The organism is Curvibacter soli (assembly GCF_029211125.1).
Lineage (GTDB): Bacteria > Pseudomonadota > Gammaproteobacteria > Burkholderiales > Burkholderiaceae_C > Curvibacter_A > Curvibacter_A soli.
In genome coordinates, this window is sequence record NZ_JARGEN010000051.1 from 1 (window position 1) to 56,332 (window position 56,332).

At 66.1% G+C, this 56,332-nt stretch carries 55 protein-coding genes and 1 pseudogene (1 of these 56 cut by a window edge); 29 read left to right on the forward strand and 27 right to left on the reverse strand.

The annotated features are described in order from the left end of the window. Positions 1 to 72: 72 nt before the first annotated feature. The gene (locus PY257_RS11180) at positions 73 to 1,965 is read left to right on the forward strand and encodes an ATP-binding cassette domain-containing protein (protein WP_275741771.1); all 1,893 of its coding nucleotides are present in this window, start codon (positions 73 to 75) and stop codon (positions 1,963 to 1,965) included. 67 nt (positions 1,966 to 2,032) lie between these two features. Then, on the forward strand, positions 2,033 to 3,682 hold the full coding sequence (locus PY257_RS11185) for a phospholipase D family protein (RefSeq protein ID WP_275741773.1): 1,650 nt from the start codon (positions 2,033 to 2,035) through the stop codon (positions 3,680 to 3,682). A 139-nt stretch (positions 3,683 to 3,821) separates the two neighbouring features. On the opposite strand, the gene PY257_RS11190 is transcribed toward PY257_RS11185, so the two are convergent. The 7 genes from PY257_RS11190 to PY257_RS11220 form a co-directional block, all read right to left on the reverse strand. Continuing rightward, positions 3,822 to 4,937, reverse strand: coding sequence for a protein-glutamate methylesterase/protein-glutamine glutaminase (locus tag PY257_RS11190; RefSeq protein ID WP_275741775.1), 1,116 nt, complete (start codon positions 4,935 to 4,937; stop codon positions 3,822 to 3,824). 20 nt (positions 4,938 to 4,957) lie between these two features. After that, positions 4,958 to 5,692 carry a chemoreceptor glutamine deamidase CheD gene (gene cheD, locus PY257_RS11195; protein WP_419095697.1) on the reverse strand — a complete coding sequence of 245 codons (735 nt, stop codon included), beginning with the start codon at positions 5,690 to 5,692 and terminating at the stop codon, positions 4,958 to 4,960. A gap of 72 nt (positions 5,693 to 5,764) precedes the next feature. Beyond that, positions 5,765 to 6,652, reverse strand: a complete 888-nt coding sequence (locus PY257_RS11200) for a CheR family methyltransferase (protein WP_275741777.1) — start codon at positions 6,650 to 6,652, stop codon at positions 5,765 to 5,767. 49 nt (positions 6,653 to 6,701) lie between these two features. Further along, positions 6,702 to 7,193: a chemotaxis protein CheW gene (locus PY257_RS11205; protein ID WP_275741779.1), complete on the reverse strand. Its 492-nt coding sequence runs from the start codon at positions 7,191 to 7,193 to the stop codon at positions 6,702 to 6,704. Positions 7,194 to 7,217: 24 nt separating this feature from the next. Then, on the reverse strand, positions 7,218 to 9,374 hold the full coding sequence (locus PY257_RS11210) for a chemotaxis protein CheA (protein ID WP_275741781.1): 2,157 nt from the start codon (positions 9,372 to 9,374) through the stop codon (positions 7,218 to 7,220). Between the two features lie 39 nt (positions 9,375 to 9,413). Next, complete coding sequence (locus PY257_RS11215; protein WP_275741783.1) at positions 9,414 to 9,776, reverse strand: response regulator; 363 nt, start codon at positions 9,774 to 9,776, stop codon at positions 9,414 to 9,416. Positions 9,777 to 9,828: 52 nt separating this feature from the next. Further along, on the reverse strand, positions 9,829 to 10,227 hold the full coding sequence (locus tag PY257_RS11220) for a hypothetical protein (protein ID WP_419095698.1): 399 nt from the start codon (positions 10,225 to 10,227) through the stop codon (positions 9,829 to 9,831). A gap of 260 nt (positions 10,228 to 10,487) precedes the next feature. On the opposite strand from PY257_RS11220, the gene PY257_RS11225 reads away from it, so the two are divergent. Together PY257_RS11225 and PY257_RS11230 are read left to right on the forward strand one after the other, a co-directional pair. Continuing rightward, positions 10,488 to 11,606 (forward strand): ATP-binding response regulator, encoded by a 1,119-nt coding sequence (locus PY257_RS11225; RefSeq protein WP_275741785.1) that lies wholly within the window; start codon positions 10,488 to 10,490, stop codon positions 11,604 to 11,606. Further along, the gene (locus PY257_RS11230) at positions 11,603 to 12,232 is read left to right on the forward strand and encodes a response regulator (RefSeq protein WP_275741787.1); all 630 of its coding nucleotides are present in this window, start codon (positions 11,603 to 11,605) and stop codon (positions 12,230 to 12,232) included. The genes PY257_RS11225 and PY257_RS11230 overlap by 4 nt, the downstream gene beginning before the upstream one ends. A gap of 12 nt (positions 12,233 to 12,244) precedes the next feature. Here the strand turns inward: PY257_RS11230 and fliR are convergent, their stop codons facing one another. The 13 genes from fliR to fliF form a co-directional block, all read right to left on the reverse strand. After that, positions 12,245 to 13,012, reverse strand: a complete 768-nt coding sequence (fliR, locus tag PY257_RS11235; protein WP_275741789.1) for a flagellar biosynthetic protein FliR — start codon at positions 13,010 to 13,012, stop codon at positions 12,245 to 12,247. Positions 13,013 to 13,051: 39 nt separating this feature from the next. Then, positions 13,052 to 13,321, reverse strand: coding sequence for a flagellar biosynthesis protein FliQ (gene fliQ / locus PY257_RS11240; RefSeq protein WP_275741791.1), 270 nt, complete (start codon positions 13,319 to 13,321; stop codon positions 13,052 to 13,054). A gap of 15 nt (positions 13,322 to 13,336) precedes the next feature. Further along, positions 13,337 to 14,113 carry a flagellar type III secretion system pore protein FliP gene (gene fliP / locus PY257_RS11245; RefSeq protein ID WP_275741793.1) on the reverse strand — a complete coding sequence of 259 codons (777 nt, stop codon included), beginning with the start codon at positions 14,111 to 14,113 and terminating at the stop codon, positions 13,337 to 13,339. Next, positions 14,106 to 14,450, reverse strand: a complete 345-nt coding sequence (locus PY257_RS11250; RefSeq protein ID WP_275741795.1) for a FliO/MopB family protein — start codon at positions 14,448 to 14,450, stop codon at positions 14,106 to 14,108. Before PY257_RS11250 ends, fliP begins: the two co-directional genes overlap by 8 nt. Positions 14,451 to 14,463: 13 nt before the next feature. After that, positions 14,464 to 14,904 (reverse strand): flagellar motor switch protein FliN, encoded by a 441-nt coding sequence (fliN, locus tag PY257_RS11255; protein WP_275741798.1) that lies wholly within the window; start codon positions 14,902 to 14,904, stop codon positions 14,464 to 14,466. Beyond that, complete coding sequence (gene fliM, locus PY257_RS11260) at positions 14,894 to 15,898, reverse strand: flagellar motor switch protein FliM (RefSeq protein WP_275741800.1); 1,005 nt, start codon at positions 15,896 to 15,898, stop codon at positions 14,894 to 14,896. Before fliM ends, fliN begins: the two co-directional genes overlap by 11 nt. A 21-nt stretch (positions 15,899 to 15,919) precedes the next feature. Then, positions 15,920 to 16,501 (reverse strand): flagellar basal body-associated FliL family protein, encoded by a 582-nt coding sequence (locus PY257_RS11265; protein ID WP_275741802.1) that lies wholly within the window; start codon positions 16,499 to 16,501, stop codon positions 15,920 to 15,922. Positions 16,502 to 16,664: 163 nt separating this feature from the next. Continuing rightward, positions 16,665 to 17,999 (reverse strand): flagellar hook-length control protein FliK, encoded by a 1,335-nt coding sequence (locus PY257_RS11270; RefSeq protein ID WP_275741804.1) that lies wholly within the window; start codon positions 17,997 to 17,999, stop codon positions 16,665 to 16,667. 5 nt (positions 18,000 to 18,004) lie between these two features. After that, positions 18,005 to 18,472, reverse strand: coding sequence for a flagellar export protein FliJ (gene fliJ / locus PY257_RS11275; protein WP_275741806.1), 468 nt, complete (start codon positions 18,470 to 18,472; stop codon positions 18,005 to 18,007). 11 nt (positions 18,473 to 18,483) lie between these two features. Further along, a complete protein-coding gene (gene fliI, locus PY257_RS11280; protein WP_275741808.1) occupies positions 18,484 to 19,878 on the reverse strand; it encodes a flagellar protein export ATPase FliI in 1,395 nt (464 codons plus the stop codon). Then, on the reverse strand, positions 19,868 to 20,614 hold the full coding sequence (locus PY257_RS11285; protein ID WP_275741810.1) for a FliH/SctL family protein: 747 nt from the start codon (positions 20,612 to 20,614) through the stop codon (positions 19,868 to 19,870). Before PY257_RS11285 ends, fliI begins: the two co-directional genes overlap by 11 nt. Further along, entirely contained in the window at positions 20,595 to 21,590 is a 996-nt protein-coding gene (gene fliG / locus PY257_RS11290) for a flagellar motor switch protein FliG (protein ID WP_275741811.1), read from the reverse strand. The genes PY257_RS11285 and fliG overlap by 20 nt, the downstream gene beginning before the upstream one ends. Before the next feature lie 101 nt (positions 21,591 to 21,691). Further along, a complete protein-coding gene (gene fliF / locus PY257_RS11295; protein ID WP_275741813.1) occupies positions 21,692 to 23,398 on the reverse strand; it encodes a flagellar basal-body MS-ring/collar protein FliF in 1,707 nt (568 codons plus the stop codon). Between the two features lie 177 nt (positions 23,399 to 23,575). Between fliF and fliE the strand changes: the two genes are divergently transcribed. Beyond that, positions 23,576 to 23,908 carry a flagellar hook-basal body complex protein FliE gene (fliE, locus tag PY257_RS11300; RefSeq protein ID WP_275741815.1) on the forward strand — a complete coding sequence of 111 codons (333 nt, stop codon included), beginning with the start codon at positions 23,576 to 23,578 and terminating at the stop codon, positions 23,906 to 23,908. A gap of 122 nt (positions 23,909 to 24,030) precedes the next feature. Here the strand turns inward: fliE and PY257_RS11305 are convergent, their stop codons facing one another. From PY257_RS11305 to PY257_RS11320, 4 genes are all read right to left on the reverse strand, one after another. Then, complete coding sequence (locus PY257_RS11305) at positions 24,031 to 24,330, reverse strand: flagellar protein FliT (protein ID WP_275741817.1); 300 nt, start codon at positions 24,328 to 24,330, stop codon at positions 24,031 to 24,033. A 2-nt stretch (positions 24,331 to 24,332) separates the two neighbouring features. Further along, a complete protein-coding gene (gene fliS, locus PY257_RS11310; RefSeq protein ID WP_275741819.1) occupies positions 24,333 to 24,755 on the reverse strand; it encodes a flagellar export chaperone FliS in 423 nt (140 codons plus the stop codon). A 112-nt stretch (positions 24,756 to 24,867) separates the two neighbouring features. Then, the gene (gene fliD, locus PY257_RS11315) at positions 24,868 to 26,301 is read right to left on the reverse strand and encodes a flagellar filament capping protein FliD (RefSeq protein ID WP_275741821.1); all 1,434 of its coding nucleotides are present in this window, start codon (positions 26,299 to 26,301) and stop codon (positions 24,868 to 24,870) included. A gap of 153 nt (positions 26,302 to 26,454) precedes the next feature. Continuing rightward, positions 26,455 to 27,666, reverse strand: a complete 1,212-nt coding sequence (locus PY257_RS11320; RefSeq protein WP_275741823.1) for a flagellin N-terminal helical domain-containing protein — start codon at positions 27,664 to 27,666, stop codon at positions 26,455 to 26,457. A 397-nt stretch (positions 27,667 to 28,063) separates the two neighbouring features. On the opposite strand from PY257_RS11320, the gene PY257_RS11325 reads away from it, so the two are divergent. The 19 genes and pseudogenes from PY257_RS11325 to PY257_RS11415 all read left to right on the forward strand — a co-directional run bounded on the left by PY257_RS11325 (position 28,064) and on the right by PY257_RS11415 (position 50,849). Beyond that, positions 28,064 to 29,266, forward strand: coding sequence for a flagellin N-terminal helical domain-containing protein (locus PY257_RS11325; RefSeq protein ID WP_275741825.1), 1,203 nt, complete (start codon positions 28,064 to 28,066; stop codon positions 29,264 to 29,266). 407 nt (positions 29,267 to 29,673) lie between these two features. Then, on the forward strand, positions 29,674 to 30,366 hold the full coding sequence (locus PY257_RS11330; protein WP_275741828.1) for an LbetaH domain-containing protein: 693 nt from the start codon (positions 29,674 to 29,676) through the stop codon (positions 30,364 to 30,366). Further along, positions 30,363 to 31,949, forward strand: coding sequence for a class I adenylate-forming enzyme family protein (locus PY257_RS11335; protein WP_275741830.1), 1,587 nt, complete (start codon positions 30,363 to 30,365; stop codon positions 31,947 to 31,949). Before PY257_RS11330 ends, PY257_RS11335 begins: the two co-directional genes overlap by 4 nt. Then, positions 31,946 to 33,121 (forward strand): Gfo/Idh/MocA family protein, encoded by a 1,176-nt coding sequence (locus tag PY257_RS11340; RefSeq protein WP_275741832.1) that lies wholly within the window; start codon positions 31,946 to 31,948, stop codon positions 33,119 to 33,121. Before PY257_RS11335 ends, PY257_RS11340 begins: the two co-directional genes overlap by 4 nt. A 5-nt stretch (positions 33,122 to 33,126) precedes the next feature. After that, a complete protein-coding gene (locus PY257_RS11345) occupies positions 33,127 to 33,411 on the forward strand; it encodes an acyl carrier protein (protein ID WP_275741834.1) in 285 nt (94 codons plus the stop codon). After that, positions 33,408 to 34,553: an FkbM family methyltransferase gene (locus PY257_RS11350; protein WP_275741836.1), complete on the forward strand. Its 1,146-nt coding sequence runs from the start codon at positions 33,408 to 33,410 to the stop codon at positions 34,551 to 34,553. Before PY257_RS11345 ends, PY257_RS11350 begins: the two co-directional genes overlap by 4 nt. Beyond that, positions 34,550 to 35,419 (forward strand): FkbM family methyltransferase, encoded by an 870-nt coding sequence (locus PY257_RS11355; protein ID WP_275741838.1) that lies wholly within the window; start codon positions 34,550 to 34,552, stop codon positions 35,417 to 35,419. Before PY257_RS11350 ends, PY257_RS11355 begins: the two co-directional genes overlap by 4 nt. After that, complete coding sequence (locus PY257_RS11360; protein ID WP_275741840.1) at positions 35,412 to 36,542, forward strand: class I SAM-dependent methyltransferase; 1,131 nt, start codon at positions 35,412 to 35,414, stop codon at positions 36,540 to 36,542. The genes PY257_RS11355 and PY257_RS11360 overlap by 8 nt, the downstream gene beginning before the upstream one ends. A 39-nt stretch (positions 36,543 to 36,581) precedes the next feature. Next, positions 36,582 to 37,679: pseudogene (locus PY257_RS11365) on the forward strand (DegT/DnrJ/EryC1/StrS family aminotransferase); the annotation flags it as partial. Between the two features lie 111 nt (positions 37,680 to 37,790). Continuing rightward, positions 37,791 to 41,309, forward strand: coding sequence for a glycosyltransferase (locus tag PY257_RS11370; RefSeq protein WP_275741913.1), 3,519 nt, complete (start codon positions 37,791 to 37,793; stop codon positions 41,307 to 41,309). A 111-nt stretch (positions 41,310 to 41,420) separates the two neighbouring features. Then, positions 41,421 to 42,281: a flagellar motor stator protein MotA gene (gene motA / locus PY257_RS11375; RefSeq protein ID WP_275741842.1), complete on the forward strand. Its 861-nt coding sequence runs from the start codon at positions 41,421 to 41,423 to the stop codon at positions 42,279 to 42,281. Between the two features lie 27 nt (positions 42,282 to 42,308). Next, positions 42,309 to 43,247, forward strand: a complete 939-nt coding sequence (motB, locus tag PY257_RS11380) for a flagellar motor protein MotB (protein ID WP_275741844.1) — start codon at positions 42,309 to 42,311, stop codon at positions 43,245 to 43,247. 69 nt (positions 43,248 to 43,316) lie between these two features. After that, on the forward strand, positions 43,317 to 43,703 hold the full coding sequence (cheY, locus tag PY257_RS11385) for a chemotaxis response regulator CheY (RefSeq protein WP_275741846.1): 387 nt from the start codon (positions 43,317 to 43,319) through the stop codon (positions 43,701 to 43,703). 3 nt (positions 43,704 to 43,706) lie between these two features. Then, positions 43,707 to 44,351, forward strand: a complete 645-nt coding sequence (locus PY257_RS11390) for a protein phosphatase CheZ (protein ID WP_275741848.1) — start codon at positions 43,707 to 43,709, stop codon at positions 44,349 to 44,351. 239 nt (positions 44,352 to 44,590) lie between these two features. Beyond that, a complete protein-coding gene (locus PY257_RS11395) occupies positions 44,591 to 45,745 on the forward strand; it encodes an EscU/YscU/HrcU family type III secretion system export apparatus switch protein (protein ID WP_275741850.1) in 1,155 nt (384 codons plus the stop codon). Then, positions 45,742 to 47,829 (forward strand): flagellar biosynthesis protein FlhA, encoded by a 2,088-nt coding sequence (gene flhA / locus PY257_RS11400; protein WP_275741852.1) that lies wholly within the window; start codon positions 45,742 to 45,744, stop codon positions 47,827 to 47,829. The genes PY257_RS11395 and flhA overlap by 4 nt, the downstream gene beginning before the upstream one ends. Then, positions 47,826 to 49,352: a flagellar biosynthesis GTPase FlhF gene (gene flhF / locus PY257_RS11405; protein WP_275741854.1), complete on the forward strand. Its 1,527-nt coding sequence runs from the start codon at positions 47,826 to 47,828 to the stop codon at positions 49,350 to 49,352. Before flhA ends, flhF begins: the two co-directional genes overlap by 4 nt. Continuing rightward, positions 49,345 to 50,133 (forward strand): hypothetical protein, encoded by a 789-nt coding sequence (locus tag PY257_RS11410; protein ID WP_275741856.1) that lies wholly within the window; start codon positions 49,345 to 49,347, stop codon positions 50,131 to 50,133. The genes flhF and PY257_RS11410 overlap by 8 nt, the downstream gene beginning before the upstream one ends. Continuing rightward, entirely contained in the window at positions 50,133 to 50,849 is a 717-nt protein-coding gene (locus PY257_RS11415; RefSeq protein ID WP_275741858.1) for an RNA polymerase sigma factor FliA, read from the forward strand. The genes PY257_RS11410 and PY257_RS11415 overlap by 1 nt, the downstream gene beginning before the upstream one ends. 157 nt (positions 50,850 to 51,006) lie before the next feature. Here the strand turns inward: PY257_RS11415 and PY257_RS11420 are convergent, their stop codons facing one another. From PY257_RS11420 to flgA, 3 genes are all read right to left on the reverse strand, one after another. After that, entirely contained in the window at positions 51,007 to 51,357 is a 351-nt protein-coding gene (locus PY257_RS11420; protein ID WP_275741860.1) for a hypothetical protein, read from the reverse strand. A 78-nt stretch (positions 51,358 to 51,435) separates the two neighbouring features. Then, positions 51,436 to 51,759 (reverse strand): flagellar biosynthesis anti-sigma factor FlgM, encoded by a 324-nt coding sequence (gene flgM, locus PY257_RS11425; protein WP_275741862.1) that lies wholly within the window; start codon positions 51,757 to 51,759, stop codon positions 51,436 to 51,438. 99 nt (positions 51,760 to 51,858) lie between these two features. Beyond that, positions 51,859 to 52,596, reverse strand: coding sequence for a flagellar basal body P-ring formation chaperone FlgA (gene flgA, locus PY257_RS11430; protein ID WP_419095699.1), 738 nt, complete (start codon positions 52,594 to 52,596; stop codon positions 51,859 to 51,861). Positions 52,597 to 52,816: 220 nt separating this feature from the next. Here flgA and flgB point away from each other — a divergent pair, with 220 nt between their 5' ends. The 5 genes in view from flgB to PY257_RS11455 are tightly spaced (at most 40 nt apart) and all read left to right on the forward strand, a layout consistent with a single transcriptional unit that may run on beyond the window. Continuing rightward, positions 52,817 to 53,224 carry a flagellar basal body rod protein FlgB gene (gene flgB, locus PY257_RS11435; protein WP_275741864.1) on the forward strand — a complete coding sequence of 136 codons (408 nt, stop codon included), beginning with the start codon at positions 52,817 to 52,819 and terminating at the stop codon, positions 53,222 to 53,224. A gap of 27 nt (positions 53,225 to 53,251) precedes the next feature. Beyond that, complete coding sequence (gene flgC, locus PY257_RS11440) at positions 53,252 to 53,659, forward strand: flagellar basal body rod protein FlgC (RefSeq protein WP_275741866.1); 408 nt, start codon at positions 53,252 to 53,254, stop codon at positions 53,657 to 53,659. Positions 53,660 to 53,685: 26 nt separating this feature from the next. After that, complete coding sequence (locus PY257_RS11445) at positions 53,686 to 54,354, forward strand: flagellar hook assembly protein FlgD (protein WP_275741869.1); 669 nt, start codon at positions 53,686 to 53,688, stop codon at positions 54,352 to 54,354. Positions 54,355 to 54,394: 40 nt separating this feature from the next. After that, complete coding sequence (flgE, locus tag PY257_RS11450) at positions 54,395 to 55,621, forward strand: flagellar hook protein FlgE (protein ID WP_275741871.1); 1,227 nt, start codon at positions 54,395 to 54,397, stop codon at positions 55,619 to 55,621. A gap of 22 nt (positions 55,622 to 55,643) precedes the next feature. Continuing rightward, positions 55,644 to 56,332, forward strand: the 5' portion of a protein-coding gene (locus PY257_RS11455) for a flagellar basal body rod protein FlgF (protein WP_275741873.1). It continues 52 nt past the right edge of the window; only the first 689 of its 741 coding nucleotides appear in the window; the start codon lies at positions 55,644 to 55,646; the stop codon falls past the right edge of the window.

A 56,332-nucleotide genomic window follows, 5' to 3' on the forward strand; every position in this document is an offset into this window, starting at 1 on the left:
GTCCGCTGCCGCCCTGGCTTCCGCCAGAGCCGCGCGCATTGACGGGGTAACTGCCGGATTTAGGTTCATCGCATGGCTCTTCTGACTCTTCTGAACGCGCAACTGGCCTTTGGTCATGTCGCGCTCCTCGACCATGCCGATTTCGCACTGGAGCCGCGCGAACGCATCGGTATCGTCGGCCGCAACGGGACGGGCAAATCCTCCCTGCTCAAGATACTGGCGGGCCAAGAGCGCCCCGACGATGGAGCTCTCCAGCTTCAACAAGGACTGCGCATCGCTTATGTCGCGCAGGAACCCGTGCTTGAGGAAAATGACAACGTTTTCGAGGCCATCGGCGCGGGGTTGCATGAAGTGCGTGCGCTCAGGGAGCGTTTTTCATCTGCGGCGCACGCCCATGAGCTGGACAATCTGCAATCCCGGATCGAAGCCCAGGACGGCTGGAACTGGGAGCAGCGCGTCGACGAGACCGTTGCCCGGCTCGGGCTGGATCCACATGCCAAGGTGAACGCGCTCTCTGGCGGCAAGCGCAAGCTGGTCGCCCTGGCGCAAGCACTGGTCACAAAGCCAGACGTGCTGCTGCTAGACGAGCCGACCAACCACCTGGATATCAGCGCGATAGAAAAGCTCGAAGAACTGCTCATCGGCTTCCATGGCAGCGTAGTGACGATCAGCCACGACCGCACCTTCCTGGACCGCGTGGTGACACGCATCGTCGAACTCGACCGGGGCAAGCTGCGCTCTTTTCCCGGCAATTTCCAGAGCTATGTGCAGCAAAAGGAGGCGCAACTGGCGCACGAAGCAACGCTGGCCGGCAAGGAAGACCGCCTGCTGTCCCAGGAGGAAGCCTGGATCCGCAAGGGCGTGGAAGCCCGGCGCACACGCAGCCAAAGCCGCATCACGCGGCTGGAGCGGCTGCGCGCGAACCGCACCGCGCGGCGCGAGGTCATGGGCAGCGTCAAGCTATCGCTGTCAGCCGGCGCGCCCTCGGGCAAGATCGTTGCCGACCTTGATGCCGCATCGCTGTCGTTCGGCGACAAGATCGTCATTCGCGACTTCACGTCCACCATCCTGCGCGGCGACAAGGTCGGCATCGTCGGCCCGAACGGTGCGGGCAAGACGACACTCATCAAACTGATCCTGGGCGGCCTGGAGCCCCAGAGCGGTCAGGTGCGGCGGGGGTCCAACCTGCAGGTGGCCTATTTCGACCAATTCCGCCAGGAGCTTGATCTCGATGCCACGCTGGAAGACTTCATCAGCCCTGGCAGCGAATGGGTAGAGATCGGCAGCGAGCGCAAGCACGTCAAGAGCTACCTGGGCGACTTCCTTTTCTCCCCGGCACGCGCAGCAGCACCGGTGCGGTCGCTTTCGGGCGGGGAGCGAAGCCGCCTGCTGCTGGCGCGGCTGTTCGCGCGCCCGGCCAACGTGCTGGTGCTCGACGAGCCCACGAATGACCTGGACATCGAAACGCTGGATCTGCTCGAAGATATGCTGCAGCAGTACACCGGCACCGTGTTCCTGGTCAGCCACGACCGGGCCTTCGTCGACAACGTGGCCACCAGCATGATCGCCTCCGAAGGCGATGGGCAGTGGAAGGAGTACGAAGGCGGCATCCAGGACTGGCTGCTGCAATCGAGCCGTTCCGTCAAGCCGGCCGCGGCCATGCCCGCCGCCGCGCTTGCGCCGCAGCGCGGCCCCGCTCCCGTCCCGCAAGCGGCCCCGGGCATCGAGGCCGATGCCAAAAGCCTGCGCCGCAAGCTGTCGTACAAGGAGCAGCGCGAACTGGAAAGCCTGCCCGCGCGCATCCAGCAGCTCGAAACCGAGCAGCAGACGCTGCAACGCGAGCTGGCCGATGGCGGCCTGTATGCACGCGACCTGGCGCGGGCCGTCGGCCTGCAGCAGCGCCTGGACGCGGTGGAAGAAGAGCTGGGCCAGGCGATCGAGCGCTGGGTCGAACTGTCGCCCTGAGCCGATTGCGGGACTGCGCAGCGTCTTACACGCGCGCCGGCACTGCGGGCCTAGATTCGGCATCTCCATGGGTGCAACCCTCTCCTTTCCGCACCGCCGCATCTGCATCGTCGCATGGGGCCTTGCCGTTCTTGCCTGCCTGGCGGCGGGCTGCGCCAGCCTGCCGGACAACGTGGGGCGCACGCCCTCGTATGCGCCCGCGCCCGCCGCCACGGCGGACACCCGCCTGGGCCGGCTCGCCCAGGCGCTGCGGCCTGCACAGCAAGCCGGCTTTTCGGGTTTCCATGCGCTCGACGACTCCGAAAGCGCGTACGGCACCCGCCTCGCACTGATCGAAGCCACCCACGCCACGCTGGACCTGCAGTACTACAGCATCCATTACGACGGCTCCACCCGGGCGCTGCTACAGGCCATCCGCCGCGCCGGGCTGCGCGGCGTGCGCGTGCGCATCCTGCTCGACGACTTCAACGCCTCGGGCGCCAATGCCCGGGTGCTGCTGCTCAACCAGGTGCCCAACGTCGAAGTGCGCATGTTCAACCCACTGCCCGGGCCGCGGCGCACGCAGTTCGGCAGGGTGTTGAATGCGCTGTTCGATTTCCAGCATGCGCAGCAGCGCATGCACAACAAGGTACTGGTGGCCGACAACGCCTTCGCCATCACGGGCGGCCGCAACCTGGGCGACGCCTACTTCGGCCAGGGCCAGCGCAGCAATTTCCTGGACCTGGACCTGCTGACCATGGGGCCCGTCATCGATGACATTTCCCACAGCTTCGACGCGTACTGGAACCATGCACTGGCATACCCCGTGGAAACGCTGCTCACCCCCGGCGAGATGCGGCAGCTCCGCGCCGAGGCACAAAGGCCGGAGGAAGCAGTGCGCACGGCGCCGCAGCAGCCCGGCGCGGCGGACGATGCTGGCCCGGGGGTGCCCGCTGCCGCGCAAGCCCCGGTGGAGGCGCGCGTGGTGCCCGACTCGCAAAGCGCTGCCGACCAGTTGCTGGCCGGGCAGTTGCCGTTCGTGTGGGCGCCCGCCCTGCTGCTGGCCGACAAGCCCGGCAAGATCGCGCCGGAAGACCCCGAGGCGGAGGAAGACACCATGGTCGACGGCCTGCAGCGGCTGATGCAGCAAGCCCGCCATGAGGTGCTGATCGTCTCGGCCTACTTCGTGCCCGGCGACGACATGATGGAGATGTTCGCCCGCTTGGCGCAGCGCGGCGTGCGCGTGCGCGTGCTGACCAACTCGCTCGCCTCCAACGATGCACCGCTGGCGCACGTGGGCTACGCGCGCTACCGCCAGCGCCTGCTGGCGCTGGGCGTGGAGCTTTACGAACTGCGCTCCGAAGGCAACACGCACAGGCGGCTGCTCGGTTCGTCGCCCGCCTCGCACGCCAGCCTGCATACCAAACTGGTGGTGATCGATGGCAGGCTGCTGGTCGTGGGCTCGATGAACCTGGACCTGCGCTCGAAACTCCAGAACACCGAAGTGGCGCTCGTGGTGCGCAGCACGGCGCTGGCGGGCGCCGTGACCCGCGACATCGCCGCGGCGCTGGACGCCGAAAGCTTCCGGCTCGAACTGGTCGATGAGCACATCCGCTGGACCGTGCCGGCCCGCGGCACGCAGCCGGCACAGCAGTGGGATTCCGAGCCCGACGCGGGCCTGGGGCTGCGCCTTCTGCTGCTGCTCGCCGCACCGTTCGCACCCGACGAGATGCTTTGAGGCCACGCGCATGCCGCTACATTTTTGCTAGCTGCCACCGCAATATCCATAAGGACTTCAGATATAAAACATTCTGAAATCCTTGTAGATATTGCGGTAGCAGCTACTTTTTATGTAGCATTCCGGTGCAGGCACCAGGTCAGATGCGGTGGTGCAGCCGATCTGTCGTACCACGCAGTCTGGCGATCAGCGCGGGGGCGATCTGCGTCAAGGGCAAAACCTCGTCGGCGGCGCCATGGGCGATCGCCTCGCGCGGCATGCCGAACACGATGCAACTGGCCTCGTCCTGCACGAAGTTGTAGCTGCCGCTGTCGCGCATCTCGCGCATGGCCTTCGCGCCGTCGTTGCCCATGCCGGTCAGCATCACGCCGTAGGCATTGCGCCCCACGATCTCCGCCGCGGACCTGAACAGCACCTCCACCGAAGGCTTGTGGCGGTTGACGGGTTCGCCGTCCTCCACCACGGCCACATAGTTGGCGCCGCTGCGGTTCACGCGCAAGTGCATGCCGCCCGGGGCGATGTAGGCGTGGCCGGGCAGGATGCGCTCGCCGTTGGCCGCCTCCTTCACCGTGATCTGGCACAGGCTGTTCAGGCGCGCGGCGAAGCTGGTGGTGAAGCCCGGCGGCATGTGCTGCGTGATCACGATGGCCGGCGAGTCGGCGGGCATCTGCACCAGGATTTCCTTGATGGCCTCGGTGCCGCCCGTGGAGGCGCCGATGAAGATCAGCTTCTCGGTGGAGAGGCGGCCCAGCAGCGATGCCGGCGCCCGAGGCGCGGCGGGCGTGCCATGCGGCGCTGCACCGCCCTCGCCCGCCGGCGCATGGGCGGACGTACCGAAGTGCGCCCTTCGCACGTGGGCCACGGCGGCCACGCGGATCTTCTCGACGATCTCGTGCGCCAACTCGTTCAGGCCGTTGGCCAGCCCCACGCGCGGCTTGGCCACGAAATCGACTGCGCCCAGCTCCAGCGCCTTGAGCGTGACTTCCGCGCCCTTTTCGGTCAGCGTGGACACCATCACCACGGGCATGGGGCGCAGGCGCATCAGCCGGCCCAGGAAGTCGATGCCGTCCATGCGCGGCATTTCGACGTCGAGCGTGATCACGTCGGGACTGCGCTCGCGGATCATCTCGCGCGCGATGAGCGGGTCGTTGGCCGTGCCGATGCATTCCATGTCCCGCTGCCGATTGATGATCTCCGACAACAGGCTGCGCACCAGCGCCGAGTCGTCGACCACGATCACGCGTATTTTTTTCATGGCGTCTCCCACTGCCGGATTCAGAACAGATCGACCGAGCCACCCGCGGTCTTCTGGGCCACCGCCACGACATTGCCCTTGACCTCCTGCGCCACCAGCGTCTCGGGATGGGCATGCGCCAGACGCTTGACCATCGCCTTGCCGGTGACGGGGAAGAAGCACACCTTGCGCGGATAGATGTCCAGCACATCCTCTGACACCACGGGAATGCGCTCGGTGTGCAGGTAGTCGATCACGAACTTGGTGTTGCGCTCGCCGACGTTCATGGTCGTGAAGTTGTGCATCACCTGCGCGCCGCCGAATATCTTGGCCTGCATGCTCTCGCGGCGCGCGCCCAGCTTGAGCATTTCGTTGATGAGCAGCTCCATCGCATAGGAGCCGTAGCGCCCCGAAATATCGGCCGAATCGCCATCGGGCAGCATGAAGTGGTTCATGCCGCCCGTGCGCATGCGGCTGTCCCACAGGCAGGCGGCAATGCACGAGCCCAGCACCGTCATGATGACCAGGTTCTCGTTGGCGACGTAGTACTCGCCGGGCAGTATCTTGACGGCGTTGTACTGGAAGTGATGGTCGAAATAGAAGAACGCCGCCTCGCCGGGCTTGCGCGCGCGGGTCTTCAGCTCTTCCAGCGACGACTGCGGCGCCGGCCCGCCGGCAACCGGCAGCAGCGCCGCGTTGAGCGGCGCCATGCGCGGGATGCGGCGCCGGTCCATGGCCCCGCCGGCAGGCAAGGAAGGCGAAGGAATTTCACTCATGGCCCAGACCGCTCCATAAACAGCCGTTGGAAAGCGAAAAGCCCTTGCTTCTCCCGGAACGCAGGTATGGATTCATATGCGCTCGTAGACGGTTTTGCCGCGCAGCGCGAACAGATCGCGCGACTCGCTGAAGTTTTCAGCATGCCCCACGAACAGCAGCCCCTTGGGCTTGAGCACGCGGTGGATGCGCTCCAGCACCTGCCGCTGCGTGGCGGCATCGAAATAGATCATGACGTTGCGGCAGAACACCGCATCGAATGGCTCGCGGAACGGCCAGTCGTTGCGGATCAGGTTCACGCTGATGAAGTCGATGACCCGCCGCAATTCCGGCTTGGCGCGCACCATGCCTTCGTTGGTGCCCTTGCCGCGCAGGAAGAAGCGATGCAGCCGCGCCGCATCCAGGCCCTTGAGCGCATCGGCGCGGTAGACGCCCGTGGCAGCGGAAGCCAGCACCTTGGAGTCGATGTCGCTGGCAACCAGCTTGAAGTTGGCCGAGGCGCCCAGCACCTCGAACGCCGTCATGGCGATGGAGTACGGCTCCTCCCCCGTGGAGGCCGCGTTGCACCACACGCGCCAGGACGACGCCGCAGGCCGCAACCGCAGGTATTCGGCCAGTATCTCGAAGTGGTGCGGCTCGCGGAAGAACGCGGTGAGGTTGGTGGTGAGCGCGTTGACGAACTCCTGCCATTCGGGGCCGTCGTCGGACTGCAGCCAGTCCAGGTATTCGCGAAAGCTCGCATAGCCCGTCTCGCGCAGCCGGCGCGACAGCCGGCTGTACACCATCGCGTGCTTGCCTTCGTGCAGATGGATGCCGGCGCGCTGGTAGATCAGGGACTGGACCTTGGCGAAATCGTCGCTGGTCCAGACGAACTCGCGTCCCTGCTCCAGGGGCCCGGAAGTCGGCGCGATGCCGCTCTCCGCGCGGCGGGGCAATGTGCTGGCGGATGGTCTGGCAGACATCAACGGCTTACCCCCATCATTTCCCAAGAGACGAAGGCAACCTGCGCGCTCAAGCTTCCGCGGGAACCAGCCCCATGTCGACGCTCGACATGAGCTTTTCGATGTCCAGCAGGATCAGCATGCGCTCGCCCACCGAGCCCAGGCCGAGGATGCAGCCGTTGTCGATCACGCTTTCGATGTCGGGCGCGGCCTTGATGTTGTCGGGCGTCAACTCCATCACGTCGCTCACCGAATCGACCACGATGCCCACCACGCGGTTGCGCAGGTTCAGGATGATCACGACCGTGAAGTTGTTGTATTCGGCATTGGCGCAGTTGAACTTCAGCCGCATGTCCACGATCGGCACGATGGTGCCGCGCAGGTTCACCACGCCCTTGATGAATTCCGGCGCATTGGCAATGCGCGTCGGTGGCTCGTAGCCCCGGATTTCCTGGACTTTGAGGATGTCGATGCCGTATTCCTCCTGGTCCAGGCGGAAGGTCAAGTACTCGCGCGCCCCGGAGGACGCCGCTTCGCCGGTCTTTCCCATGATCATGCTCATGTCAAGCTCCTTTCATTGTGAATGTCAGTGGCGTGCACGCCGCACCAGCCCTGCGGTATCGAGAATCAACGCCACCTTGCCGTCGCCCAGGATGGTGGCGCCGGAGATGTTCGGGATCTTCCGGTAGTTGCTCTCCAGGTTCTTCACCACGACCTGGTGCTGCCCCAGCAGTTCGTCCACCAGCAGCGCCACGCGGCTGCCGTCGGCTTCGACGACCACCATGATGTTGCTGGACTTCTCGAAGTCGAAGCGCGGTACCTGGAACACCTTCTCCAGCGCGATCACCGGCATGTATTCCTCGCGCACCTTGACGAGTTGCGAGCCCTGCGCCACGGTGCTGACCGACGACTGGTTGACCTGGAAGGACTCGACCACCGACGACAGCGGCAGGATGTAGACCTCGTCGCCCACGCCCACCGACATGCCGTCCATGATGGCCAGCGTGAGCGGCAGCCGCACCGACACACGCATGCCGTAGCCCTCGGCGGAGTCGATCTCCACCGTACCGTTCAGGGATGCGATGTTGCGCTTGACCACGTCCATGCCCACGCCACGGCCCGACACGTCGGTCACCTCTTCGGCCGTGGAGAACCCCGGCGCGAAGATGAGCTGCCAGACGTCGGCATCGCTCATCTGGTCCGAAACCTCCAGGCCGCGCTCGCGCGCCTTGGCCATGATCTTGGTGCGCGAGAGGCCACGCCCGTCGTCGCGCACCTCGATCACGATGGAGCCGCCCTGGTGCGAGGCAGATAGCGTGATGGTGCCGTGCTCGGACTTGCCCTTGGCCAGCCGGTCCGCGGGCAGCTCGATGCCGTGGTCGCAGCTGTTGCGCACCAAGTGGGTCAGCGGGTCGGTGATTTTCTCGACCAGGCCCTTGTCCAGCTCGGTGGCCTCGCCGTGCGTCACCAGATCAACCTTCTTGCCCAGCTTGTTGGCCAGGTCGCGCAGCATGCGTGGAAAGCGGCTGAACACGATGGACATCGGAATCATGCGGATCGACATGACCGATTCCTGCAAGTCGCGCGTATTGCGGTCCAGGTCCGCCAGGCCCGCCAGAAGCTGCTGGTACACCGCGCCATCGAGGCCGCGGCTGTTCTGCGCCAGCATGGCCTGCGTGATGACCAGCTCGCCCACCAGGTTGATGAGCTGGTCGACCTTGCTGACCGCGACGCGGATGGTGGCGGTCTCCATCTGCGCCTGATTGGCAACCTTGGGCTCGGCAGCCTTGCCGGTGGCGGCGCTGGCCCCCGCCTTGGCGGCGACGGCGTCTCCGGCAGGCTTTGCATCGGCCGCCATGCCTGTCGGCGCACCGGGCGCGCCGGCAAAGAAACCGAAGCCGGCATTCCCCATGACTCCGTCCACCGCGGCGGCGACCGCGGGCCGCTCCGCGGCAGCGGTGGCGGTGGCGGCCTGGTCGACGATCCGGACCTGCTCCTTGGCCACATGGAACGCGAAGAGATCCAGCAGATCGGCGTCCGACGAATTCGTCTGCACCGCGAACACGCGCATGCCCGCATCGCCGCCCGGCACGGCAGTGATGGTGCCCAGGCCTGGAATGTCGCGGAACAGCTCCGTCAAAGCATCTGCCTGCTCGGGGTGGGACAGAGGCCCGATGCGGATCTCCAGCCTGCGCGCGCCTGCCGCATCGCCGCCCGCTGCCACCGAAGCCGCGGCGGGCGGCGCAGGGACGGCCACCGGCGCCACAACCGGGGACGCCGCCACGGGCGCAGGGGCAGGCGCAGGGGCAGCGGCATCGGGCACGACACCCGCCGCCAGTTCGCTGATGCGCCGCACGAGATCGGTGGTCGACACTGCCTCGCCTTCGCCGCCCGCCTGGTGGCGCGCGAGCAGGCTGCGCGATGCGTCGGCGGATTCCAGCAGCACATCCACCATGGGCGGAATGGCCTGCAACTCGTGGCGCCGCAGGCGGTCGAGCAGCGACTCCATGTGGTGGGTCAGTTCAGCCACGTCGGAGAAGCCGAAAGTGGCGGCCCCGCCCTTGATCGAATGGGCGCAGCGAAAGATGCCATTCAACTCTTCGTCGTCGGCCGTGCCAAGGTCCAAGTCCAGGAGCATCTGCTCCATATGGTCGAGGTTCTCGCCCGCCTCTTCGAAGAAGATTTGGTAGAACTGGCTGAGGTCGAAATCTGCGCCTGCACCCTCTTGCTGCGTTTCACCCATGACGGGCTCCTTTGCTTTCCATGGAACAGGGAGTTTCGACTAACGTATGACTTTCTGTATGACTTCGATCAAGCGATTGGGATCGAACGGCTTGACGAGCCAGCCCGTCGCGCCGGCGGAGCGGCCCGCCTGCTTCATCTGGTCGCTGGATTCGGTGGTGAGGATCAGGATCGGGATGGTCTTGAACTTCGGGTTCTCGCGCAGGCGCCGAGTCAGCCCGATGCCGTCGAGCCGCGGCATGTTCTGGTCGGCCAGCACGAGGTCGATTGCGTGGTTCTGCGCCTTCTCGTAGGCGTCTTCGCCATCCACCGCCTCGACAACGTTGTACCCGGCGCCAGTGAGCGTGAAGGAAACCATTTTGCGCATCGACGGGGAATCATCAACGGCGAGGATCGACTGCATGTAAAGCTCCAGTTTTCTGAAATGTATCGATGGTCGGGGAAAGGAGACGCGCTCAGAAGAGATCCACGGAGCCTGCGTCCATTTCGCTTTGGGTGACGGGGTTGGGGCGGTCCGGCTCCATTTCGGCGAAGGGCGCGGGCTCTTCGTCCTCTTCGTGGCCCATGGTTTCCGCGGCGATCCGGAAAGCACACCCTTGCAGCACCTTGGTGGTGTGCCAGATCAGCTGCGAAGCCATGTCATGAAATTGCAGCTCGGTCACGGCGGCGCGCAAGGCCTGCCGCGCCTCGGACAGTTGAGCGGAATCGGCCATGGCAGCCGTTGCGCAGAGCAGGGTGTTGGCAACCCCGAAGCGCTCCAGCAGATTGTCCGTCGCATGGCTGAGCAAGCCCTCGAGCCGCTGCAGGTCGTGCATGGCCGTCAGCAGCGAATCCTGCAATTCCGCAGCGACCATGACCGGCAGCCTCACCCCTGGCTCTGAAGACGCTGAGGTTGCTTCCATTTTTTCTCCATCGCCCATAAGCATTCCTGACAACCATCGCCAGCGACGCGGAACGCGTGACGTGGATGCTGTACTAGCAACATCCGGACCCACCGGCGAAGGCTTGCTGCGCCGCCCGGGCCCATTTCAACCCGCCTGAATCCTTGCAATGATCGGGAAACATCCTTGCCTATCCCTATCTCCCGCCATCTGTAACCTATGATAGCGCTCATATGCTCCCTCCAGCGTATGACGGGCCCAGGCCCATTCGCATTCTTCATCTGGAAGACTCGCCGGCAGACCACCAGTTGGCGCTCGCCGCACTGCGCAAGACGGCCATGCCGTGCGACATGCGCCGCGTAGATTCCCTGGGCGAGTTCGCCCGCGAAATCGCCGAACGCGAGTTCGATGTCATCCTCGCCGACTACCGCCTGCCGGGGTTCACGGCACTGGACGCCTGGCGCCTGCTCTCGGCGCATCCATCACACCCGCCGTTCATCCTCGTCTCCGGCGCGATCGGCGAAACTGCGGCCGTCGACGCCCTGCACCACGGTATCAGCGATTATTTGCTGAAGGAAGACATGCACCGCCTGGGCCGCGTGGTGGCGCGCGCGCTGGAGGTGCACGAAGCCCGCGTGGCACGCGAACGCGCTGCCGCCGCCCTGACGGCCTCGCGCCAGCAGCTCGCGGAGCTGACCGAACACCTGCAGACCTCCATAGAGCAGGAACGCGCGGCCATCGCGCGCGAGATCCACGACGACATCGGCGGCTCGCTGGCCGCCGTGCAGTTCGACCTCGCATGGATCGTCCGCCATGCGGGCGACACCGAGCAACGCCGGCACGCACAGGCCGCGCAGGACATGCTGCAGCATGCCCTGGGGGCCAGCCAGCGCATCATGATGAACCTGCGTCCGCCCGTGCTGGATCAGGGGCTGGTGGCGGCCATTCAGTGGCTGGCGCGCAACTTCGAGCAGCGCACCGCGATCGCGGTGGATTTCCATGCCACGGCGGAACACATCCCCGCGTCCCAGCCAGTGCAGCTCGTCGCCTACCGCACGGCGCAGGAGGCACTGACCAATGTGTCCAAGTACGCGCAATGCAGCCGCGTGCGCATCGACCTGTCGGGCAGCGAGAACGTCCTGACGCTCGAAGTGTCCGACAACGGGCAAGGCCTGGCCATGGGATCGCTGGACAAGCCCCGCGCCTTCGGGCTCAAGGGCCTGCGCGAACGCGCCCGCACGGTGGACGGCTGGCTCGACGTGGGCAGCCAGGCCGGGCGCGGCACCTCGGTCACGCTGTCCGTACCGCTGTCCGCTGACGCCGCGCCCTCCGGCGAAGAGGACGCGCCATGATCCGCGTCATCCTCTGCGACGACCATGCGGTGCTGCGCCGCGGCATCCGCGACACCCTGTGCGAATGCACGGACATCGAGGTCACCGGCGAAGCCGGCAGCTATGCCGAGCTGCGTGACCTGCTGCGCACCGCCGCCTGCGACGTGTTGCTGCTGGACCTCAGCATGCCCGGACGCGGCGGGCTGGAGGTCTTGGCGAGCCTGCGGGAAACCGGCTCGCCCATCAAGGTGCTGGTCGTATCGATGTATCCCGAGGATCAATACGCCCTGCGCAGCCTGCGGGCCGGCGCCCAGGGCTATGCCAACAAGGCGGGTGCACCGGAAGACCTGATCACTGCGGTGCGTACCGTCATGCAGGGGCGCAAGTACCTCACGCCCGAGGTCGCGCAAATGCTGGCGGAAAGCGTGGCCCAGCCCACACCGGCCGTGCCGCATGAAACGCTGTCGGAGCGCGAGATGCAGACGCTGGTGAAGATCGCCTCGGGCAAGCGGCTTTCGGAAATCGCCGAAGAGTTGATGTTGAGCCCCAAGACCGTCAGCGTCTACCGTGCGCGGGTGCTCGAAAAGCTCCAGTTGGCCAATAACGCCGAACTTACGGTCTACGCGATCCGCAACGCGCTGGTGTAGCGCTACCGTCCATCACCGGGCCGAGAAGATGTCGATCATCTGCTGCAGCAGCGTGAGCATGGGTTGCTCCAGCATGGGCAGCGTCGCGGCAATGCCCACCAGCCCCATGGTCAACGTCACGGGGAAGCCCACCGCGTAGATGTTCATCTGCGGCGCCACGCGCGAGACCACCCCCAGCGTCAAGTTGACGAACAGCAGCAGCGCGATCATGGGCAGGGCGATCCAGAGCGCGCTTGAGAACAGCGCCGTGCCAAACTCGTGCAAACCCAGCCCCTGCAGCGATGCCACGACATTGCCGTTGACCGGAAAGCGCTCGAAGCTCGCCACCACCGCCATGAGCACCACCAAGTGCCCGTTGACCACGACGAAGAGCAGGGTACCGATGTTGCCGAAGAAGCGCGACACTGCGCTGACCTGCGAATTACTCGCCGGGTCGAAGAAGGCGGCAAAGTTCAGGCCCATCTGCAGCCCGATCACTTCCCCCGCCAGCTCCACCGCAGCGAATACCAGACGCACGGCGAACCCGATGGACATGCCCACGCCCAGTTGCTGGGCGACGGCGCCCAGCGCCTCGCGTCCGTTGACGTCAATGATCGGCTGACTCTCCAGCATAGGCTGTGCGCACAGCGCGATGAGAAACGCCAAGCCTACGCGAGCCTGCACCGGAATCACGCGCATCGAGAACACCGGCGCCACGCTGAAAAGCGCCAGCACGCGCAGGAATGGCCACAGGATGGGGGAAATCCAGGCCATCAACTGCGCTTCGGAGAACGTGATCATCCAGCCCGCCTCGTTCTTTCCACCCGGTGGGCCGGCACGCTACAGGGCCAGCGCGGGAATCGACTCGATGGTGCGGCGGATGTAGTCCACCAGCGTACCCAGCATCCAAGGCCCGGCGATGGCAAACACCACGACCGCGGCAACCAGCTTGGGCACGAAGGAAAGCGTCGCCTCATGGATCTGGGTGACAGCCTGGAAGATGCTCACAACCAGCCCCACGGCCAGCACCACCAGCAACACCGGGGCCGACACCATCAGCAGCAGCGTGAGCGCTTCGCGGCCCGTGGTCAGCACCATTTGCGCATTCATGAATCGTTCTCCATCTTACGTGGCGAAACTGGCCGCCAGCGAACCGATCAGCAGGTTCCAGCCATCGGCCAGCACGAACAGCATGAGCTTGAACGGCAGCGCCACCAGCACGGGCGAAAGCATCATCATGCCCAGCGACATCAGCACGCTGGAAACGACGATATCGATGACCAAGAAGGGAATGAAGATCATGAAGCCGATCTGGAAGGCCGATTTCAGCTCGCTGGTCACGAATGCCGGCACCAGTACCCGCAGCGGCGCAGTCTGGGCCGTCACCTCCGGCGCCAGCTTGGCCAGCCGGGCGAACAGCGCGAAGTCGGACTGCCGGGTCTGCTTGAGCATGAATTCGCGCATGGGCACCTCGGCCCGCGAGGCCGCCTGCTCGAACGTCAGTGCGTTGGTCGAATACGGCTGGTAGGCATCCTGGTACACGCGATCCAGCGTGGGGCCCATGACGAACAGCGTGAGGAACAGCGACAGGCCGACGACGATCTGGTTGGGCGGCGCCGCCTGCGTGCCCAGGGCCTGGCGCAGCAGCGAAAGCACGATGACGATGCGCGTGAAGCTGGTCATCATCAGCAGCACCGCCGGCAGGAACGAAAGCGCCGTGAAGAACAGCAGCGTCTGGATCGGCACCGAATAGCTCGTGCCGCTGCTGCCCGAGCCGATCAGCAGCGGCAACTGCCCCGTGGCCTGCTGCTGGGCGTGGGCGGCGCCCGTTGCGAACAGCGCGAAACCCGCTGCGGCCAGGACCCACGCCGCACACGCCGATACCCGCCCGCTCCTAGGCATGCGGAACCCGCTCGACAGCCGGCGCCGTGGCGGACGCAGCCTGCAACTGCGCACCGAAGCCTCCCGACACCCCGCCGCCATGCAGCGGCACGGTGTGCAGGCACTGGATGCTCTGCGCCGTTACGCCCAGCACCAGCCAGTACCGCGCCTGCTCTGGCCCCACCTCGACCGTGACGACGCGCTGGTGCGGCCCCACGGCGACCGCCGAGATGACGCGCGAGGCGGAGCCCGCCGGCGCAATGCCCTGTCCCTGCCGGCGCTGCAGCCAGCGCAGCGCCATCGGCAGCATGGCGATGACCACGACGAAAAGGACGACGGTCAGCAGCGTCTGGGCCATGGAAGACGAACTGTTATCCACGACTCACCCGGCGCAGCCGCTCGGAAGGCGTAACCACGTCGGTCAACCGGATGCCGAATTTATCGTTGACCACCACCACTTCCCCCTGCGCGATCAGGTATCCGTTGACGAGCACGTCCATCGGCTCGCCGGCCAGGGCGTCGAGTTCCACCACCGAGCCCTGGGCCAGTTGCAGGATGTACTTGATCGGCACCTTGGTGCGCCCCAGTTCCACCGACAGTTGAACCGGAATGTCCAGCACCATGCTGATGTCCTGGGAATGCCCGCTGCTGTCGGTCGCGGCCAGCGGAGGCACTGCATCGCCCGCCAGCGGGCCACCCTGCTCCACGGCCGGCCCGTCGTCTGCGCGCTTCTGTTCTTCGAGCGCCTCGGCCCAGCCCGCGAGCGGGTCTTCCGCTGCAGCGTCCTTGCTGTTGTCTTCTTCAGTTGACATCTCTCTCTCCAAGCCAGTTGAGGTCGTTGCCCCGCAGGCACTCTTCGATGCGAATGGCGTACTTCGCGTTGTGGGTGCCGTACTGGCATTCGAAAACCGGAACACCGCCGACCGATGCGCGAATGCGTGGCTGGCGGTCCAGTTCGATGAAATCGCCGGGCTTCATGGCCAGCAGTTGCTCCACCGTCGCGTCGGCGCGCGCCAGTTCGGCCACCAGCGTCACCTCGGCGGCCTGGATCTCGCGCGTCAGCACGCGCACCCAGCGGCGGTCCACCTCGATCGAGTCGCCCTGGGTGGACGAATACAGCACGTCGCGGATCGGCTCCAGCGTGGCATACGGCATGCACATGTGGATGGAGCCCGCCAGGTCGCCGATCTCCAGATGGAACGCTGTGGACACCACGATTTCGCTGGGCGTGGCGATGTTGGCGAACTGCGGCTGCATCTCGGAGCGCTGGTACTCCAGCTCCAGCGGGTAGATGCCCTGCCACGCCTTCTTGTACTCGGTGCAGATGACTTCCACCAGGCGGTTGATCACGCGCTGCTCGGTGGCCGAAAAATCGCGGCCTTCGATGCGGGTCTGGAACTTGCCCACGCCGCCGAACAGCGTGTCGATGATGCCGAAGACCAGGGTTGGCTCGCACACGATCAGACCGCTGCCGCGCAGGGGTCGGATGGCGACGATGTTGAAATTGGTGGGCACCACCAGTTCGCGCAGGAAGGCGCTGTAGCGCTGCACCGCCACCGTGCCAACGGAAATCTCTGGGCTGCGGCGGATGAAATTGAAAAGGCCGATGCGAAAGTTGCGCGCGAAGCGTTCGTTGACGATTTCCATCGTCGGCATGCGCCCGCGGACGATGCGCTCCTGGCTGGAGATGTCGTAGTCGCGGATGGCGCCTGGCTCCGGCGCATCTTCGTCGATCTTCTGGCTTTCGCCGGTGACCCCTTCGAGAAGGGCATCGACTTCTTCCTGCGAGAGAAACGATTCACTCATGGTGGAGCCTTTGCCTGCCGCCTACTGGACGATGAAGCTCGAAAACAGCACGCGCTGCACCGGATTGCGCGATGCGGCACGGCGTGGCGACGGGTCTTCGCTGTCGGCCCCATCCTCGGTGCGTGGAGGAGCCTCCTTGCGGCTCGCAACGCTGTAGCCCAGCGGGCGCGACACTTCGCGCAGCACGTCATCGGCCAGTTTCTCCTTGCCCTCGCGGCTCAGCAGCTCCTGCGACGTGCGCTGCGAAATGAGCATGAGGATCCCGCTGCGGATCGTCGGCAGGTATGCCTTGACCTGCTCTGCCGTCTTGCCGTCGGCCAGTTCCAGGGTAATGCCTACCTGGGCGAACCGGTCACCGCCAGGATCGGCCAGGTTCACCACCATATTCTCGAGCGGCAGGAAAGTGGGTGCGACTTTCGGCTGGGACTCCACCGGTGCCGCATCGCCCTCGTCAGCCGCGGCGCGGCGGCTCTGCAGCACCATGAACGCACCGGCCACCACCACTACCAGCAGCAAAACGACCACCACGCCTATGATGATCAGCTTCTTGCCCGTAGCCTTGGGCTTGTCGGTCGCCGAAGCGGCAGCAGGATTGGCAGGCACGTTGGATTCCTTTGCGACTGGGGCCCGGTGCCGCGACATGCCGGCCAGCCGTACCCGATTTGGTGTTCATTATTGAACCGCCTGCAAGGAATAATAGCCAGAATAAAGATGCAAAACTGCGGCAATCGCGCGGCTTGCGCTGGGTGGGCCACCCCAGCGTGGCTCAGGCAAAGACATCCAGCGTACGCGCTGTGCTGCCGTCCATGCCGCCGCGCGCGGCGGCAGTCCCGGCAGGCACCACTGCGGCCACCTGGGTCTGCCGCGCGCCGGAGCGCCCGGCTTCGCGCTCCCCGGACGCACCCGGATTCCCGGCATGCGCACCGGAAGCCCCCACGCTGACACCTGAAAGCACCAAGCCCTCGCTTCGCAGCATGTCTCGCAAGTGCGACGCGCTGGAGTCGAGCAGATCGCGGGTCTGGGCCTGGTCGCTGCGAAATGTCACATGGGCCTCATTGCCTTGCAGCGCGATGTGTACGTCGATGCGCTGCCCGCCCGGGTCCAGCGTCAGCTCGGCATTCTGCGTGTTGTGGCGCACCCAGTAGCCGACCTGCTCGGCAATGGCCTCCTCCGCGCCGCCGTGCGTGGTATCGATCGCTGCCGAGGGCAGGTGCGGGGACGACAGCGTGGCCGGCCCCGTGTTCATGGCCGCCAGAGCCGGGCTGGCACCGCCCGCCGCCGTGGCCGGCGTGCCCGTCGGCGTTTCCGCGACACGCAGGCCATGTCTCTCCAGACCATCCACATCCATCATTGCCGTCGCCGATGTGCCCGGCGCTTCGGTGGCCGCTTGCTGGGCCGCCGCCATGCCGGCATCGCGCCCCTGGAGCGCCAAGGAGTCCAGCGCCGCTGCATCGCGCCGCCCTGCCTGCAACGCACTCACCGGCTGTTGTGCAGAGGAAGACGAAGAAGCCGCGCCCGCAGCGGCAAGCGCCGCACTGGCGGCCCCATGGGCAGAGGAAGCCCCGGCTTTCGCGGCTGCCCGCCCCTTGACGGCAAGCGTTCCCGTCTCCACGGCCCCCTCCATGCCACCAGCGGACGCGCGCCGCATTTGCGCCAGCAGACCTGCGCCAAAACCTGCGGCGGACTCCACCTTTGCATCTCCCCCGGTCAGGGTGGCTGCATCTCCCGCAGGCGCCAGTTGCATCTGCGCCAGAAGGTCCACTCCCCGGCCCTTGCCGGCCCCGTCCTTTGCATCGTCAGCAGCCGCAACCATTGCCGGATCCTCCACCTGCGCCACCGGTATGGGCAACTGAAGGTCCACGCCCGCTTGCGCCACGGCATGGCCATGCACCTTGCGGGCCGGGCGCGCCTGCGACGGCTCGTCCGGGCCATCGCCTGCACCGTCGAGCCCCGCGTCCGCCACCGGGCCTTCGCTTGCCGCGCTGAGGAGGGAGGAAAAGTCATTGTCCCCCGCGTCGTCCTCGGTACCCCCGGCGGCCTTGGCCGCCGATGCGCCAGAGGCGGCTGCGCCGCCGGGGTTGGATATGCGTATCTGTTCCATCGCGTTCACTCCTGGTAGCCTGCCGAAGCCTGGCGGGCGGCGCTCATGGTGCGCAGCGCCGCCATTTCATCCGTCTGTTTCTGGTCCCGCCGAAGCTGGCACAGCGCCTGCTCTGCCTGCCGGCTCTCGCACACCTTGCGCAGACTGGCGAGCCGTAATTCCGCATCCAGCAACGTTTTGCGGCATGCTTCGATGCGGCCTGCATGCTCCCGCACCACTTCGGCCTGCAGGCCCATGGCATAGGCGAGGCGGCCCATGAAATGCCGATAGTGCAGCATCACTTCTGGCTGCAGCGTGGCACTGGGCCGTGCGCCCCAGCGTCCCTGTATTTCGAGCGTGTAGGCGTCAAGCTGCGCCATCTGCGCCTGCGCGGCATCGCGCTGCCCGCAGGCGTCCACGAGTGCCATGCGGGCCGCATCGCGCCTGCGCGCGGCGATGTCCACCGCGACCTGCAGGGACTGGATCGAAGACATGGGGATCTCTTTCAGCTTTCCAGCACCGCCGCCAATGCGGATGTACTTTGCGCCATGGAGGCCGACTCGAACATGTCCTGCTGCAGGAACCGCTCCATGGCGGGCAGCAGGCGGATGGCCTCGTCGAGCTCAGGATCGGAGCCGGCCATGTAGGCGCCCACCTGCACCAGATCGCGGCTTTTCTGGTAGCGGGAATACAGGGCCCGGAAGCGCCGCGCCCGCTCCATGTGGGTGCGCGGGATGACGTTGTGCATCACGCGCGAGGCCGACTGCTCAATGTCGATGGCCGGGAAGTGCCCCGCCTCCGCCAGGCTGCGCGACAACACGATGTGGCCGTCGAGGATGGCTCGGGCGGCGTCGGCGATCGGGTCCTGCTGATCGTCGCCCTCCGACAACACGGTGTAGAACGCAGTGATCGAGCCCACGCCGTTCAGCCCGTTGCCGCTGCGCTCGACGAGCTGCGGCAGCTTGGCGAAGCAGGACGGCGGATAGCCCTTGGTGGCGGGCGGCTCGCCAATGGCCAGCGCGATCTCCCGCTGCGCCATGGCGTAGCGCGTGAGCGAATCCATGAGCAGCAGCACGTGCCGGCCCTTGTCGCGGAAATGCTCGGCCACTGCCGTGGCATAGGCCGCGCCCTGCATGCGCAGCAGCGGCGGCGCGTCGGCGGGCGCGGCCACCACCACGGCGCGGCGGCGGCCTTCGGGCCCGAGGATGTCCTCGATGAACTCCTTGACCTCGCGGCCCCGCTCGCCGATCAGGCCAACCACGATCACGTCGGCCTGGGTGTAGCGCGCCATCATGCCCAACAGCACGCTCTTTCCCACGCCAGAACCCGCGAACAGGCCCAGCCGCTGGCCACGCCCTACGGTAAGCAGGGCGTTGATGGCGCGCACTCCGGTGTCGAGCGGCTCGCGCACGGGGTCACGATCCATGGCATTGATCTGCCGGCGGCCCATGGGCTGCGCCGCCACGCCGAGCAACGCGCCCGCATGGTCGAGCGCGAAGCCCTGCGCATCCACCACGCGGCCCAGCAGCCCGTCGCCCAGCGGCAGGCGCAGCACACCCGGGCCCGGCGCCGGACGCGGCGCGGCGCCCAGTGCCGGCGGCGGCACGTAAGGCGCAGCGGGCACCACGCTGGCGCCGCTGGACAGTCCCTGGATATCGCCCGCGGGCATCAGAAAGGCCCGGTCGCCCGCAAAACCGACCACCTCGGCCAATACCGGCTTGTCGCCGGGCGCGCCGATCCAGCATTGCGAGCCCACCGGCACGCGTATGCCCACAGCCTCCAGCACCAGGCCGGTCAACCGGGTCAGGGTGCCGCGCACTTCGAGCGGCACGCCCGCATCCACGCGCGTCCGCGCCTCGCCCAGCAATGCGGCCCAGGCAAGCGGGGCGTCAGGCCGCATCGCCCGGCTCCCCGGTCCAGGGCACGTCAATGCCCAGCGCAGCCACGGCGCGGACCCAGCGCTTTTCCACAGTGCCATCGATCACCATGCCGGCAGACTCCACCACGCAGCCGCCCGGGCTCAGCGCAGCATCGCCCACCCAGCGCACGGAGGATGCGCCGGCAAACTCATCCTGCAGCGGCTGCTGCACGGCATCCAGGTCCTGCGGATGCAGGCGGATGACGGCGGGCCGGCCATCGGCGACGAGCGTACCCATGGCCTCGCGCACCACGGGCTCCACCACGTTGGGGTTGATGGTGATCTCCTGGCGCACCACCTGGCGCGCTATGGCGCAGGCCAGTTGCAACACCTGCTGCGCCATGCGCTGCTCCAGCGCGGCCAGTCCCGCATCGACCGCCTGCACGAGCTCGCCGAGCCGGCGGGCTTTTTCCTGGCCCTCGTCGGCGATGTAGCCGTCCATACGGCGTTGCCATTCCAGCGCGGTTTCGCACCGCCCCTGTTCGAGCCCCTGCGCAAAACCCTCTTCACGAGCCTGGCGCAGGGCTGCTTCGCGGGTCGCGCGTTCGGCTTCCATGGCCTCTTCGTCGAAGATGGGCGCATCGGGCGGCGCCTGCGGATCTTCCAGCGCCGACACCGCCGACGCGCCCACGGCGCCGAAGCGCCATGCCGAAACCTCGCCGATCTCCTCGCTCGGGATGAAGCGGGAGTGGTAGCGGCTAGACGAAGCTGTCGTCACCACCGCCTCCCAGTGAGACCTGGCCTTCGTCAGCCAGGCGGCGCACGGTCTTGAGGATTTCCTTCTGCTGCGATTCGACCTCCGACAGCCGCATGGGCCCGCGTGAATCCAGGTCTTCGCGCAGCGCTTCGGCAGCGCGCGTGGACATGTTGGAGAGGAACTTCTCGCGCAACTCCGGCCCCGCCCCCTTGAGGGCGACGATGAGCGTCTCGGACGCGATCTCCTTGAGCGTGAGCTGGATCGCCTTGTCGTCGAGCTTGAGCACGTCGTCGAAGATGAACATCTTGTCCATGATCCGCTGCGCCAGATCGGGGTCATGGCTGCGGATCGTATCCAGCACCGCATGCTCCACATTGGTACCCAGCATGTTGATGATCTCCGCTGCCGCCTTGACGCCGCCGAGCGATGCCTTGCGCACCTTGTCGCCGCCGGCCAGCACCTTGTAGAGCACCTCGTTGAGATCCTTGAGCGCCGTTGGCTGTATGCCTTCGAGCGTGGCCACGCGCAGCAGCACCTCGCTGCGCTGGCGGTCGCTCAAATGCATCAGCACCGCCGCAGCCTGCTCGTAGTCCAGGTGCACCAGGATGGCCGCCACGATCTGCGGGTGTTCGTTGCGCAGCAACTCGGCCACGGACAGCGGGTCCATCCACTTCAGGCTTTCGATGCCCGAGGTGTCGCCGCCCTGCAGGATGCGGTCGATCAGCAAGGCCGCCTTGTCGTCGCCCAATGCGCGGCGCAGCACGGAACGTACGTAGCTGTTGGTGTCCGACACCAGCAGGCTCTGTTCGGACGCGGCCCGCGAGAACTTGACCATGACCTCGTCCACGCGCTCGCGCGTCACCGTGCGGGTGCGGGCGATGGTTTCGCCCAGGCGCTGCACCTCCTTGGGCGAGAGATGCTTGAACACCTCGGCAGCCTCTTCCTCGCCCAGCGACATGAGCAGGATGGCGGCATCGCTCAATCCCTGGTCATCCATGGCGGCCCCCGATCAGTAACGACACATCCGTCCTCCAGCATGCGGTGGCGCGTCCCCAAGGCGCCCGCGTGCAGCAGGCAGGCAACAGAGGCGGGATAAGCCTAGCCTGCGGCATCATTGCCATTGATCCAGTTCTTGACGATGTTGGCCACCGCCACGGGGTTCTGGCGCGTCAGCGCGCGGGCGTTTTCCAGGCGGGTCATGTCCTCGCTGAGCGGGATCAGCTCGGCCTGGGCATCGGGCGATGGCAGGGCCGGGCGGTCCGGCGTGTCCGCCTCCAGCGCGCTGAGCTGCGTGTTTGCTGCGCCCGCCGTCTTTTCCTTGGGCTTGGCCAGGGCCTTGAACACCGGACGCACGGTGGCCAGCAGCACCAGGGCGGCGAACAGCACCAGGGCGGCAGGCACGGCATAGGTCTTGGCCAGCGCGATGTTGTCGGCCTGCTTCCAGAACGGCTGCTCGGCAGGCGGCTTCTCGACGAGGAACTGGGCGTTCATGAGGTTGACGGAGTCGCCGCGCTCCTTGTTGAAGCCGATGGTCTCGCGCACCAGCGCGGTCATCTGCTCGACCTGCTCGGGCGTCAGCGGCTTGGCCTGCGCGTTGCCCTTGTCGTCCACACCGGGCTGGTAGTTCACCACCACCGCCGCAGTCAGGCGCTTGACGGTGCCGGTGGCGGCACGGGTGACGCGCACGGTCTTGTCGACCTCGTAATTGGTGACCGACTCGCGCTTGCTCACGCCGGTCTGTGCGGCCTGCTGCTGGCCCGCGGCCGTGGGGGCCGGGTTGGCGCCGTTGACGGGCGCGGTGGTGGGCGCGGGCGGCTGGTTGCTGGTGGCGCCGGGGATGCCGGTGGGCTGCGGCGGCGATTGCGGCCCGCTGCTTTCGAGCACCTGCTGGCTGCGGATGGCGCCCGCATCGGGCGTCTGGTTGGGGCGGTGCTGCTCGGAGGTGGATTCGGTCTGCGAGAAATCGATCTCGGCGCTGACCTGGGCCTTGACATTGTCGCGCCCGACCACCGGCTCCAGGATGTCGAGGATGCGGCGGCTGTAAGTCTGCTCCATCTGCTGCACGTACTGCAACTGCTGGGCGTCGGGGCCCATGCCGTTGTCGTCGGGCGACTTGGACAGCAGCTTGCCCGAATCGTCGAGCACGCTGACGGCGGCTGGGTTGAGCTCGGGCACGCTGGAGGCGACCAGGTGCACGATGCCCGCGATCTGCGCGCGGTCGAGCAGGCGGCCCGGATACAGGCTGACCAGCACGGAGGCCGAGGGCTTCTGCTGCTCGCGGAAGAAACCATTTTGATTGGGCAGCGCCAGATGCACCCGCGCGCTCTGCACCGACGACAGCGCCTGGATGGAGCGCGTCAGCTCGCCTTCGAGCCCGCGCTGGAAGTTCAGCCGCTCCTGAAACTGGGTGATGCCGAAGCGGTTGCCCTCGGTCAACTCGAAGCCGGTGACCGAGCCCTTGGGCAGCCCCAGGGTTGCCAGGCGCAGGCGCACGTCGTGCACGCGCTCGCCGGGCACCAGGATGGCACCGCCGCCCTCGGTGTACTTGTAGGGCACGTTCATCTGCGTGAGCTGGGCGATGATGGCGCCGCCGTCCTTGTCGCTCAGGTTGGCGAACAGCACGCGGTAGTCGGGCTGGCGGGTGAGTGCCACGGCCAGGATAGCCAGTGCCACCAGCAGGGCGGCGCCGATGCCCAGCCGCAGCCGCTGCCCCCGGTCCAGGGCCGCGAGCCGCTGCGCCCAGCCCGAGCGCGCAGGCTCGGCCGGGGGCAGCGTGGTCACGGGAAGTTCGGCAACTGCGGACATCTTGCTTTCCATTACGGCATGACGCAATGCGGCTTCATGCTCCAGGGCGATTATTCGGATGGAGCACGCCGACGTTCGCTGGATAAGCCCGGCATTTGACCATCATTTCCACACGATGGCCGCCGCCGCCGCGCCTACGATCCAATCCTGTCCCGTATTCCCCGATGGGTAACCGCCATGGATCTGCGCATCACCTCCTCCACCATTCCGCCCATGCCCGGCAGCACCGGCGCCGCAGGGCGCGCCGCGAGCGGCAAGGTCGCGCCGACGGATACGGGCAAGGTCGAAGGCGGGTTTTCCACGGCGCTCAAGGGCGCGCTGCAGTCGGTCAGCGCGGCACAGAACGAGGCCACGCGGCTGCAGCAGGAAGTGCAGATGGAAAACCCCTCCGTCAGCCTGGAGGAAACCATGGTGGCCATCCAGAAGGCGCAGATCGGCTTCCAATCGGTGATGCATGTGCGCAACCGCATGGTGCAGGCGTACACCGACATCATGAACATGCAGGTCTAGATAGACCCTGACACTATAAAATCAATAGCTGCCACCGCAGGTAGATAAAGCGCAAAAGGGCAATTTCATCACTGAAATTACCCTTGGCCGCTCGTGCCGCCGGCCACAAGCCGGCAGCGGGATCAGTGCACGAAGTACGGCCTGCCCTCGAACATCTGCGCGCACTGTGCGAGCCACGGCTCGGCCAGGTTGCGGATCTGCGCGTCGTTGTGCAGGATGCGCTGCATGATGCGCGCCTTCTCGCCGCGCTGCTCGGGCAGGATCTCCTCGTCGTGCGCGCGGCAGCGCAGTTGCTCGATCAGCACCGCGCAGGCGCCCTCGTAGCGCACCACGCCGTCCCAGTCCTGCACCTGGGCGGCCTCCAGCATGCGGCAACTGCTCTCCTCGATGGCCTTGTAGTAGTCCAGCAGCATGACAGCCATTCTCATATTCCTCCCTGCGTGGCGTTGCCGGCTGTGTCGCCGATCTGTTTCCAGCTTTGGGCCACCGGCGCGAGCAGTTCGACGACTTCGGCCAGCCCCGCATCGTCGTTGCGCAGGTTGGCATAGGTCAGGCGGACCGTGCAGTAGTCGTACAGCGAACGGAGGTTGTCCGCCACCGCCCCTCCCTGTGCATCATTGAGGCCGCCCTTGAGCCCTTCTTCCAGGATGCGGACAGCCCTGCCGATGTGGCGCCCCTTGGCCGCGATGTCGTCGCGGGCCAGGGCGCCGCGCGCTTCGGCCAGCGACTGCATGAGGCCATCGAAGAGGAGGCTGACGAGCTGGTGCGGGGTGGCTCCATCGATGCTCGACTCGACGCCGACCTGCCGGTACGTTGATGCTGCGCGTGCGCTGACGGGGGTGTACATGCTGCTGTTCCTGCTTGTATCCACTTTGTGTACTGGTTTTATCGGCAGCGCTGCCGCGAACTCAAGGGCCGGGAGGCGAAAAAGGGCCAGGGCGCATGGGGCGTACCCGCCGTCAACCCTTGCTCTTGTTCCAGTTGGTGATCTGCTGCGTCATGAAGGTGCTCAGCGAGGTCAACTGGGCCATCTGGGTGTCCAGCGCGGTGTACTGGGCGCGCAGTCGAGACTCCAGGCTCGTGGCCTTGTCGTTGACCTTGCCCTGCTCGTCCACGTTGCGGCTGCTGGCTTTTTCAAGCGCGCCGTACTTGGTTGTGACCAGGCCGTCAGTGGACAGCAGCATCGTGGCGAAACTCTTCATGCGGGCCGCGATGCCGGTCGCGTTGCCACTGCCGTCCTTGGCGGTGAAGAGCGTCTTGAGTTCGGCGGAATTGCCGAGCGCATCGTCGAGCTTGGATTCATTGGTGATCTTGAGATCGCCTCCGCGCTGGAACTCGATGCCGATGTCGCTCAGATGCTGGTAAGCGCCACTGCCGAGCACACCCGTCACCACGCTGCGCAGGCTGTTCATGAGGTTCACGGTAGAGGAATCGCCCTGCATGACACCAGCAGTGTTCGTGTCCGAGTCGTACTTGGTCGAGGTACTCAACAGGTCATTGAGTGCGTTGTAGGCATCCACGAAGGACTGGATGCTGCTCTTGATGGAGTCGGAGTCGGTCGCAACCTGGATTTCGGCCGGGGCGGTGGTCACCGCCGTGGCGGTGACGCTCAGGCCCGCGAACAGGCTTGAGAACGTGTTGGTCGCCGAAGTGACCGCCACGCCGTTGATGGTGGCCTTGGCATCAAGGCCGCTCTGGTAGGTGGCCATGTCGGCCGCCATGCCCACTCCGCTGGCGTTCTGCGGATCGAACGACAACGCCGACAGGCCGGCGCCACCGCTTTCCGTGGCCTGCACGCGGAACCCCGCGGCCTCGCCCGTGTCCTTGGATCGCAGCAGCAGGCGCTGGCCGGACGCATCGGTCAGCACCGTCGCCACCACGCCAGCGTTGGCGTCGTTGATCTTGGCGGCCACGCTGGTCAGCGTATCGGTCGATGACACACCGATGTCGACCGCTGCCGCTGTGCCAGGCGTGAAGGTGGATGCGTCGCCACTCCACGCGCCGAGCTGGATCGAGAGCGTGCCCGCGCCCACGGGGCTGCCGGCTGCGACCACCCCCGAAGCGGCGGACTGCGCCCGGGCCAGTTGCGACACGCCCATGCTGAACGACGTCGCGCTCGGGTTGCCCGTGGCCTTGGCCGTGATGGCGCTGCTGTTGGACGAGGTGACGGTCTTGGTGTTCCATGTGCCGTCGAGCGACAGCGCGGAGGCGGCGTCCTGCAGTGTGGACACCAGGGAACTGATCTGCCCGTAGGTCGAGATCTGGGTCTGGATTTTCGTGGCCTGGGTCTGGAGCAGGTCGAGCGGCTTCTTCTCGATCGCCACCATCTGGGAAATGATCGACTCCACGTCCAGGCCGCTGCCGATACCGATGGACGAAATGCTTCCTGTCATGGTGGCTCCTTCATGATCACCGCCCGCTACGTTGCACAGGCACGCGGCAGTCTCGCACTTTCCGCCGCGGCCATAAAGCCAAAAAGCGGTGGCAGAAGGGCTCTGCTACCGCTTTTTGGGCCGGTCGCCTGAACCGGCCCAATGGCACCTGCCTTACCTCAGCAGCGACAGCACCTGCTGCGGCAACTGGTTGGCCTGCGCCACCATGGCGGTGCCGGCCTGCTGCAGGATCTGGGCCCGCGACAGGTTGGCTGTTTCCGAGGCGAAGTCGGCATCCACGATACGGCCACGCGCCGCCGAGGTGTTCTCCACCATGATGTCGATGTTGGACACCGAGTTCTCGAACCGGCTTTGCAAGGCGCCCAGCTTGGCGCGGGCCGAATTGACCTGGTCAATGCCGTTGTCGATCTTCTTCAGCGAAACCCAGGCGTCAGCCTGCGTGGTGACGGTGAGCGTATCGATGCCAGTTTGCGCCGTGCCGCTAGCCGCGGCAAAGGTCGTGCTTGCCGCAACGCCTGTGGTGGTTGCGGTAAAGCCGCCACCCAAGGTGATCGCGGTCTGCGCCGTACCCGAGGTGGTCAGGGCGTCGGAGCGGAACTTAACCGTATAGCCACTGGTTTCGTCACCCTCCAGGAAGGCGGTAAGGCCGGTATCGGTGGACTTGCGGTTGATCGCCTCGACCACCTGGCCGAGTCGCTCGCTGGTGGAGTTGGCGGCATCCAATGCCCCCAGATCGGTGGTCTGGCCGTTGACCGTGATCGTCAGGCCACCCGAAACCGCAGCCAGACCCGCAGTCGTGATGGTGCCGGAGCCTGCGGCCACAGCGCCGCTTGCGGTGGCGTATTCCACTTTGGACAGCCCCGTGGCGCTGGAATTGGTCAGCGCGCCCACGGTGATGTTCTCGCCCGCGTTGGCGCCCACCTGGAACACCGCGCCCGCGAAGGTGCCGTCGAGCAGCTTCGTGCCGTTGAAGCTGGTCTGCTTGGCCACGCGGTCGATTTCGTCAGTCAACTGCGACACTTCAGCCTGCAAGGCCTCGCGGTCGGCTTTGCTGTTGGTGGCATTGCCAGCCTGCACGGTCAGTTCGCGCATGCGCTGGAGCATGTCGCTGACCTTGCCCAGCGCGCCTTCGGCCGTCTGTGCCAGGGAAATGCCGTCGTTGGCGTTGCGCGCCGCCACCGTCAGGCCCTTGACCTGGGTGTTCATGCGCTCGGCGATCGCCAGACCGGCGGCATCGTCTTTCGCGCTATTGACGCGCAGGCCGGAGGATAGGCGTTGCATCGAGGTGGCCAGCGAACTGGCGGACGCCGTCAGATTGCGCTGGGCGGTGATGGAATTGATATTGGTATTGATCGTAGAGGCCATTTCGAACTCCTAGAGGACAAAAAACCGGCATCACTGCCGACCGGAACGCCAGTTCAACGACCGGCAGCCAAAACCGCCGCGACGCCCGAGGCAAGCCTGGGCATACACGCCCTCTTCTTGCCCGCCTCGCCTAACGGTTTAACGCCCCTTGCAGGGCCGTTGCAATGGTTTTCGGACGGCCATGGCAAAACTTGAGGGCCTGGACGAAAAACATCCCACCGGCGGCGTCCTGGCCCGCCTGCCCAAGCAGTGAATTGCAAGGCCTTTTCGGCGCTATTCCCGGCTATGGCCCGCACCGAATTGCCCAGAATCACTACACCGCATATCGCAATGCCGGCCTGCCTGCCGGCGTCCCAGCCGGTGAATTTGCTGGCGAACCGTCACCCAGGAGCTACAAATGGCCTCTACGATCAATACCAACATTGCGTCGCTGAACGCCCAACGCAACTTGGCGACCTCCCAGTCTTCGCTGGCCACCTCGATGCAGCGTCTATCCTCCGGCCTGCGCGTCAATAGCGCGAAAGACGATGCCGCCGGTCTGGCGATCGCCGAGCGCATGAACACCCAGGTCAAGGGCCTGACGGTGGCGGCGCGCAACGCCAACGACGGCATTTCCCTGGCACAGACGGCCGAAGGCGCGCTGGGCAAGGTCAGCGACATGCTCCAGCGCATGCGCGAACTGACCGTGCAGGCTGGCAATGCCACCAACAGCAAAAGCGACCGCGCGGCCCTGCAAGCCGAAGTGTCCCAGTTGCGCGACGAAATCGACCGCGTGGCCAAGCAGACCAGCTTCAACGGCACGAAGCTGCTCGACGGCACCTTCGCGGGCGCGGTGTTCCAGGTGGGCGCCAACGCGGGCGAGAACATCACCGTGGGCGCGCTGACGAACGCGAGCGTCAACGGGCTGTCCAAAGTGGAATACGCCACCGCAAGCGGCGCTGTGCTCGCAGGCTCCGGCACCATCACGAACTTGACTGCGGTTTCGGGTGGACTGGCGATCACGGTCAGTGGTCAGACCACCGATCTGGGGGCATTGGATGCCGCCAACTCCACCAGCGAGCGACTCGGCCAGGTGGTCGAGGCGATCAACCGCAAGTCCACCGATACCGGCCTTACCGCCTTCCTGCAGGGCGACGAAACCAGTGGCTATACGATCCAGTTCCGCTCCGACGCCCTGACCACCTCGGGCACGGCGGAGACCGCGATCACCTTAAGCGGCTTTACCGCAGCCAGCACAGGCGTTGCGGCAAGCACGACCTTTGCCGCGGCTAGCGGCACGGCGCAAACTGGCATCGATACGCTCACCGTCACCACGCAGGCTGACGCCTGGGTTTCGCTGAAGAAGATCGACAGCGCACTAGACCAGATCAATTCGTCCCGCGCCACGCTGGGCGCCCTGCAAAGCCGGTTCGAGAACTCGGTGTCCAACATCAGCATCATGGTGGAGAACACCTCCGCGGCGCGTGGCCGTATCGTGGATGCGGACTTCGCCCTGGAAACCTCCAACCTGTCACGCACGCAGATCCTGCAGCAGGCCGGCACCGCCATGGTGGCGCAGGCCAACCAGTTGCCGCAGCAGGTGCTGCAGTTGCTGAAGTGAGTTAAGGGCAGGGCTGAGGTTCCGACGTTCTGAACACGCCGCAAAGCGGATTGGCTGCTTCGTTGGGGGAAGGCCCTTCGCCATCGAAGCGTATATTTCCGCATTCAGGCGCTGCGCGAGGCGATCCTTCGCCACTCCACGCCCGACATCGCCAACATCGGCCAGGGCAGCCAGTTCAACAGCACCGCGCCCGTGCACTTATTGCACTTATCTTGGAATCTGGGATGTTCATACAACCGGAGCCGGACCACTTCGCGATGCCCCGGAATTTTGGGTTTTTCGGAAATTGGTCGCCCAAGGATGCCATGCGCACTTATTATTTGGTGCATTCTTCACCTCGCCTGATCGACCACCTCTCGGACCCCATTCCGGTATGCATGCGCGTACCGCTATAGGAAAAATAGCCAATGGATCGCCGGCCTTTAATCATCTACGGTAATGGCCAAATGGCCGGCTTGCTCCATCAGTTTGCCAGCCTGGAGTTCGAAGTCGTTGCCTTCACCGTCGATCAATGCGCCATCCGCGAATCCACGCTGGCAGGAAAACCAGTCGTCCCGTTTGAGACCCTCACGCAGCACTACCCACCGAAAGGCCACCAGTTCATCACGGCGGTAGGGCATATCCAGATGAACCGCCTACGTTCCCGCAAGTACCAGGAGGCCAAGGCACGGGGTTATGCGTTCGCAAATTACATCCACCCCAGCGTCGTCCGACATCCCTCGGTCTCGCTGGGAGAAAACAACGTGATACTGGACCATGTCGCCATTCATCCATTCACGCGCATCGGCAACGGCAATTTCATCTGCAGCAATGCCTCAATAGGTCATGGCTGCACTATTGACGATGATTGCCTCATCAATTCCGGCGTGGCAATCGCGGGAGAAACGCATATTCACTCTGGCTGCTTCCTGGGGGTCAACGCGACCATTGGCGACAATATCTCCCTTGGCGACCATTGCTATGTGGGGGCCCATACGCTGATCGTGAAGGACACCGTTTCAGGTGAAGTCCGCATATCCCCCGCAGGGGAACGCTTCCCCTTGTCAAGCGACGAATTCCTTCAATTCATTCAACGCGCGCGCAACGCACCAGCGCCATGAGTATCCCCGTGGGCGAAGAAGGGCTAACACCCAGCCATTCCCCTATTTATGCTCTGTTTGCCCTAGCAGCGGCCCGGTATCCCGACAAGACAGCGCTGATCGTCGGCACCCGACGCCTGACGTATCGTGAAATCGCCACACGAGTCAATCACCTTGCAGCGGGCCTTGCGGCCCAAGGACTCGACGCGGGGAGCCACCTTGGCGTAGTGCTGCCCAATGGCATTGAATTCGTGCTGCTGATGCTGGCGGCGGCCCGGTTGGGGCTGGTGCTTGTACCCCAGCCGATGGGTTCCACCGGCGAAGCGCTGGCGAAGGCCTTCCAGGCCACTGACGTGCGCCATGTAGCGCTTTGGCACGGACTCCTGCCGCGTCTGGTCGACAGCACGGCATTGGCCTCCATCGCTGGCACGCGCATCTGCGCAGGAGGGGGGGCGAGCCCTGCTGGCTGGATCGCTTTCGAGTCATTGCTGCTGCCGCCCCAGCCCCTTCAAACGCAGCGCGAACCCAGCGTGGCCGCCGCCAGTCATCCCTACTTGATGGTGCTGACCTCCGGCTCCACCGGCTCTCCCAAACCCATCCTGCTGAGCCAGGAAACCAAGGTCGCCCGGGCACGCGCCGCCATCGACCTCTATGGGCTCCATGCCGGCGACTGCATACTCACTGCCACGCCTCTCTACCATTCGCTGGCGCAGCGCCTCGTGCTTATTCCTTTGCTCATAGGTGCGACCAGTGTTGTGCTGGAACACTTTTCTCCCACTGCCTGGTGCGCGGCCATCGCGGAATATCGATGCAGCTTTTCCATCGCAGTGTCATCCCAGCTTAAGCAATTGCTGCCCGATTTGCATGCCAACAGGCAAACGCTAACATCGTTGCGCTGCCTGGTTTCGTCCTCGGCACTTCTGGATACCCCCACCAAGAGCTCTCTGCTGGAAGCCCTGAGCTGTGAATTCCACGAATGCTATGGTGCCTCCGAAATCGCCACCGCCACCAACCTGCACGCGCAAATGGACAGTACCAAGTTCGGCTCCGTGGGCAAACCCGTCCCGGGCGCCGATCTGCTCATCCTCGATGAGCAGGGCCGGACGGCATCCGCAGGCAATCCGGGCGAAATTCTGTGCCGTACGCCGCTGGCCTTCAGCGGTTACTACGCACAGCCGGAAAAAACACAGGCCGCGCACCTGAATGGATATTTCCGCACTGGCGACATCGGGAAAATCGACGCGGAAGGCTACCTCTACTACCTGGGTCGGCTGAAGGACTTGGTAATCACCGGAGGCATAAACATCTACCCCAAGGACATCGAAGATCTGCTTACCGGCCGTCTTGGCATCGAAGAATGCACCGTCATCGCAGTGCCCGACAGCCGGCTCGGCGAAGTCGTCGGTGCCGTACTGGCGACAGGGGTGGGCAGGCAGGCACCTGATCTGCGGGCCGTCCAAAGGCTCTGCGCCAAGTGCCTGAACGATGCCCAGCAGCCGCGCCACTATTTCATCGTCGATCAACTGCCGCGCAATGCTATGGGCAAGGTCGACAAGCCGGCGCTGCGCCGCCGGTTCGCTACCTCGGAGGGCTCCGCAGCATGACGGCCGACATCCACCGCCCACGCCCGCCCCTGCGGCTGGGCTTCGTGGGCGGCGCGCTCAATTCAGCCGTCGGCTATGCCCACTTTGTCTCCAGTACCCTCGACAACCGGTTCGAGGTCGTGGCCGGGTGCTTCAGCCGACACCCCGATGTGAATGCAGAAGCCGGCGCGGCTTACGCCGTTGCGCCCGAGCGCGTCCATGCCGACTGGCATACGCTGCTGGAACGCGAGCGTGACAGCCTGGACGCACTTGTCGTGCTGACCCCGACGCCCGCGCACGCACCCATACTGGCCACCGCGCTGGATGCGGGCGTGCCCGTCATCTGCGAAAAGGCGCTGGCCACATCCCATGCGCAAGCCCTGCACATCCAGGAGTCGGTGCAGCGCAACGGCGGCTTCCTGGCCGTCACCTACAACTACACCGGCTATCCCATGGTGCGCGAGCTGCGGCAGCTCATCCGCGACGGCCTGCTGGGCCAACTGCAGCAGATCCATGTGGAAATGCCGCAGGAGGGCTTTCTGCGCACCACCGACGGCGAACTCCCCCACCCTCAGATCTGGCGCCTGCATGATGGAACCATCCCGACCGTATCGCTCGACCTGGGCGTGCATGCCCACCACCTGGTGGAGTTTCTGAGCGGTCAGCACGTCCTGGAAGTCGTGGCCGACCAGCGCTGCTTCGGGCACTTCCCAACCATCATCGACGACATCAGTTGCATGGCCCGTTACTCGGGCGGCATTCGCGTCAACTATTGGTATGGAAAAACCGCGCTCGGCTACCGCAATGGTCTGCGGATCAGGATTTTCGGCTCCAAGGCTTCCGCGCAATGGCTCCAGGCCGAGCCAGAGTTACTGTCCATCTACCATGCCGATGGGCGCCGCGAGCAGGTTGACCGAGGCTCGTCCGGCCTGCGGGTGGCGAGCCGGCCACGCTACAACCGCTTCAAGCCCGGGCACCCGGCCGGGTTCGTCGAAGCATTCGCCAACCTGTATGCAGATATCGCCGACCTGCTGCAGCAGCGCCGGCAAGGTCAGGCCCACCCACAGTCGGAGTATGTATTCGGAGCCAACAGCGCCAGCGCGGGTCTGGCATTCTTGGAAGCCGTCACCGCATCCATGCACAGCCATGCATGGCAGCCGGTGGCCGGTCAGCCCCCAGCCCAGGAGCAATGAAGAACATGCAGCAAACACCCGCGCGGAACTTCGTCATCCAACTGCTTCAGGAAAGGGGGCCGCTTCCAGCCGAAAATCTGGATGCCTTCAATTTTCTGGAAAGCGGATTCATCGACTCTTTCGCCCTGATCCGGTTCATTCTCAGCATCGAGGACGAATTCGGAATTGCCATCACGCCCGGCGAAATGGCCTCCCCGCGAATACGGACCATCGGAGGCATGGCCGAGTTGATCGAAGGCAAGCGGCAGCGCGATACCCCCTCCAGGCAACCCGATGGACAACCGACATGACCCAGTACAAGCTCTTCGATGCAGGGGAATTCCTCGCCCAATGGGTAAGTCAATCCTCTTCGGCAAATGCAACCATTGCCCGGGACTTCCTGGCCGGACATGCGCCCCGCTATGCCCTGGGCCGCAATGAAACCACCGCCCTGCTGGCGCACAGCGTCTCGCTGGCGGGCGTCTTGGACGACTATGCGGCAACGGAACACATGTGGAATGGCCTTCCCCTACTGAAACAGGATGCCCTCTCCAGCGATGGCATTGTCATCAATACCGTCGTCGTCGCACGGCCGGTCAGTGCCGCACGCCGCCTTGGCGCCCTGCCGACGCAGCGCAGCATCGCCTACGCCGACCTGATCCGCGTCCTCCCCGAACACTTTCCCCTGCCGCAATTCGTGGCGCAGACAAGAGAAGCGCTGCAAAGCCATCGCGCCGAGTTCGAGAACCTGTTCAGCCAGCTCAAAGACGACGAGTCGCGCCGCACACTCGAAGACGTACTCCAATACCGGCTGACGGCCGATCCCGCCTTCATGGGCAGTTACCCCTGCAGGATGAAGGATCAGTACTTCGAGCCATTTTTGGATTTCCCCGCCGGCGGCGTATTCATCGACGCCGGCGGCTACGAAGGCGAAACCAGCATCGAATTCAGCCAGCGGTACCCGGGCTATGGCGGCATCCACGTATTCGAGCCCTCACCTACCAACTTCCACAAGGTTCAGGCTTCACTGCATGGCATGCGCGGCGTCACCACCCATGAGGTAGGGCTGTCGGACGTAAAAGATACGTTGCGCTTCTCCGCAGAAGCCGGCTCTGCCAGCAAGATCAGCAGCGAGGGCGGCGAATCGATCGCAGTGGACCGCCTCGACGACCTCGTGCCCGGGCGCGTGGACTTCATCAAAATGGACCTGGAAGGCTGGGAGCTGAACGCATTGACCGGCGCGAGGGAGTCGATCGTGAAGCACCACCCCATCCTTGCCATCAGCGCATACCACCACCCGCTGGACTTCGTGCGCATTCATGCCTACGTCAGCGGCCTGCGCAAGGACTACGACCTCTACCTGCGGCACTACACCGAGGGCTGGATTGAAACCGTCCTGTATTTCGTGCCGGCCAAGAGCGGCAGCGGCATTGCATCGGGCCAAACACCATGACGAAACTCGGCGACTTCTCGATCCCGGAACTCTATGCTGAAATTTGCGCCCGCAAAGGTGAACGCATCGACTTCGGCAAAAGCACCTTGAAGATCGACGCCCGCCAAGGCGGCGGCGTTTACCAGTCCGACGCCGTGTGGATCGACTTCCACGACCCGCTTTACGCGGAAATCAAGAAAACCCTCAATCCCGCTCTCATCGTGGACATTGGCGCCAACATCGGGTTTTCCTCGGTGTGCTTCGGCGAGAACTTCCCCGCCACGCGCATCATCGCGGTGGAGCCCAATCCAGAACTCGCGCCCCTGTTTCACGAGAACATGCGCGTCAATGGCATCGCCAATTACGAACTGCTTGTCAAGGCGGTCGGGGATTCGGACCAAAAACTGCCGTTCTCCTGCCCGCCCGGATTCTCCGTCGATGCCAAGGTCACGACAGCCGACACTGCGCCCTCCTTCTGGGCCGAGCAAACGACGCTGGCGCAGATTCTTTCAGGCACACCCGACGAGGCCCCCGTCTACATCAAGATAGACGCCCAAGGGCACGACTACAACATCATCAAGGGCGGCAAGAGTTTTTTTGACCGCGCCCACCGCTACCTGGTGCGCGTCGAGTTTGCCCCCGCATGGATCGAGCAAGGCGCCGGAGGCAGCCCCCAGGAGTTTCTGGCCTATCTGACCCAGAAATTCGATGTGGCGGAACTGCAGAAGCCCAGCTTTTCCACCGGCCGCCTGGCCCCCCTCTTCGAGTCGCCGCTGAAATGCGACGATGTCGATGCCTTCGTCCGCTACACCCGGCAAAAATCCAGCGGCGGCAAAGGCTACGTGGACCTCATCTTCAAGCCCAAGCGCCTCAAGATCGATGGATAGCATCGACAGACCCACCGCTTCCCGTGGTCAGCCTGCGCATGTTCAGAGCCTGCTTGTATTTCCCGTGGGCGTCGACGGCGCCAAAACCTATATCCAAACGGCACGGCAACTCGGCTTTCGGGTCATAGGCGGCAGCTCCGTCCCCGTGGGCCTGGTCGACTTGCCAGTGGATGCACTCATCCATTTGCCATTCGTCACCCACGGCGATTTCGAGGCGGCATTCACCCAAGCCCTCGCCCGCCACCAGATCAGCCACGTCCATGCGCCCCACCATGGCGTGTGGTGGTGCCTGCGGCAGATGCTGGAGCGCCAGGCCACTCCTTCCTTTTCCCTCTGCGGGGAGCATCCCTTCCAGGCCAACTGGAATGCCTTCCAGCCTGATCTGGCATGGGCCGACACGATACTGGGCGACGCCCTGGCCGAAACCATTGAACCTTGCCGCGCGGCCCCTCCCATGGGCCGGTTGCAGTACGCATCTCTACACCGCGGCTTCCTGCGGGTCCCCGGCGAAAGCGACGAGGACAAGCTGAGCGCGCTGGCCGCCATCGCGCGCCTGCTGCCCCAGGGCGACGTCGTCGAAATCGGTTCGCTGTACGGACGATCCGCCTATGCGCTGGCCCGGCTGGCGCAGCATTACGGCATTGGCTCCATCATCTGCGTCGATCCATGGCGGATGGACCGAATCCTTGACCAGGGCCCTGCGGCCAAGGATCTTTACGACAGCCGCAGGCTGATCGATCTGGACCATGTGTTCGCAAACTTCTGCGCCACCGCCGCCGAGGTTCCAGGGATGGGATACATCCGCCAGCCTTCGCTGGATGCCATCGGCGAATACCGCGAAGCCGTCCGGCAGCAGGTTCTGCACTGCCCCGAATTGACGCCGGTTCCCGTGTGCGGTCGCATCGCCCTGCTGCACATCGACGGCAACCACCGCTACGACCAGGTGGTGCAGGACATCCAGACCTGGGCACCCTACCTGATGCCGGGCGGCTGGCTGCTATTGGACGACTATGTCTGGTCGTTCGGGGACGGACCCCAGATGGCAGGCGACGAACTGCTGCAATCGGGCGCCTACGATTCGGCCTTCGTCGCCAGCGACACACTCTTCCTGCGCCGGCTTTGACCGCGCAGCCCCCCCAACACGCAAGGCAGCGCACTGCACATGGCCGAACCCATCATTCCCGTCACCAGCCCGCTGCTCCCGCCGCTGGAAGATTTCATCCCCTACCTCGAAAAAATCTGGGACAGCCGGCAACTGACCAATGGCGGACCTTTCCACAATCAGTTGGAGACGGAACTGGCCCGCTACCTGGGCGTCAAGCACCTGAGCCTTTTCGCCAACGGCACGCTGGCGCTGGTCACTGCATTGCAGGCCCTGAAAGCCGTCGGCGAGGTCATCACCACGCCCTATACCTTCGTCGCCACCGCCCACTCGCTGCTCTGGAATGGCATCAAGCCCGTGTTCGTGGATATCGACCCCGATACCCTCAACCTGGACCCGCGCAAGATCGAAGCCGCCATCACGCCGCAAACCACGGCGATCCTGCCGGTGCATTGCTATGGACACCCCTGCGACGTGGAGGCGATCCAGCGCATCGCGGACAACTACGGGCTCAAGGTCCTCTACGACGCGGCCCATGCGTTCGGCGTGCGCGACGGCAGCGGCAGCCTCATGAACCACGGCGACTTGTCGTGCCTGAGCTTCCATGCCACCAAGGTCTTCAACACCTTCGAGGGCGGCGCCATCGTCAGCCCCGACGAGCGCACGAAGCGGCGCATCGACCACCTCAAGAACTTCGGCTTCGTCGATGAGGTGACCGTGGTGGCCCCCGGCATCAACGGGAAGATGAGCGAAGTCAACGCTGCATTCGGCCTGCTGCAACTGCAGTACATCGATGGCGCGCTGGCAGCGCGCGCGCGCATCGATGCCCGCTATCGCACCGGCCTGGCGGGCATCGCCGGCATCCGCTGCGTCGAGGGGCGGGAGCAGCAGCCCAACCATGCGTACTTCCCCATCCTGGTCGGCCCGGAATACCCGCTGGGCCGCGACGAGCTGTACCAGCGGCTCCAAGACCACGGCATCCATGCCCGCCGGTACTTCTACCCGCTCGCAAGCTCTTTTCCGATGTACCGGGGCCTGCCATCCGCATCACTGGAAAACCTGCCCGTCGCCCACCGCATCGCCAGCCAGGTGCTGTGCCTGCCGATCTTCCCCACGCTGGCCGAACCAGTGGTCGAGAAAATTCTGGACCTGATTTCCCGCCCGGCCACCACGACCAAGGCACTGGCACCGACTCCGCCAACGACCGACACAGCGCCCGCCCCCTTTCCCGCCGACCAGAGCGCCCGCACGTTCAAGGTAACCGTAGCCATCCCCGCCTACAAGGCCCGCTTCTTGGATGCGGCGCTGCGCAGCGCGGTGGAGCAGGAATTCGACAGCTTCGAGATCGTCATCTGCGACGACTGCCGCACCGACGCGGTGGCGGCTGTCGTACAACCGTACCTGGACGCCCGGGACGGTCCGCCCGTGCGCTACTTCCACAACAGCGAACAGTTGCGGGAAGGCCGCAATTTCAGCAAATGCATCGAACTGGCGCGTGGCGCCTATGTCAAATTTCTCTGCGACGACGATCTGCTGCTGCCGGGCACGCTGGCGGCGCAGGCCGCCGTCCTGGATGCACATCCCGGCGTGTCGCTCGTCGCCTCGCGGCGCCAGCTCGTCAACGAAAACGGCGCGCCCCTGGCGGACATTCCCGCCACGCGCAGCCCGTTCGAGGGCGACGTCTGCGTGCATGGACACGACCTCGCGTCCTTCCTAGCCGATCACGTCCTGAACTTCATCGGCGAGCCCACCAGCGTCATGTTCCGGCGCGAGCAGATCCTGCCCTATGGGACCGCCTTGATGGGCTTGGGCGGACAGCCCATCGAATGGCTCGGCGACCTGGCAATGCACGTCAACCTCATGCGTGCGGGCCACCTGGCGATGCTGGAACAACCCGGCGCCAGCTTCCGCATTTCCAGCGAGCAGGTGAGCCATGCCGGACGCACCACGCCCGGCATCGGCAAAGAGGGCTATGCCAATTTCAGCCGCATGATCCGCGAGTTGGGCTGGTACCGCTCCACCAACAACCACATGGTCCGCGTGGCCCCGCTCGGGGCGCCCTCCAATTTCCAGGAAATCGACCTGGGTACGCGCATAGACCGCATGCTGCGCGGCGAGGATCCGGTCAACCCCTTGCGCCGCTGGCTCGCACAGCGCGTTCCGACCGCCTCGCAGGCCCGGCTCATCGAGACGCATCTCGACCAGAATGCGCAAGGACCTTCCATCACCATCTTCGTGCGCGACTTCGGCAGCAGCCCGGAAAAACTGACCGCGACGCTGGATAGCCTGGCGCCCGGCCAATGCCTTTACACGCGCCACGCAGTCGCCGTGCTGACCGATGCCAGGGAGCACGTACCCCATGCAGGCGTGCGCCATGTTCCGGCCACGCCCGATGATTACCTCCCAGCCCTCAACCAACTGGCAGCCGAAAGCGACTGCGACTGGCTGCTGGTGGTGGATGCGGGCGAAATTTTCACCTCCAGCGGCCTGTTGATCCTGGCGCTTGAGCTGCTAGGCGCGCCCGGCATACGCGCCGTCTATGCCGACGAGATGATGCGCGCCGCCGACGGCACCCTGGCTGGCGCGTTCCGCCCCGGCTTCGACCTGGACATGCTGCTGTCGTGCCCGACGGCGCTGGCGCGGCACTGGCTTGTGCGGCGCGACGTATTCGTGGAGGCTGGCGGATTCGATCCGGCCTGCACCGATGCTCCCGAATTCGACCTGCTGCTGCGTCTGGTAGATGCGGGCGGCATCACGGGCCTGGGCCATGTCGACGAGCCGCTGCTGATCACCGATGCCCCGCAACTCATCACCAAGGCTGGCGAACTGGCCGCACTACAGCGCCACCTACAAGGACGCGGCTACATGGATGCGCGGATCGAGGCCCAGCTGCCGGGTCGCTACCGCGTTCTGTATGGCCACGCCGACACGCCCATGGTTTCGATCATCGTCCCGACCAAGGACCAGTTCGTCATGCTGCAGCGCTGCGTGGAGACATTGATCGAAAAAACCGCCTACAAAAACTACGAGCTGCTCATCGTCGACAACAACAGCACCGCCAAGGACGCATGCATTTGGCTCGATGGCATGGAGGCCATGAACAGCGACCGGATTCGCATCCTGCGCTACCCGCATCCGTTCAACTACTCGGCCATCAACAACATGGCGGCACGGGAGGCGCGCGGCGACTACCTCGTGCTGCTCAACAATGACACTGCGATCCTGCGCGAAGACTGGCTCGATGCCCTGCTCAACCATGCGCAGCGGCCCGAAGTGGGCATCACCGGCGCCAAGCTGCTCTATCCCGATGGGCGCATTCAGCATGCGGGCGTGGTGCTGGGCCTGCGCGGGCCGGCCGAGCACCCGTTCTCTGGCTATCCGATGGATGCTGCCGGCTACATGCATCGGCTGCAGATCGACCAGAACTACAACGCCGTGACCGGTGCATGCCTGATGATCCGGCGCTCGGTTTTCGACGAGGTCGCGGGCCTCGACGAAGATGCGTTCAAGGTTTCATACAACGATGTGGACCTTTGCCTGAAGGTCCGCCAGGCGGGGTATCTCGTGGTGTGGACGCCCCATGCCGTGCTGCTGCACGAAGGCAGCGTCAGCCAGAACACGGTGGACACGGCCGCCGCCGAAGCCAAACGCCAGCGGTTCCAGGGCGAGCAGGATGCGCTGTATGCCAAGTGGCTGCCTACCATCGCCCGCGACACGGCCTACAACCAGAACCTGTCGCTCAAGGGCATCGGCTTCGAGCCCGAAACCGACAGCAAGCTCAACTGGCACCCGCTGGTCTGGCGCCCGCTGCCCGTCGTGCTGGCCCTGGCGGCCGACCAGGCCGGCTGCGGCCACTACCGCCTGATCCAGCCCGTGAAGGCGATCAACGCCGCCGGCCTGGCCACCGCGCAATGGGACATGCGCTACTACAGTCCGGTCGAGATGGAGCGCCTGTCGCCCGACACGCTGGTGCTGCAGCGCCAGTTCACGGAATCGCTGATCACCGCCCAGCGCCAATCCACCCGGTTCAGCCGCTGCTTCAAGGTGGCGGAAGTCGACGACTACCTGCCGAACGTGCCGATCAAGAGCGCTCACCATGGGCACCTGCCCAAGGACATTCTCAAGACCATGCGCAAGGCGCTGGCCCTGGTGGATCGCTTCATCGTCTCCACTGCGGCGCTGGCCGAGGCGTTTGACGGCCTGCACCCCGACATCCGCGTGGTGGAAAACCACCTGCCCCTGCCTTGGTGGCAAAACGTGCAGGGGCTGCGCCGCCAGGGCGCCAAGCCGCGCGTCGGCTGGGCCGGCGGCATTGGCCATCGCGGCGACCTGGAGCTGATCACCGACATAGTGAAGGCGCTGGCCGGGGAGGTCGAATGGGTGTTCTGCGGCATGTGCCCCGATGCCCTGCGCCCCTACGTGCATGAATTCCATGCACCTGTCCCCATCGACGACTACCCGTCCGCGCTGGCAGGCCTGAACCTGGACCTGGCCCTGGCACCTCTTGAACACAACCTCTTCAACGAATGCAAGAGCAATCTGCGGCTGCTCGAATACGGCGCCTGCGGCTTTCCGGTGGTGTGCAGCGACATACGCCCTTACCAGGGCAGCCTGCCCGTCACCCGCGTGAAGCAGCGGTTCAAGGACTGGATGGACGCCATCCGAATGCACACCACCGATCTGGACGCGGCGGCCAAGGCCGGCGACGCGCTACGCGCGGCAGTACAGCGCGACTGGATGCTCGACAACGCCCATCTCTCCCGATGGCTCGCCCACTGGCTGCCGTAGGGCACGTCGGCACTGCCGCCGACTCAAGTCTGGCGCTTGCAATCCGATACCATTGATGCGCATGGGCTACTCTCCGCCCGCTCCCTATGCCTTTCTGTCACAAGGCCCTGCATGTTCGTCATCATTGGTTATCTCCTCACCTTCGGCTGCGTCTTCGGCGTCTTCGTGGCCCACGGGGGCCAGATCGGGGTGCTGCTGGAAGCCCTGCCGTTCGAGATGATCACCATCGGCGGCGCCGCGCTCGGCTCGTTCCTCGTCACCAACCAGTTGAAGGTGGTGAAGGCCACCTTCGCCTCCATTCCCAAGGTGCTCAAGGGCTCCAAGTACACCAAGGCCCGGTACATGGAGCTGATGACGATGCTCTACGAAATACTGCAGAAGGCGCGCAAAGAAGGGCTGATGGCGATCGAAAAGGATGTGGAGTCGCCCCAGGAGTCGGAGATATTCAACAAGTTTCCTGCCGTCGGCACGGACCACCACGTCGTCGAATTCACCACCGACTACCTGCGCATGATGGTGTCGGGCAACCTCAACGCCCACGAGATCGAGGCACTGATGGACAGCGAGATCGAAACCCACCACCAGGAAGCCAATGCCCCGATCGCCGCGCTCACGCGCCTGGCCGGGGCGCTGCCGGCATTCGGTATCGTCGCCGCCGTACTGGGCGTGGTCAACACCATGGGGTCGGTGGGCCAGCCCCCCTCGGTGCTTGGCGCGATGATCGCCTCGGCGCTGGTGGGCACGTTCCTTGGCATCCTGCTTGCTTACGGCGTGGTGGAGCCGCTCGCTGGCCTGCTGGAGCAAAAGGCGGAGGATGCTGCCAAGGAAATGGAGTGCATCAAAACCACGCTTCTTGCGAGCATGCAGGGCTACAACCCGTCCACGGCGATCGAGTTCGGCCGCAAGGTGCTTTTCTCGGCCGACAGGCCCAGCTTCACCGAACTGGAAAGCCACGTGCGAGGCAAGAAGTAATACCGCCGGGCACCGGCGGTCATCACCATGGCTGAATCGAAAAAACTCCAACCCATCATCATCAAGCGGGTGAAGAAGACCGCCCACGCGCCGCATGGTGGCGCGTGGAAGATCGCCTACGCCGACTTCGTGACGGCCATGATGGCGTTTTTCCTGCTGATGTGGCTGCTGGGCTCGACGGCCAAGGGCGAACTGCAGGGCATCGCCGCCTACTTCAGCTCGCCGCTCAAGGTGGCGATGATGGGCGGCGACGGCGCGGGCAACAGCTCCAGCATCATCCCCGGCGGCGGCAACGACCTGAGCAAGGTGCACGGCCAGGTCCGCCGCTCCGAGAGCGACCAGGACGCGGCGCGCCGCATGAGCCCGCAGCAGGCGCGCGCCGAGATGGCGCGCCAGGATGCCGCGCGCATCCGCACGCTGCAGGCGAAGATCGAGGCGCTCATCACCCAGAACCCGCGGCTGAGCGAATACCGCTCGCAGATCCGGCTCGATGTCACGCCCGACGGCCTGCAGATCCAGATCGTGGACGACCAGAACCGCCCCATGTTCGACAGCGGCAGCGCGCTGGTGAAGCCCTACATGCGCGACATCCTGCGTGCCATCGGCGAGGCGCTCGGCGAGGTGGAGAACCGCATCAGCCTGGCCGGCCACACCGACGCCACGCCTTACGGCAACGGCGAAAGGGGCTATGGCAACTGGGAGCTTTCCGCCGACCGCGCCAATGCCTCGCGCCGCGAACTCGTGGCCGCGGGCATGCCCGACGGCAAGCTGGCGCGGGTGGTGGGCCTGGCCGCCACCGACCCGCTGAACGCGCAGGACGCCTTCGCCGCCATGAACCGCCGCATCAGCATCACTGTCATGACGCGCGAAGCAGAAGAGCGGCTGATGGGCAAGGGCCCTGCGGTACCCCTTGCGGAAGTGCAGCAGGAAAACCAGAAAAATCCGCCCCAGCAGAACAAACCATAATCGGGGCGAAACGCCTTCCCCGCGACTCCAACGCATGCACACCGCATCCTCTCTCCGAAAGGGTTTCCCGTGGCAAATGCCCTTCGATTTCTGATCGTCGACGATTTTTCTACGATGCGGCGCATCGTGCGCAACCTGCTCAAGGAAAGCGGCTACTCCGAAGCCGACGAGGCCGAGGACGGCGTCGCGGCGCTCAACAAGCTGCGCAACAGCAAGTTCGACTTCGTCGTGACCGACATCAACATGCCCAACATGAACGGCTTCCAGTTGCTGGCCGAGATCAAGCAGGACGAGAAGCTCAAGCACCTGCCGGTCCTGATGGTGACCGCCGAGGCGCGCAAGGAAGACATCGTGGCGGCCGCGCAAGGGGGTGCTGCAGGCTACATCGTCAAGCCATTCACGAAGGCCACGCTCGAAGAGAAGGTCGCCAACATCCTGAAAAAGCTGGGGATGTAAGACATGGAGCCCAGCGACGCCCCCGTACCCGCCGCCTCCCCGGAGCCCGAGAACTCGCAGGACCTGCACAAGAAGATCGGCCTCCTCACGCGCCAGTTGCACGACGCGCTCAACGAACTGGGCTATGCCGACAAGCTGCGCGGCACCATGGGCGATCTGCCAGACGCCCAGAGCCGGCTGTCCTACATCGCCCGGCTGACCGGCGATGCCGCCGAGAAAGTGCTGGGCCGCGTCGAGCAGGCCAAGGCGCAGAACGACCAGTTGTGCGAGGAAACGCAGCGCGTCAAGGCGGGCCTGATCAAGGACCCCGTGGCCGCCGTCGCCACCGGCGTCATCATGAACTACCTCTTGGACGTGCTGAAGGCCACGCAGGACACGGACGCCCACCTGACCGAGATCATGATGGCGCAGGACTTCCACGACCTGACCGGCCAAGTCATCGCCAAGGTGGTCAACCTCGTGGCCACCATCCAGAACCAACTGGTGCAACTGTTGATCCAGACCGCCCCGCCCGAGGCGGTGCCCGTCGTCATGACGGAGACCAAGCGCGAAGGGCTGCAAGGCCCCATCGTGGACCCGACCAACGCCCCCGACGTCGTCACCGACCAGTCGCAGGTCGACGACCTGCTGGCCAGCCTGGGGTTTTGAGCGGCCCCCGCCCCGCCCATGGCAGCGGCGCCGCCATGGGCGCTCTTATAAGCAAAACTGGCCTCCAGCGCTTATATTTCCTGCGGAAGCAGCTACAAAAAAAGTAGCAATCCGGGCGGCCTTGCAGGCCGCGGCCCGCAGCGCCCGCCGAATAGCCGGCACAGCCCCCTTCTTATCGGCCTTTAGCCGGCGCCGGCCGTCCCGAGAATGGCGAGACACGATCGCGTTGTCCCGCCACCATGGAATCCAGCCAAGACCGCAACCTCCCCGCCACCGAGCGCAAGCTCCACCAGGCGCGCCAGGACGGCGAGGCCTCGCGGTCGCGCGACCTGTCCCATGTCTCGGTGCTGGGCGTGGGCGGCCTGGCGCTGATGGCGCTGGCCCCCGCCGGCCTGGCGCGCCTGGAACACGCGCTGGGCCAGCAACTGGTGTTCGATGCCGCCATCGTGCTGCAGCCGGCCACCATGATGAACCGGCTGCAGGACATGGTGGCCCTGGGCGCGCTGATCAGCCTGCTCTTCGCCACCATCGTGTCCGCGGCCACGGCGCTCGCCACCGTGCTCGCCGGCGGCTGGGTCTACAGCTTCAAGCCCATCGCGCCGAACTTCGGGCGCCTCAACCCGCTGGCCGGGCTGGGCAACCTGTTTTCCAAGCAGCAGTTCGCCACCGTGGTGAAGATGATCGTGCTCACCACGGTGCTGCTGGCCGTGGCGTGGGCCTTCATGAGCCACGGCATCGCCGGCATCGCGGCGCTGGTGCTGCAGCCCTCCAACGCGGCCATCGCCCATGCCGCCGACTGGATCGTCTCCGGCATGGGCCTGCTGCTGCTGGTCGTGTGCGCCTCGGCGGTGATCGACGTGCCCCTGCAGAACTACTTCTTCAAGACCAAGCTGAAGATGTCGCACGAGGAAGTGAAGCAGGAGCACAAGGAGTCCGAAGGCAGCCCGCAGACCAAGAGCCGCATCCGCTCGCGCCAGCGCGAGATCGCCAACCGCGCCAGCATCGCCGCCGTGCCCAAGGCCGACTTCGTGGTCATGAACCCGACCCACTTCGCCGTGGCGCTGAAGTACGACGAATCGTCCATGGGCGCGCCCCAGGTCGTCGCCAAGGGCGCCGACCTGCTGGCCATGAAGATCCGCGAGGTCGCCAAGGCCCATGCCGTGCCCGTGCTGGAGTCGCCGGTGCTGGCGCGCGCGCTCTACGCCCACGCCGAGCTGGACCAGCCGATCCCCGCCAGCCTGTACGCCGCCGTGGCCCAGGTGCTGGCCTACGTGTACCGGCTCAAGGCCGCGCTGCGCGGCGCGGGCCCCATGCCGGACGCCGCGCCCGAACCTTTCGTCCCGCAGGAGCTCGATCCCCTGCATCCCGCAGCCAGCAAGAAGGCCGCCGCATGAAAACGCCGCTGAAATCGGCCCAGGAATGGCTGGGCGCCAACTCGGGCGCGGTGCAGGGCATCGCCGCGCCGCTGCTGGTGGTGCTCATCCTCGCCCTCATGGTCCTGCCCATGCCGGCGTGGCTGCTGGACACCTTCTTCACCCTCAACATCGCCGTGGCGCTGATCGTGATGATGGTGTCGGCCTACATGATCAAGCCGCTGGACTTCGCGGCCTTCCCCTCCGTGCTGCTGCTGACCACGTTGATGCGCCTGTCGCTCAACGTCGCCTCCACCCGCGTGGTGCTGCTGGAAGGCCACACCGGCCCGGGCGCCGCCGGCGCGGTGATCGAGGCCTTCGGCCACTTCCTGATCGGCGGCAACTTCGCAGTCGGGCTGATCGTCTTTGCCATCCTGGTGGTCATCAACTTCGTCGTCGTCACCAAGGGCGCCGAGCGCATCGCCGAGGTGTCGGCCCGCTTCACCCTCGACGCCATGCCCGGCAAGCAGATGGCGGTGGACGCCGACCTGAACGCCGGCCTGATCGACGAGAAGGAAGCCAAGCGCCGCCGCGCCGAGGTGGCCGAGGAAGCCAACTTCTTCGGCTCCATGGACGGCGCATCGAAGTTCGTGCGCGGCGACGCCATCGCCGGCATCCTGATCCTGCTCATCAACATCGTGGGCGGCTTCACCGTGGGCGTGCTCCAGCACGACCTGTCGGCCGCGCAGGCGGCCGACAGCTACATCCTGCTGGCCATCGGCGACGCGCTGGTGGCGCAGATCCCCGGACTGCTGATCTCGGTGGCGGCGGCCATGGTGATCTCCCGCGTGGGCAAGGATACTGACACCGGCCACCAGATCATCGACCAGCTCTTCATGTCGCCGCGCGTGCTCGGCGTCACGGCGGGCGTGCTGGGGCTGCTGGGGCTGATTCCGGGCATGCCGCACGTGGTGTTCCTCGCCATGGCGGCCGTCCTGGGCTACGGCGCCTGGGTGCTGGCCCAGCGCCAGGCCCGCCAGAAGGAGGTGGTCGCGCCGCCCCCCGCGCCCGCGGGCGACGGCGAGGCTACCTGGGACGACCTGCAACCCGTAGACCTGCTGGGCCTGGAGCTGGGCTACCGCCTGATCGCGCTGGTGGACAAGAACCGCAAGGGCGACCTGCTCACGCGCATCAAGGGCGTGCGGCGCAAGTTCGCGCAGGAGGTCGGCTTCCTGCCGCCCGCGGTGCACGTGCGCGACAACCTGGAGCTCAAGCCCAGCGGCTACCGCATCACCCTGCGCGGCGTGGTCATGGGCGAGGGCGAGGCCTTCCCCGGCATGTTCATGGCCATCAACCCCGGCGGCATCACCGCGCCGCTGATCGGCACCGCCACCACCGACCCGGCCTTCGGCCTGCCCGCGCACTGGATCGACGCGCGCCAGAAGGAAGCGGCGCAAATGGCGGGCTTTACCGTGGTTGATTCGGAAACCGTGCTGGCGACCCACTTGTCACACTTGATGCAAGTGCAGGCCGCCAGGCTGCTGAGCCGCACCGAGACCCAGCAACTGGTGGAACACGTCGCCAAGCTGGCCCCCAGGCTGATCGAGGAAGTGGTGCCGAAAATGGTCTCCATCGCGACCTTCCAGAAAGTCCTGCAACTGCTGCTGGAGGAATCGGTGCACATCCGCGACATCCGCACCATCGTCGAGGCGCTGGCCGAATTCGCGCCCACCATCACCGACCCGGTGGAGCTGGCGCGCCGCGTGCGCATCGCGCTGGCGCCGGCCATCGTGCAGCAGATCTATGGGCCGGCCCGCGAGCTGAACGTCATCGCCATCGAGCCCGGCCTGGAGCGGATGCTGGTGCAGGCGCTGGGCAACACCGCCGCCGGCCCCGCGCTCGACCCGGGCGTGGCCGACATGCTCACGCGCAGCGCCGCCGAAGTGGCCAACAAGCAGGAGGAAATGGGCCTGCCGGCCTGCCTGCTGGTGCCCGACGCCATCCGCAACGCCATCGCGCGCCTGGTGCGCCGCGTGGCGCCGCGCCTGCAGGTGCTGGCGCACAGCGAAATCCCCGAAACCCACACGATCCGCATCGGCCCCATCCTTAGAGGTGCAGCATCATGAACATCAAGCGCTTTCATGCCCCCACGTCCCGCGAGGCACTGGCCAAGGCCCGCATGGCTTTCGGCGAGGGAACCCTGATCCTCTCCAACCGCCCTACCGCCACGGGCGTCGAGGTGGTGGCCACCGCGGAAGACGCGCTGTCGTCGCTCGAACAGCAGGCGCCCGCCGAACAGGCCGCCGCCCAGCCCGCGCCCCGCAAGCCCGCGCTGGCCGCGCCCGGCACGGCCAGCGCGCGCAGCGCCGTGGCCGAAGACGCCGAGCAGCTCGCCATGAGCACGCTGTCGTTCCAGGACTACGTGCGCGAGCGCATGCTGCGCCGCCGCGCCGAGGCGCTGCAGGCGCCCGCCGCCGACCTGTCCGCGGCAGCGACCCCCGCCGCGCCCGCGCCGGCCGAACGCCCGCGCGAGCAGCACGCCGCGCCGGCCGTGTCCCTGGCGCCCTCCATGCCCGCCGCGCCCGCGCGCCACAACCCGCTCAGGAGCATCCCGATGGACCTGCCCGATCCCCCCGCGCGCAAGCGCGTCGGCGCCACGGCGCCGGCCCTGGCCGCGGCAGAGGCCGCATCGCTCATGGGCACGCAGAACCTGATGCATGAACTCCATGCGATGAAGGACCTGATCGAGGAGCGCTTCAGCACCCTGTCGTGGCTGGGCCAGGCGCGGCAGGACCCGATCCAGTCCAACCTCATGCTCAAGCTGCTGCGCGCGGGCTACTCGCCCTCGCTGGCGCGCGCCATCCTCGAACGCATCCCGGAGGACATCGATGCCGCCGGCGCCGTGCGCTGGCTCATGGACGTGCTGGCCCGCAACGTACACACCGACGCCGAGTCGCGCCCCATCTTCGAGACCGGCGGCATCTACGCCCTGGTCGGCGCCACCGGCGTGGGCAAGACCACCACCACCGCCAAGCTCGCCGCGCTGTGCGCCCGCGTGCATGGCCCCGCCAGCGTCGGGCTGATCACGCTGGACACCTACCGCGTGGCCGCCCACGAGCAACTGCGCACCTATGGCCGCATGCTCGGCGTGGTGGCCCACCTGGCGCACGACCGCGCGGCGCTGCAGGACCTGCTGGGCCTGCTGGCGGGCAAGAAGATGGTGCTCATCGACACCACCGGCATCGCCCCGCGCGACCCGCGCAAGCGCGACATGCTCGACGTGCTGGACCTGCCCAATGTCAAGCGGCTGCTGGTGCTCAATGCCGGCAGCCACGGCGACACCATCGACGACATGGTGGGCGCGTTCAAGAGCACCGGCGCGCAGCAGACCATCCTGTCGAAGATCGACGAGGCCGTGAAGCTCGGCCCCGCGCTGGACGCGGTGATACGCCACCAGCTGCTGCTGCGCGGCGTCACCAACGGCCAGCGCGTGCCCGAGGACTGGGACGTGGCCGACGCGCAGGAGCTGGTGCGCATGTCGATGCGCTCGCCCGCCAAGTCGGCCTTCGACCCGAAGGCATCCGACCTGAATTTCATCTTCTCGCAGACGCCCGACGCCGCGCGGGACCGGGGACTGGTGGATGCTTGAAGCCTGCGTGCACCAGGGCGCGGGGCTGCGGCAGGCCGCGCACCCGCATGGCCTGCGCATCGTCGCCATGTGCACCAGCCCCGGCGGCTGCGCGCAGGGGCTGGAGCTGCTGTGGCAGGTCTGCACCGCCCTGCGGCAGCAGGGACTGCCGGTGGCCGTGCTCGACGGCACCGCGCCCGAGACCGGGGACGCGCCGGGCCTCCATGAACTGCTGGCGCACACGCGCTGGTGCGCCGACATCGCGGCCGACGCCGCGTCGCTGGCGGTGTTTCCCGCCATGCACGGCCTGGCCTGGCTGCGCCGGCACGCGGGCGAGGCCCCCGCGCGGCAATGGCTGCAGCCCGTGCTGCACGCCTATGCCGTGGCGGTGGTCTACGCCCCCGCGTTCGTCATCGCGGACGTGCTGCAGGACACCGCCACCACGCCCCTGGTGTGGATGCCGGCATCGCGGCAGGGCGTGCTGGACGCCTATGGCGCATGCAAGCAGCTCGCGCGCACCGGCCTGGGCGCCACGGTGGTAACGGTGGGCGACGGGCGCGGCCCGCGCGAGGACGCGCTGATCGCCGGCATGCAGCACGCCCTGCGGCAGTGCGCGCGCGAACACCTGGGCTACGCGCCCGCCACCGTCACCGCGCGGCCCGATGCACCGCACGACATGACACGGCTGGCCACCGTGGCCCTGGAGCATGCCGCCGCGCTGCCGGACGGCGGCATGCCTGGAGTAGGATGTGACGCGGCAGCCGGCGCTTGGGGCACCGTCCGCCGGGAGTCATGGATGTGATGTACACCGCCAAAGGCCAGCTTGATCGAGACGCGATGCTTCGCCAGTACGTGCCGCTGGTACGCCGGCTGGCGCACCACATGATCGCCAAGCTGCCCCCCAACGTGGAGATCGACGACCTGATCCAGGTCGGCATGATCGGCCTGTCGGAGGCGCTGTCGCGCTACGAGAGCAGCCAGGGCGTGCAGTTCGAGACCTTCGCCACCCAGCGCATCCGCGGCGCCATGATCGACGAGCTGCGCGAGGGCGACTGGATGAGCCGCGGCTCGCGCAAGAGCCAAAAGGAGATCGAGCACGCCGTCCACCGGCTGGAGCAGCGGCTGGGCCGCAGCCCGCTGGAGTCCGAGATCGCGGGCGAGCTGGGCCTGAGCCTGTCCGAATACCAGAGCCTGCTGGGCAAGGTGCGCGGCACCCAACTGGTGTACCTGGAGGACATGGTCCACCACAACGACGATGACGAGGGCTTCCTCGACCGCCACATGGGAGCCGGCCACGCCGACCCGATGGAGATGCTGCGCGACCAGCGGCTGCGCCAGGCGTTGGTCAACGCCATCAAGGGGCTGCCGGAGCGCGAGCAGTACATCATGGGCATGTACTACGAGCACGACATGAACCTCAAGGAGATCGCGGCGGTGCTCGGCGTGACCGAATCGCGCGTCTGCCAGCTCCACAGCCAGTCGATCGCGCGGCTGCGCGCCAAGATGCGGTCGCACTGAGCGCGGCCCAACCGCGCTGGCGCGGCAATCCACCGATACTCCCAGGGAGTATGACTTTGAACCTGGCTTTTTTCCTGCGGTAGCGAGGAGCAGGTGGGGGGAGTATACCTTCGCCCCAGCCTTTTTCTGCCTTGGCGCGATGGCGCGCCGCCCCTCGCTATTTGCCGACGGCGCGCCCGTAGGTGGAAACCTGCGCCTGCGCCACCGCGGGCAGCAGGCAGGCGGCCTGGCGCTGGGCGAAGGCGGCGATGCGCATGGCGCCCTCGCGCTGCTGGGCCAGTTGCGCCGCCATCTGCTGCAGGCGCGCCCGCAGCGCGGGGCGGGAGAAATCGTCGCTGGAGAGGCTGCCCAGCACCTGCGCCAGCTCGGCGGAGGCCTGGCGCAACTGCACGCTTTGCGATTCCACGCGCTCGGGTTCGGCGGCTATCAGCGCCGCCGACAGGTCGGTGATCTGCCGGTCGACCGCCGCCAGAGCGTGGTCGAGCAGTTGGCTAGAAGTGGATGGCATGGCGTGAGGGCTGGTGGGTACGCTGGGCGGGTGCCGGGAGAGGGGCGGCACCCGCGCAAGACACGGCCCGGGCGAACGTCAGTGGCCGGGCGGGCGGCTCAGCAGTTCCTGGGCGTTGGAGAGCAGTTTGCCGGCGATGGCTTCGGCATCCACGGTGAAGGTGCCGTCGCTGATGGCCGTGCGCACGGAATCGACCTTGGCAGAGTCGATGTCGTCGAGCGGCGAGGCGTTCTTGTCGAGCGCGCGCGCCAGCACCGACACGGTCACGGGAAGGCCTGCGGCGGCCGAGGACGCATCCTTCACGGGTGCGGCGGGTGCCGCCGTGCTTGCCTGCTTCGTCTGTTTGGCGGTGCCCGCCTGCGTCAACGACGCCGCGGGATCCGGGGTTGGACCAATCTTCATCGCTCTCTCCTGAACCCCCAGCCGAGGGGTGTGGTAGCAATGTCATCGACCGTTTTTCCGCCAACTTTAGCTGAATTTGCATTTTTGCCCTTCAGCGCTTCAGAGCACGATCAGCACCGACCGGTCTTCCAGCACCGTGCCCGAGACGATGCGGCCGTTGTCCATGCGGATGCGCACCGGCTGGCCCAGCAGTCCGGCGCCCAGCGCCTGGCCTTCGGACGCCACCGAGAAGCCCGAACCGCTGGCCACGACCCGCACCTGGGCGCCCGCCGCGAACAACTGCGGCGGCTTGAGCATGGTCTGCCGCAGCGCCTGGCCCGCTGCGAGGGGCTTGGCCGCCACCTTCCCCACCCACTGGGCCGGACTGGCGGCGATGGGGGCGGTTTGCGCCGCCCAGTCCACCTCGGTCTCGCTCGCGTCCGCCGCTTGCAGGACCGTGCCGGCGGCGACGTTCGCGTTCAGCACCCAGGCGGGACCGAAGGCCTTGACCGTGACCGGCAGAAAGACGTTCCAGCGCGTCGGGCCGTCCACGCAGCGCAGGCCGATGCGCGCACGGCCCCACAGGCGCACGCCGGCGGGGACATAGGGCTCGACCTTGGCGCAGGGCGCCAGTTGCAGCCGCTCGTCGAGCGCGCCCACGCTCACCTCCATGCGCAGCGGCATGGGCGACGCGGCCTCGGCCTGCGCGATGGCGCCATCGAGCCAGCTCTGGCTTTGCTGCAGGTATGCGGCGCGGGCGTCCACGCCCTGGGCCGCCGCCGGCAGGGCCATGGCGGCCAGCAGGCCGGCTGCCGCGGCACCGCGGCGCAGGACGGGGAAAAGCGCTGTCTCGACCATGGCGAGCCTCCATGCATGGGCCGGGCGATACCCGGCGATTGCAGCGACTATAGGTAAACGGCGCCGCGGCAAAGCGGCGAACTGCCCGCGTTAAGGCCGCTTCTTCGCCGCTTTGGACACGGGGCGCGTTTCCATAATCGACGCACGACGGCAGAGGCCCCCTTGCACACCCTTGCACGGGCCGCCTGCCCCACCCACCGCGACGAAGGGCGAGGTTTCCATGATCGACAAGTTCACGGCCCAGATCGATTTCCAAGGCAAGGCGCTGCAGATGCGCTCGGACCGCCAGCGCCTGATCGCCAGCAACATCGCCAACGCCGATACGCCGGGCTACGTGGCGCGCGACTTCGACTTCCCCAGCGCCATGCAGCAGGCGCTGGAGCCGCAGAACAGGCTGGGCACCAACGGCGCCACCGACCCGCGCCACATCCCGCTGCCCGCGCGCATGGACGGCGACGGCGGCACGCTGGGCTACACGCTGCAGACCCAGCCCAGTCTGGACAACAACACCGTCGACCTGGACCGCGAGCGCGCCAACTTCGTCGACAACTCGGTGCGCTACGAGGCCGCGCTGCGCTTCATCAACGGCCAGGCCAAGCTCATGTTGAGCGCCATCCAGGGCCAGTAACCCGGCCGCCAGTACCAGGACCCCATCATGTCGATGTTCTCCATCTTCAACGTCTCGGGCAGCGCCATCAGCGCGCAGTCCCAGCGACTGAACATCGTGGCCAGCAACCTGGCCAATGTGGATGCCGTCGCCGGCCCCGACGGGCAGGCCTACAAGGCGCGCCAGGTGGTTTTCCAGACCGCGCCGACAGGCCAGGCCGAAGGCACGGCGGGCGTGCGCGTGAGCGCCATCACCGAGAGCAGCACCCCCGGCCGGCGCGTACACGACCCCGGCAACCCGAACGCCAACGCCGAGGGCTATGTGACGCATTCCAACGTCAACGCGGTGGAGGAGATGGTCAACATGATCTCGGCCTCGCGCTCCTACCAGAACAACGTCGAAGTCATGAACACCGCCAAGACGCTGCTGCTCAAGACGCTGCAGATGGGCCAGTAACCGACACACACCGCGGAGCCTTTGCCATGGTCAGCACCACATCCTCCTACAACATCACGTCGAGCATCGACAACCCGAGCGCCACGTCCGCAGCCACCACCTCGACCACGACCGCCGAGCAGGACCGGTTCCTGACGCTGCTGGTCGCGCAGCTCAACAACCAGGACCCGCTCAACCCGATGGACAACGCCGAGATGACGACGCAGATCGCCCAGATCAACACCGTCACCGGCATCCAGAAGCTCAACGACACCGTGAGCTCCATCACCTCGCAGTTCAGCGCCATGCAGATGATGCAGGGTGGCTCGATGATCGGCCACGAGGTGCTGGCGGCGGGCAGCGCACTCACCGTGGACGCCGACACCCACACGGGCTCGGGCGCGTTCGACCTGGCGGGCGACGCGGCCAGCGTCTCGGTGCAGGTCGTGAATGCCAGCGGGCAGGTGATCGGCACCGAGCAGCTCGGCTCGCTCGGCGCGGGCCGCCACGAATTCACCTGGGACACCTCGGCCTACACGGGCCCCGGCGGCAGCCTGAGCTTCAAGGTGGTGGCCGCCAACGGCACCACCAGCGTGGACGCCACCACGCTCATGCGCGACAAGGTCGTCTCCGTCGGAGCGCAGAACGGCACCGTGCAGCTCCAACTGGAAAAGAGTGGCTATGTCGACTACACCGCCCTGAAGGCAGTCCTCTGAACACCATCCCCAACCCCAACGCATCCAACAGGAGTTCATCATGAGTTTTCAGCAAGGTCTCTCGGGCTTGAACGCGGCAAGCAAGGGGCTGGATGTCATCGGCCACAACATCGCCAACGCCAACACCACCGGCATGAAATCCTCGCGCGCCGAGTTCGCCGAGCTCTACGCATCGTCGCTGTCCTCCGCGGGCGGGACCGGCTCGGGCATCGGGGTGACGGTGAACAACGTCTCGCAGCAGTTCTCGCAAGGCAACCTCGGCATCACCGGCAACGACCTCGACCTCGCCATCAACGGCTCGGGCTTCTTCGTCGTCCATATGCCCGACGGCAGCAGCGCCTACACGCGCGCGGGCATGTTCACCCTCGACGAAAACGGCTACGTCGTGACCAGCGATGGCGCCAAGCTGCAGGGCAAGGTCACCGATCCGGTGACCGGCACCGTCAGCGTCGGCGACCTGTCCCTGCCCACCGGCAAGGGCGTGGCCGGCAAGCAGACCACGGCCGTCACCGCGGAGCTGAACCTGGACACGGCGACGCCCATCGCGGCGAGCACCACGCCGCCCACGCCGGTGACGACCTACGGCACCTCGCTGAACGTGTACGACAGCCAGGGCGCGGCCATCCCCGTGGGCCTGTATTTCAGCAAGACCGCCGCCAACACCTGGAACGTGTACGCCGACTATCCCCAGGGCTCCACCGGCACGGGCACGCTGGGCGCGCCCATCGGCGCCGTCACGTTCGACGCGTACGGCGCCCTGAACACCACGACGCCCTCGCCGCTGACGCTCACCGGCGTGCAGGTCATCACGGATGCCACGCCCCCCTTCAACATCACGCTCGACCTGTCCACCATGACGCAGGACGCCAAGGCGTTCACGGTGACCAACCTGACCCAGGACGGCCAGGCCCCCGGCCAGCTCACCGGCATCGCCATCAGCGACGACGGCAACATCCTGGCGCGCTTCTCCAACGGCGCCACGCAGTCCGCGGGGCAGGTGCAGCTCGCCAACTTCCGCAACGTGCAGGGGCTCGAACCGATCTCCGGCACCTACTGGAAGCAGACCTTCTCCTCCGGCACCCCGGTGGTCAGCAACCCCGGCGCGGGCAATTTCGGCTCCATCCGCTCGGGCGCGCTGGAAGACTCCAACGTGGACCTGACGGCCGAGCTGGTCAACATGATGACCGCCCAGCGCGCCTACCAGGCCAACGCGCAGACCATCAAGACGCAAGACCAGGTGATGTCCACGCTGGTGAACCTGCGCTGACCGCTGAACTGGAGACGCCGCCATGGACCGCATCATCTACACCACGATGACGGGCGCCAGCGCCGCCGCGAACCGGCAGGCGGTGCTGGCCAACAACCTGGCCAATGTGTCCACCCAGGGCTTTCGCGCGGAGTTGTCCACCTTCCGCTCGGTGCCGGTGCAGGGCGAGGGCTCCACCACGCGCGTGTTCGCGCTCGAAGCCACCGCCGGCCACTCCACCCTTCCCGGATCCGTACAGCGCACGGGACGCAGCCTGGACGCCATGGCCGAAGGCAATGCGTGGTTCGCGGTGCAGGGGCTCGACGGCACCGAGGCGTACACCCGCAACGGCGCCTTCGAGGTCTCGTCTGGTGGCGTGCTGGTCAACGGCCTGGGCCTGCCCGTGCTGTCCGACGGCGGCACGCCCATCGACATCCCGCCCGACTCCGAGATCGCGCTCGGCGCCGACGGCTCGCTGAGCGTGAAGACCGGCGACCAGCCGGTCGCCAACCTGGGCCGCATCAAGCTCGTCACGCCCACCGACGAAAACCCCATCAAACGCAGCGAGGATGGGCTTTTCCGCGCCAGCGCCGGGGACGCGCTGCCCAGCGACGCCGCCGCGCGGCTGCAGACCGGCGCCATCGAAGGCTCCAACGTCAACGCCGTCGAGACCATGGTCGGCATGATCGCCGCGGCGCGCCAGTTCGAGCAGCAGATGCGCCTGCTGCAGAC

Coding starts and splice junctions, on each gene's coding strand:
- PY257_RS11180 (WP_275741771.1), top strand. CDS start 73: ATGGCTCTTCTGACTCTTCTGAACGCGCAACTGGCCTTTGGTCATGTC.
- PY257_RS11185 (WP_275741773.1), top strand. CDS start 2,033: ATGGGTGCAACCCTCTCCTTTCCGCACCGCCGCATCTGCATCGTCGCA.
- PY257_RS11190 (WP_275741775.1), bottom strand. CDS start 4,937: ATGAAAAAAATACGCGTGATCGTGGTCGACGACTCGGCGCTGGTGCGC.
- cheD (WP_419095697.1), bottom strand. CDS start 5,692: ATGAGTGAAATTCCTTCGCCTTCCTTGCCTGCCGGCGGGGCCATGGAC.
- PY257_RS11200 (WP_275741777.1), bottom strand. CDS start 6,652: ATGTCTGCCAGACCATCCGCCAGCACATTGCCCCGCCGCGCGGAGAGC.
- PY257_RS11205 (WP_275741779.1), bottom strand. CDS start 7,193: ATGAGCATGATCATGGGAAAGACCGGCGAAGCGGCGTCCTCCGGGGCG.
- PY257_RS11210 (WP_275741781.1), bottom strand. CDS start 9,374: ATGGGTGAAACGCAGCAAGAGGGTGCAGGCGCAGATTTCGACCTCAGC.
- PY257_RS11215 (WP_275741783.1), bottom strand. CDS start 9,776: ATGCAGTCGATCCTCGCCGTTGATGATTCCCCGTCGATGCGCAAAATG.
- PY257_RS11220 (WP_419095698.1), bottom strand. CDS start 10,227: ATGGTCGCTGCGGAATTGCAGGATTCGCTGCTGACGGCCATGCACGAC.
- PY257_RS11225 (WP_275741785.1), top strand. CDS start 10,488: ATGCTCCCTCCAGCGTATGACGGGCCCAGGCCCATTCGCATTCTTCAT.
- PY257_RS11230 (WP_275741787.1), top strand. CDS start 11,603: ATGATCCGCGTCATCCTCTGCGACGACCATGCGGTGCTGCGCCGCGGC.
- fliR (WP_275741789.1), bottom strand. CDS start 13,012: ATGATCACGTTCTCCGAAGCGCAGTTGATGGCCTGGATTTCCCCCATC.
- fliQ (WP_275741791.1), bottom strand. CDS start 13,321: ATGAATGCGCAAATGGTGCTGACCACGGGCCGCGAAGCGCTCACGCTG.
- fliP (WP_275741793.1), bottom strand. CDS start 14,113: ATGCCTAGGAGCGGGCGGGTATCGGCGTGTGCGGCGTGGGTCCTGGCC.
- PY257_RS11250 (WP_275741795.1), bottom strand. CDS start 14,450: ATGGCCCAGACGCTGCTGACCGTCGTCCTTTTCGTCGTGGTCATCGCC.
- fliN (WP_275741798.1), bottom strand. CDS start 14,904: ATGTCAACTGAAGAAGACAACAGCAAGGACGCTGCAGCGGAAGACCCG.
- fliM (WP_275741800.1), bottom strand. CDS start 15,898: ATGAGTGAATCGTTTCTCTCGCAGGAAGAAGTCGATGCCCTTCTCGAA.
- PY257_RS11270 (WP_275741804.1), bottom strand. CDS start 17,999: ATGGAACAGATACGCATATCCAACCCCGGCGGCGCAGCCGCCTCTGGC.
- fliJ (WP_275741806.1), bottom strand. CDS start 18,472: ATGTCTTCGATCCAGTCCCTGCAGGTCGCGGTGGACATCGCCGCGCGC.
- fliI (WP_275741808.1), bottom strand. CDS start 19,878: ATGCGGCCTGACGCCCCGCTTGCCTGGGCCGCATTGCTGGGCGAGGCG.
- fliG (WP_275741811.1), bottom strand. CDS start 21,590: ATGGATGACCAGGGATTGAGCGATGCCGCCATCCTGCTCATGTCGCTG.
- fliF (WP_275741813.1), bottom strand. CDS start 23,398: ATGTCCGCAGTTGCCGAACTTCCCGTGACCACGCTGCCCCCGGCCGAG.
- fliE (WP_275741815.1), top strand. CDS start 23,576: ATGGATCTGCGCATCACCTCCTCCACCATTCCGCCCATGCCCGGCAGC.
- PY257_RS11305 (WP_275741817.1), bottom strand. CDS start 24,330: ATGGCTGTCATGCTGCTGGACTACTACAAGGCCATCGAGGAGAGCAGT.
- fliS (WP_275741819.1), bottom strand. CDS start 24,755: ATGTACACCCCCGTCAGCGCACGCGCAGCATCAACGTACCGGCAGGTC.
- fliD (WP_275741821.1), bottom strand. CDS start 26,301: ATGACAGGAAGCATTTCGTCCATCGGTATCGGCAGCGGCCTGGACGTG.
- PY257_RS11320 (WP_275741823.1), bottom strand. CDS start 27,666: ATGGCCTCTACGATCAATACCAATATCAATTCCATCACCGCCCAGCGC.
- PY257_RS11325 (WP_275741825.1), top strand. CDS start 28,064: ATGGCCTCTACGATCAATACCAACATTGCGTCGCTGAACGCCCAACGC.
- PY257_RS11330 (WP_275741828.1), top strand. CDS start 29,674: ATGGATCGCCGGCCTTTAATCATCTACGGTAATGGCCAAATGGCCGGC.
- PY257_RS11335 (WP_275741830.1), top strand. CDS start 30,363: ATGAGTATCCCCGTGGGCGAAGAAGGGCTAACACCCAGCCATTCCCCT.
- PY257_RS11340 (WP_275741832.1), top strand. CDS start 31,946: ATGACGGCCGACATCCACCGCCCACGCCCGCCCCTGCGGCTGGGCTTC.
- PY257_RS11345 (WP_275741834.1), top strand. CDS start 33,127: ATGCAGCAAACACCCGCGCGGAACTTCGTCATCCAACTGCTTCAGGAA.
- PY257_RS11350 (WP_275741836.1), top strand. CDS start 33,408: ATGACCCAGTACAAGCTCTTCGATGCAGGGGAATTCCTCGCCCAATGG.
- PY257_RS11355 (WP_275741838.1), top strand. CDS start 34,550: ATGACGAAACTCGGCGACTTCTCGATCCCGGAACTCTATGCTGAAATT.
- PY257_RS11360 (WP_275741840.1), top strand. CDS start 35,412: ATGGATAGCATCGACAGACCCACCGCTTCCCGTGGTCAGCCTGCGCAT.
- motA (WP_275741842.1), top strand. CDS start 41,421: ATGTTCGTCATCATTGGTTATCTCCTCACCTTCGGCTGCGTCTTCGGC.
- motB (WP_275741844.1), top strand. CDS start 42,309: ATGGCTGAATCGAAAAAACTCCAACCCATCATCATCAAGCGGGTGAAG.
- PY257_RS11390 (WP_275741848.1), top strand. CDS start 43,707: ATGGAGCCCAGCGACGCCCCCGTACCCGCCGCCTCCCCGGAGCCCGAG.
- PY257_RS11395 (WP_275741850.1), top strand. CDS start 44,591: ATGGAATCCAGCCAAGACCGCAACCTCCCCGCCACCGAGCGCAAGCTC.
- flhA (WP_275741852.1), top strand. CDS start 45,742: ATGAAAACGCCGCTGAAATCGGCCCAGGAATGGCTGGGCGCCAACTCG.
- flhF (WP_275741854.1), top strand. CDS start 47,826: ATGAACATCAAGCGCTTTCATGCCCCCACGTCCCGCGAGGCACTGGCC.
- PY257_RS11410 (WP_275741856.1), top strand. CDS start 49,345: ATGCTTGAAGCCTGCGTGCACCAGGGCGCGGGGCTGCGGCAGGCCGCG.
- PY257_RS11415 (WP_275741858.1), top strand. CDS start 50,133: ATGTACACCGCCAAAGGCCAGCTTGATCGAGACGCGATGCTTCGCCAG.
- PY257_RS11420 (WP_275741860.1), bottom strand. CDS start 51,357: ATGCCATCCACTTCTAGCCAACTGCTCGACCACGCTCTGGCGGCGGTC.
- flgM (WP_275741862.1), bottom strand. CDS start 51,759: ATGAAGATTGGTCCAACCCCGGATCCCGCGGCGTCGTTGACGCAGGCG.
- flgA (WP_419095699.1), bottom strand. CDS start 52,596: ATGGTCGAGACAGCGCTTTTCCCCGTCCTGCGCCGCGGTGCCGCGGCA.
- flgB (WP_275741864.1), top strand. CDS start 52,817: ATGATCGACAAGTTCACGGCCCAGATCGATTTCCAAGGCAAGGCGCTG.
- flgC (WP_275741866.1), top strand. CDS start 53,252: ATGTCGATGTTCTCCATCTTCAACGTCTCGGGCAGCGCCATCAGCGCG.
- PY257_RS11445 (WP_275741869.1), top strand. CDS start 53,686: ATGGTCAGCACCACATCCTCCTACAACATCACGTCGAGCATCGACAAC.
- flgE (WP_275741871.1), top strand. CDS start 54,395: ATGAGTTTTCAGCAAGGTCTCTCGGGCTTGAACGCGGCAAGCAAGGGG.